Annotated in this window: 57 protein-coding genes; 16 read left to right on the forward strand and 41 right to left on the reverse strand. The window is 42.8% G+C overall.

Annotated elements, in window-relative coordinates:
- Positions 1-212 precede the first annotated feature (212 nt).
- The 19 genes from AAA942_RS12035 to AAA942_RS12125 form a co-directional block, all read right to left on the reverse strand.
- Positions 213-668 carry a hypothetical protein gene (locus tag AAA942_RS12035; RefSeq protein ID WP_338220517.1) on the reverse strand — a complete coding sequence of 152 codons (456 nt, stop codon included), beginning with the start codon at positions 666-668 and terminating at the stop codon, positions 213-215.
- Positions 669-1,002: 334 nt separating this feature from the next.
- A complete protein-coding gene (locus AAA942_RS12040; protein WP_338220518.1) occupies positions 1,003-4,230 on the reverse strand; it encodes a type I restriction endonuclease subunit R in 3,228 nt (1,075 codons plus the stop codon).
- Complete coding sequence (locus AAA942_RS12045) at positions 4,227-4,871, reverse strand: abortive infection family protein (RefSeq protein ID WP_338220519.1); 645 nt, start codon at positions 4,869-4,871, stop codon at positions 4,227-4,229. The genes AAA942_RS12040 and AAA942_RS12045 overlap by 4 nt, the downstream gene beginning before the upstream one ends.
- Positions 4,864-5,979 (reverse strand): restriction endonuclease subunit S, encoded by a 1,116-nt coding sequence (locus AAA942_RS12050; RefSeq protein ID WP_338220521.1) that lies wholly within the window; start codon positions 5,977-5,979, stop codon positions 4,864-4,866. The genes AAA942_RS12045 and AAA942_RS12050 overlap by 8 nt, the downstream gene beginning before the upstream one ends.
- Positions 5,972-7,519 (reverse strand): class I SAM-dependent DNA methyltransferase, encoded by a 1,548-nt coding sequence (locus AAA942_RS12055; protein WP_338220522.1) that lies wholly within the window; start codon positions 7,517-7,519, stop codon positions 5,972-5,974. The genes AAA942_RS12050 and AAA942_RS12055 overlap by 8 nt, the downstream gene beginning before the upstream one ends.
- Positions 7,520-7,831: 312 nt before the next feature.
- Positions 7,832-8,653: an SMI1/KNR4 family protein gene (locus AAA942_RS12060; protein WP_338220523.1), complete on the reverse strand. Its 822-nt coding sequence runs from the start codon at positions 8,651-8,653 to the stop codon at positions 7,832-7,834.
- Between the two features lie 154 nt (positions 8,654-8,807).
- The gene (locus AAA942_RS12065) at positions 8,808-9,620 is read right to left on the reverse strand and encodes a hypothetical protein (protein WP_338220524.1); all 813 of its coding nucleotides are present in this window, start codon (positions 9,618-9,620) and stop codon (positions 8,808-8,810) included.
- Between the two features lie 2 nt (positions 9,621-9,622).
- On the reverse strand, positions 9,623-10,192 hold the full coding sequence (locus AAA942_RS12070; protein WP_338220525.1) for a hypothetical protein: 570 nt from the start codon (positions 10,190-10,192) through the stop codon (positions 9,623-9,625).
- 163 nt (positions 10,193-10,355) lie between these two features.
- Positions 10,356-10,955 (reverse strand): YdeI/OmpD-associated family protein, encoded by a 600-nt coding sequence (locus tag AAA942_RS12075; RefSeq protein WP_338220526.1) that lies wholly within the window; start codon positions 10,953-10,955, stop codon positions 10,356-10,358.
- Positions 10,955-11,668 (reverse strand): SDR family NAD(P)-dependent oxidoreductase, encoded by a 714-nt coding sequence (locus AAA942_RS12080; protein ID WP_338220527.1) that lies wholly within the window; start codon positions 11,666-11,668, stop codon positions 10,955-10,957. The genes AAA942_RS12075 and AAA942_RS12080 overlap by 1 nt, the downstream gene beginning before the upstream one ends.
- 186 nt (positions 11,669-11,854) lie before the next feature.
- Positions 11,855-12,526 (reverse strand): dual OB domain-containing protein, encoded by a 672-nt coding sequence (locus AAA942_RS12085; protein WP_338220528.1) that lies wholly within the window; start codon positions 12,524-12,526, stop codon positions 11,855-11,857.
- A complete protein-coding gene (locus AAA942_RS12090) occupies positions 12,526-13,002 on the reverse strand; it encodes a DUF488 domain-containing protein (RefSeq protein ID WP_338220529.1) in 477 nt (158 codons plus the stop codon). The genes AAA942_RS12085 and AAA942_RS12090 overlap by 1 nt, the downstream gene beginning before the upstream one ends.
- 1 nt (position 13,003) lies before the next feature.
- Positions 13,004-13,555: a DUF488 domain-containing protein gene (locus AAA942_RS12095; protein WP_338220530.1), complete on the reverse strand. Its 552-nt coding sequence runs from the start codon at positions 13,553-13,555 to the stop codon at positions 13,004-13,006.
- A gap of 28 nt (positions 13,556-13,583) precedes the next feature.
- A complete protein-coding gene (locus tag AAA942_RS12100) occupies positions 13,584-13,760 on the reverse strand; it encodes a hypothetical protein (RefSeq protein ID WP_338220531.1) in 177 nt (58 codons plus the stop codon).
- An 84-nt stretch (positions 13,761-13,844) separates the two neighbouring features.
- Positions 13,845-14,138, reverse strand: coding sequence for a hypothetical protein (locus tag AAA942_RS12105; protein ID WP_338220532.1), 294 nt, complete (start codon positions 14,136-14,138; stop codon positions 13,845-13,847).
- A gap of 10 nt (positions 14,139-14,148) precedes the next feature.
- Positions 14,149-14,661, reverse strand: coding sequence for a hypothetical protein (locus AAA942_RS12110; RefSeq protein ID WP_338220533.1), 513 nt, complete (start codon positions 14,659-14,661; stop codon positions 14,149-14,151).
- A gap of 163 nt (positions 14,662-14,824) precedes the next feature.
- Entirely contained in the window at positions 14,825-15,595 is a 771-nt protein-coding gene (gene lnu(I) / locus AAA942_RS12115) for a lincosamide nucleotidyltransferase Lnu(I) (RefSeq protein ID WP_135071929.1), read from the reverse strand.
- A 157-nt stretch (positions 15,596-15,752) separates the two neighbouring features.
- Positions 15,753-16,925: a tyrosine-type recombinase/integrase gene (locus AAA942_RS12120; RefSeq protein WP_338220534.1), complete on the reverse strand. Its 1,173-nt coding sequence runs from the start codon at positions 16,923-16,925 to the stop codon at positions 15,753-15,755.
- A gap of 335 nt (positions 16,926-17,260) precedes the next feature.
- Entirely contained in the window at positions 17,261-18,376 is a 1,116-nt protein-coding gene (locus tag AAA942_RS12125) for an NAD(P)/FAD-dependent oxidoreductase (protein ID WP_338220535.1), read from the reverse strand.
- A gap of 163 nt (positions 18,377-18,539) precedes the next feature.
- On the opposite strand from AAA942_RS12125, the gene AAA942_RS12130 reads away from it, so the two are divergent.
- Together AAA942_RS12130 and AAA942_RS12135 are read left to right on the forward strand one after the other, a co-directional pair.
- A complete protein-coding gene (locus tag AAA942_RS12130) occupies positions 18,540-21,029 on the forward strand; it encodes a zinc-dependent metalloprotease (protein WP_445083345.1) in 2,490 nt (829 codons plus the stop codon).
- Positions 21,030-21,423: 394 nt separating this feature from the next.
- Positions 21,424-21,837, forward strand: coding sequence for a Fur family transcriptional regulator (locus AAA942_RS12135; protein WP_338220537.1), 414 nt, complete (start codon positions 21,424-21,426; stop codon positions 21,835-21,837).
- Here AAA942_RS12135 and AAA942_RS12140 read toward each other — a convergent pair.
- On the reverse strand, positions 21,834-22,064 hold the full coding sequence (locus tag AAA942_RS12140; protein ID WP_338220538.1) for a hypothetical protein: 231 nt from the start codon (positions 22,062-22,064) through the stop codon (positions 21,834-21,836). The two genes, AAA942_RS12135 and AAA942_RS12140, sit on opposite strands and share 4 nt — an antisense overlap.
- 148 nt (positions 22,065-22,212) lie before the next feature.
- Here AAA942_RS12140 and AAA942_RS12145 point away from each other — a divergent pair, with 148 nt between their 5' ends.
- A complete protein-coding gene (locus AAA942_RS12145) occupies positions 22,213-22,686 on the forward strand; it encodes a YcxB family protein (protein ID WP_338220540.1) in 474 nt (157 codons plus the stop codon).
- Positions 22,687-22,736: 50 nt separating this feature from the next.
- On the opposite strand, the gene AAA942_RS12150 is transcribed toward AAA942_RS12145, so the two are convergent.
- A complete protein-coding gene (locus tag AAA942_RS12150) occupies positions 22,737-23,237 on the reverse strand; it encodes a fasciclin domain-containing protein (protein ID WP_338220541.1) in 501 nt (166 codons plus the stop codon).
- 177 nt (positions 23,238-23,414) lie between these two features.
- On the opposite strand from AAA942_RS12150, the gene rlmH reads away from it, so the two are divergent.
- A complete protein-coding gene (rlmH, locus tag AAA942_RS12155) occupies positions 23,415-23,888 on the forward strand; it encodes a 23S rRNA (pseudouridine(1915)-N(3))-methyltransferase RlmH (RefSeq protein WP_338220542.1) in 474 nt (157 codons plus the stop codon).
- A 100-nt stretch (positions 23,889-23,988) separates the two neighbouring features.
- On the forward strand, positions 23,989-24,819 hold the full coding sequence (locus tag AAA942_RS12160; protein WP_338220543.1) for a hypothetical protein: 831 nt from the start codon (positions 23,989-23,991) through the stop codon (positions 24,817-24,819).
- 87 nt (positions 24,820-24,906) lie between these two features.
- Here the strand turns inward: AAA942_RS12160 and AAA942_RS12165 are convergent, their stop codons facing one another.
- The 4 genes from AAA942_RS12165 to AAA942_RS12180 form a co-directional block, all read right to left on the reverse strand.
- Positions 24,907-25,359: a DUF6252 family protein gene (locus tag AAA942_RS12165; RefSeq protein ID WP_338220544.1), complete on the reverse strand. Its 453-nt coding sequence runs from the start codon at positions 25,357-25,359 to the stop codon at positions 24,907-24,909.
- Positions 25,360-25,476: 117 nt separating this feature from the next.
- The gene (locus tag AAA942_RS12170) at positions 25,477-25,992 is read right to left on the reverse strand and encodes an FKBP-type peptidyl-prolyl cis-trans isomerase (protein ID WP_338220545.1); all 516 of its coding nucleotides are present in this window, start codon (positions 25,990-25,992) and stop codon (positions 25,477-25,479) included.
- Between the two features lie 18 nt (positions 25,993-26,010).
- Positions 26,011-27,714 (reverse strand): capsule assembly Wzi family protein, encoded by a 1,704-nt coding sequence (locus AAA942_RS12175; protein WP_338220546.1) that lies wholly within the window; start codon positions 27,712-27,714, stop codon positions 26,011-26,013.
- The gene (locus AAA942_RS12180) at positions 27,714-28,382 is read right to left on the reverse strand and encodes a hypothetical protein (RefSeq protein WP_338220547.1); all 669 of its coding nucleotides are present in this window, start codon (positions 28,380-28,382) and stop codon (positions 27,714-27,716) included. The genes AAA942_RS12175 and AAA942_RS12180 overlap by 1 nt, the downstream gene beginning before the upstream one ends.
- 134 nt (positions 28,383-28,516) lie before the next feature.
- Between AAA942_RS12180 and wecB the strand changes: the two genes are divergently transcribed.
- Both wecB and AAA942_RS12190 read left to right on the forward strand, forming a co-directional pair.
- Positions 28,517-29,611 (forward strand): non-hydrolyzing UDP-N-acetylglucosamine 2-epimerase, encoded by a 1,095-nt coding sequence (gene wecB / locus AAA942_RS12185; RefSeq protein WP_338220548.1) that lies wholly within the window; start codon positions 28,517-28,519, stop codon positions 29,609-29,611.
- Positions 29,608-30,096: a cupin domain-containing protein gene (locus AAA942_RS12190; RefSeq protein WP_338220549.1), complete on the forward strand. Its 489-nt coding sequence runs from the start codon at positions 29,608-29,610 to the stop codon at positions 30,094-30,096. Before wecB ends, AAA942_RS12190 begins: the two co-directional genes overlap by 4 nt.
- 3 nt (positions 30,097-30,099) lie before the next feature.
- Here AAA942_RS12190 and AAA942_RS12195 read toward each other — a convergent pair whose 3' ends face one another.
- The 8 genes from AAA942_RS12195 to tnpA form a co-directional block, all read right to left on the reverse strand.
- Complete coding sequence (locus AAA942_RS12195; RefSeq protein WP_338220550.1) at positions 30,100-30,540, reverse strand: DinB family protein; 441 nt, start codon at positions 30,538-30,540, stop codon at positions 30,100-30,102.
- A gap of 11 nt (positions 30,541-30,551) precedes the next feature.
- A complete protein-coding gene (locus AAA942_RS12200) occupies positions 30,552-31,175 on the reverse strand; it encodes a hypothetical protein (RefSeq protein ID WP_338220551.1) in 624 nt (207 codons plus the stop codon).
- A gap of 140 nt (positions 31,176-31,315) precedes the next feature.
- Entirely contained in the window at positions 31,316-34,192 is a 2,877-nt protein-coding gene (locus tag AAA942_RS12205; RefSeq protein WP_338220552.1) for a TonB-dependent receptor, read from the reverse strand.
- Positions 34,193-34,294: 102 nt separating this feature from the next.
- Positions 34,295-35,797 (reverse strand): hypothetical protein, encoded by a 1,503-nt coding sequence (locus AAA942_RS12210; RefSeq protein ID WP_338220553.1) that lies wholly within the window; start codon positions 35,795-35,797, stop codon positions 34,295-34,297.
- 183 nt (positions 35,798-35,980) lie between these two features.
- Positions 35,981-36,952: an AAA family ATPase gene (locus tag AAA942_RS12215; RefSeq protein ID WP_338220554.1), complete on the reverse strand. Its 972-nt coding sequence runs from the start codon at positions 36,950-36,952 to the stop codon at positions 35,981-35,983.
- 115 nt (positions 36,953-37,067) lie between these two features.
- Positions 37,068-37,727, reverse strand: a complete 660-nt coding sequence (locus AAA942_RS12220; RefSeq protein WP_445083341.1) for a pseudouridine synthase — start codon at positions 37,725-37,727, stop codon at positions 37,068-37,070.
- The gene (locus AAA942_RS12225; RefSeq protein WP_338220555.1) at positions 37,702-37,878 is read right to left on the reverse strand and encodes a hypothetical protein; all 177 of its coding nucleotides are present in this window, start codon (positions 37,876-37,878) and stop codon (positions 37,702-37,704) included. The genes AAA942_RS12220 and AAA942_RS12225 overlap by 26 nt, the downstream gene beginning before the upstream one ends.
- Positions 37,879-38,924: 1,046 nt before the next feature.
- Entirely contained in the window at positions 38,925-39,371 is a 447-nt protein-coding gene (tnpA, locus tag AAA942_RS12230; RefSeq protein WP_338220556.1) for an IS200/IS605 family transposase, read from the reverse strand.
- A gap of 668 nt (positions 39,372-40,039) precedes the next feature.
- Between tnpA and AAA942_RS12235 the strand changes: the two genes are divergently transcribed.
- Positions 40,040-41,572 (forward strand): SulP family inorganic anion transporter, encoded by a 1,533-nt coding sequence (locus AAA942_RS12235; protein ID WP_338220557.1) that lies wholly within the window; start codon positions 40,040-40,042, stop codon positions 41,570-41,572.
- Between the two features lie 66 nt (positions 41,573-41,638).
- Here AAA942_RS12235 and AAA942_RS12240 read toward each other — a convergent pair whose 3' ends face one another.
- On the reverse strand, positions 41,639-41,929 hold the full coding sequence (locus AAA942_RS12240) for a hypothetical protein (protein WP_338220558.1): 291 nt from the start codon (positions 41,927-41,929) through the stop codon (positions 41,639-41,641).
- Positions 41,930-42,184: 255 nt separating this feature from the next.
- Between AAA942_RS12240 and AAA942_RS12245 the strand changes: the two genes are divergently transcribed.
- Entirely contained in the window at positions 42,185-42,640 is a 456-nt protein-coding gene (locus AAA942_RS12245; protein ID WP_338220559.1) for a hypothetical protein, read from the forward strand.
- A gap of 15 nt (positions 42,641-42,655) precedes the next feature.
- Here the strand turns inward: AAA942_RS12245 and AAA942_RS12250 are convergent, their stop codons facing one another.
- The 5 genes from AAA942_RS12250 to AAA942_RS12270 form a co-directional block, all read right to left on the reverse strand.
- Positions 42,656-43,303, reverse strand: a complete 648-nt coding sequence (locus tag AAA942_RS12250; protein WP_338220560.1) for a protein-tyrosine-phosphatase — start codon at positions 43,301-43,303, stop codon at positions 42,656-42,658.
- 53 nt (positions 43,304-43,356) lie between these two features.
- A complete protein-coding gene (locus tag AAA942_RS12255; protein WP_338220561.1) occupies positions 43,357-43,821 on the reverse strand; it encodes a DUF6428 family protein in 465 nt (154 codons plus the stop codon).
- 39 nt (positions 43,822-43,860) lie between these two features.
- Positions 43,861-44,193 (reverse strand): ArsR/SmtB family transcription factor, encoded by a 333-nt coding sequence (locus AAA942_RS12260; RefSeq protein ID WP_338220562.1) that lies wholly within the window; start codon positions 44,191-44,193, stop codon positions 43,861-43,863.
- 72 nt (positions 44,194-44,265) lie between these two features.
- A complete protein-coding gene (locus AAA942_RS12265; RefSeq protein WP_338220563.1) occupies positions 44,266-44,670 on the reverse strand; it encodes an SRPBCC domain-containing protein in 405 nt (134 codons plus the stop codon).
- A gap of 10 nt (positions 44,671-44,680) precedes the next feature.
- On the reverse strand, positions 44,681-45,505 hold the full coding sequence (locus AAA942_RS12270; protein WP_338220564.1) for a VOC family protein: 825 nt from the start codon (positions 45,503-45,505) through the stop codon (positions 44,681-44,683).
- 151 nt (positions 45,506-45,656) lie between these two features.
- On the opposite strand from AAA942_RS12270, the gene AAA942_RS12275 reads away from it, so the two are divergent.
- Entirely contained in the window at positions 45,657-46,712 is a 1,056-nt protein-coding gene (locus AAA942_RS12275) for a hypothetical protein (RefSeq protein WP_338220565.1), read from the forward strand.
- On the opposite strand, the gene AAA942_RS12280 is transcribed toward AAA942_RS12275, so the two are convergent.
- A complete protein-coding gene (locus AAA942_RS12280; protein WP_338220566.1) occupies positions 46,709-47,338 on the reverse strand; it encodes a response regulator transcription factor in 630 nt (209 codons plus the stop codon). The genes AAA942_RS12275 and AAA942_RS12280 overlap by 4 nt on opposite strands.
- Before the next feature lie 192 nt (positions 47,339-47,530).
- On the opposite strand from AAA942_RS12280, the gene AAA942_RS12285 reads away from it, so the two are divergent.
- The 3 genes from AAA942_RS12285 (at position 47,531) to AAA942_RS12295 (ending at position 51,527) form a co-directional block, all read left to right on the forward strand.
- Positions 47,531-47,977 carry a DUF6252 family protein gene (locus AAA942_RS12285; protein ID WP_338220567.1) on the forward strand — a complete coding sequence of 149 codons (447 nt, stop codon included), beginning with the start codon at positions 47,531-47,533 and terminating at the stop codon, positions 47,975-47,977.
- Positions 47,978-48,007: 30 nt separating this feature from the next.
- On the forward strand, positions 48,008-50,119 hold the full coding sequence (locus AAA942_RS12290; protein ID WP_338220568.1) for an IPT/TIG domain-containing protein: 2,112 nt from the start codon (positions 48,008-48,010) through the stop codon (positions 50,117-50,119).
- Between the two features lie 256 nt (positions 50,120-50,375).
- Positions 50,376-51,527: a serine hydrolase domain-containing protein gene (locus tag AAA942_RS12295; RefSeq protein WP_338220569.1), complete on the forward strand. Its 1,152-nt coding sequence runs from the start codon at positions 50,376-50,378 to the stop codon at positions 51,525-51,527.
- On the opposite strand, the gene AAA942_RS12300 is transcribed toward AAA942_RS12295, so the two are convergent.
- Positions 51,432-51,869: a hypothetical protein gene (locus AAA942_RS12300; protein WP_338220570.1), complete on the reverse strand. Its 438-nt coding sequence runs from the start codon at positions 51,867-51,869 to the stop codon at positions 51,432-51,434. The two genes, AAA942_RS12295 and AAA942_RS12300, sit on opposite strands and share 96 nt — an antisense overlap.
- Positions 51,870-51,980: 111 nt before the next feature.
- Between AAA942_RS12300 and AAA942_RS12305 the strand changes: the two genes are divergently transcribed.
- From AAA942_RS12305 to AAA942_RS12315, 3 genes are all read left to right on the forward strand, one after another.
- Complete coding sequence (locus AAA942_RS12305) at positions 51,981-52,397, forward strand: hypothetical protein (RefSeq protein WP_338220571.1); 417 nt, start codon at positions 51,981-51,983, stop codon at positions 52,395-52,397.
- Positions 52,398-52,566: 169 nt separating this feature from the next.
- On the forward strand, positions 52,567-55,938 hold the full coding sequence (gene ileS, locus AAA942_RS12310; protein WP_338220572.1) for an isoleucine--tRNA ligase: 3,372 nt from the start codon (positions 52,567-52,569) through the stop codon (positions 55,936-55,938).
- Positions 55,939-55,948: 10 nt separating this feature from the next.
- On the forward strand, positions 55,949-56,569 hold the full coding sequence (locus AAA942_RS12315; protein WP_338220573.1) for a lipoprotein signal peptidase: 621 nt from the start codon (positions 55,949-55,951) through the stop codon (positions 56,567-56,569).
- Positions 56,570-56,715 lie beyond the last annotated feature (146 nt).

Genomic DNA, 56,715 nt, shown 5'->3' on the forward strand with positions numbered 1-56,715 from the left:
TGGAAGGGCTGAAAACTCTATAATTAGATAGCTTTTTGAGTGTGATCAACAATTCTGAGGAGACTTTTTCAGCTATCAGGACTTACAAATCAAACCAAAATTCCGATTCAATCCCCATAAGAACCTCACCGGTTCCGTGCAACAGCGGTTTCATGCTTGGCTTTGCAAGCCGCACGAAAACCTAGTTGTTATAGGGCGTTTTTCTTATCATTTCAATAGTCTTCAATTTTGTCAGTCAGTGTTTGGTTTGTTAAAAAGTTGAACTCAGCTTTAAATATAAAGTCATCTATTTGTGAATTAATCGTCCAAATTGAACCATCTTTTCTTGTCAAAGTTAATTGTTCTTCACTGTGCAGTGGATTTATTCCATAGTCTGGAGAAAATGCTACGAGTTTTCGGAACAATTTAGAGTTGGATGGTTTCTGAACCGTTACAAGGTTGTCAGAGGAATCAAGTTCTATTAAAAGTGATTCAGTACTATAAAGGTCGGTAAGTTCTTTACCTTCTTTGAAAATTGGATTTCGTTCAATTGTAACAATTAGAATTTGATTGTGTCCATCTATAACTTTAAATTCATTATTGACTGTGTCAATAAGAAAGGACGAATTATTATAAGTCAAATAGGTCTTAGTGATTTCCCAATGATCAACATAGTCTTTTATGTCCAAATCTTGTCTGCAACTTGATAAGATGAACAAAATAAAAAATGTGAATGAAATTAATCTGTACATAATTGTCTTTTAAAATGCCCTATAACGGTCTCGGCTATGCGTAGTGCGGGATTTCAAGGCACCTTACTGTCCGCCCACCGAAAAGTTTGTTTAGTTTAATTACTATAATATCAGCACTTTCCCACGCATTACGTATAGCCATTGTTGTGCGGTCGTACTTTTTCTTTTTTCGTCCGAGCGTTGGCTCAGACACACTCTTTGACAAGCTTTGGCTTGTGCGGCTGCTTTGAGCGGCTTGGCAATGTGTGTGGCTGTTGAGCGTTGGCATTTCTTAGTCAGTTGTTAATTCCTTCGCAATCATCTCCGCCTGTTTCAATACCGTTTCTGTCGCCAGTTTTTGCATGTCTGGTGGATAGCCGTATTGTCTCAATGTCCGCTTGATGATTACTTTCAGTTTAGCTCTTACACTTTCCTTAATGGTCCAGTCGATAGATGCGTTTTGCTTTACTCGTTCGGTCAAAATCACCGCAAGCTCTCTCAACTTGTCTTGTTGCATTAGCTGTTTGGCGGAATCGTTGTTCGCAACTGCGGTGTAGAAAGCATATTCAAAGTCAGATAGTCCAAGCTTTTTGGCTTCACTGTCCATGTTTACAATTTCCTTACTCAGCTTTATGAGTTCGTCCATCACTTCGGCAGCCGTCAAAATTTTGTTATGGTATTTCTTGATAGAATTCTCCAACATTTCTTTGAGCGACTTACTCTTTACCAAGTTCTTTTTGGAACGAGCTTTTATCTCATCATTAAGCAGCTTTTTCAAAACTTCCAGAGCAACGTTCTTGTGTTCCATTCCTTTGAGTTCCATCAGAAAGTCTTCGGATAGAATGGAAATGTCAGGTTTCTTGATTCCTGCTGCATCAAAAACGTCAATCACTTGTTCAGAAACCAATGCTTGGTCAATAACCTGACGAATAGTTGTCTCAATTTCTTCATCGGTTCTGCCTGAACCTGTACCATCAAACTTGGCTAAGCGTGCTTTTACCGCTTGGAAGAACGACACTTCATCTTTCACATCCATAGCTTGCTCATGCGGAACGGCAATCGCAAAGGCTTTGGATAAAGCAGTTACTTCATTGATATATCGTTTCTTCCCATCTTCCAGTCCGAGAATGTGTTCTTCGGCTGCCAAAATCATAGAAAGTTTTTGTCCTGTTTCTGCTTGGAAGTAGTCTTCATACGGGAATCCGCTATACATCTGCGAAACCACTTCTAGTTTTTCCAGCATCAATTCAACGGCTTGGGCTTGGGCAATGGTTGGGTCACCTTTCCCACCTGCATCTGAGTAAAACGAAAGTGCCTTCTTCAAATCAGACGCAATACCCAAGTAATCGACTACCAAACCACCTGGCTTGTCTTTGTAAACTCTGTTTACCCTTGCAATGGCTTGCATCAGGTTATGGCCTTTCATCGGTTTGTCGATGTAAAGCGTGTGCATGCTTGGTGCATCAAAACCAGTAAGCCACATATCCCGAACAATCACCAGTTTGAGTTCATCGTCTGGGTCTTTCATTCGGTCAGCAAGTGTTCTTCTTTGTTGTTTGGTAGTATGGTGTTTAGCGATTTTCGGTCCATCGGAAGATGATGAAGTCATTACCACTTTAATCACGCCCTTGTCCAAATCATCTGAATGCCATTCGGGTTTAATTTTGACGATTTCATCATACAAATCAGCCGCGATCCTTCTGGACATGGCCACAATCATTCCTTTGCCTTCAAAAACTTCTTGGCGTTGACCAAAATGCTGAATGATGTCGTTAGCTACATTCTTTATGCGGTTTTCACTGCCGATTAAGGCTTCCAACTGTGTCCATTTGGCTTTGGCTTTTTGGGTTTCGGTGAGTTCTTCTCCGTCTAACTCATCATCCAGTTCTTCTACCAGCTTTTTGCCTTCTTCGCTAAGGTTCACTTTTGCCAAACGGCTTTCGTAATAAATGCGAACTGTGGCTCCATCTTCCACAGCTTGAGCAATGTCATACACGTCAATGTAGTTTCCGAAAACGGCAGGTGTGTTTACATCGGTACTTTCAATTGGCGTCCCTGTAAAACCAATGTAGGTGGCATTGGGCAAAGCATCGCGCATGTACTTGGCAAAGCCATACACGGTTTTCTTCCCAATCACATTGCCATGTTCGTCTTTATCATCTACCGTTTTGGCTTTGAAACCGTATTGCGTTCGGTGAGCTTCATCAGCGATTACGACAATATTTTCCCGTTCCGAAAGCGTTTCATACACATTGCCTTCTTCGGGCGAGAATTTTTGAATGGTGGTAAAAATCACACCGCCAGAAGCTACTTTTAGTTTTTCCTTTAAGTCGTTTCGGTTTTCAATCTGTTTTGGTTCTTGCCGCAATAGTTGTGTAGAAGAAGCAAAGGTGTCAAAGAGTTGATCGTCCAGATCGTTTCTGTCGGTGATGACCACTACAGTTGGATTGTCCAAAGCCAATACGATTTTACCTGTGAAGAACACCATGGAAAGAGATTTACCGCTTCCTTGGGTATGCCAAACCACACCACCTTTTCGGTCGCCTTTGGGTTGTGATTTTACACCAGCCACGCCATAGCTTTCAGGTGATTCCATCACCATACTGGTTGGTGTCTCTTTTTCTACCGTGTAACCTGTCGCTCTCATGGCAGATTCCACCGCTCGGTTTACGGCATAGTATTGATGATAAGCCGCTAATTTTTTGACGGTTGAAATGGTGGTTACACCTGTTTTGGTATCTTCCTTTTTCGATTTTTCGAATACGATGAAATGCCGAACCAAATCCAGCAAGGTTTCTTTGTTGAGCATGCCATTAATGAGCGTTTCCATTTGGCTCACCAAGTGCGAAGCTTCTTCTTTGCCGTCTGCCGATTTCCACGCCATAAAACGGCTCATGCCCGATGAAAGCGTTCCTGCTCTGGCCTCCAATCCGTCTGAAATAATCGTAAAGGCATTGTAAGTAAACAGACTTGGAATGACCGCTTTGTATGTTTCTATTTGACGAAAAGCAGATTTGATGGTGGCGTTTTCATCCGCTGCATTTTTAAGTTCAATCACTACCAAAGGAATACCATTGATAAACAGAATGACATCAGGGCGTTTGTTTACGCCATCTTCTACTACCGTAAACTGGTTGGCAACAATGAAGTCGTTGTTTTCGGGTATGTTGAAGTCGATTAACCAGACCAAATCACCTCTTTGCTGTCCGTCTTTTTGATAGCTGACTTTGATACCTTCCGTCAATAAGCGATGAAAGCTTTCATTGTTGGTCAATAACTCTGGCGAATGGATCCGCTGAATTTCTTTGATGGCTTCTTCCTGTGCAGCAGCTGGCACAGTCGGGTTAATTCTTCGCACGGCCTCTGCCATGCGATGGGTGAGCAGTATTTCTTCGTATGAACTCCGCTCGGGATTTTCGCCATCATGGGCAATACTTGGTGCATAGATGTATTCATAGCCCAAATGCTCCAATAATTTGATGGCAAAATCTTCTATGCTATGTTCAGTTATTCTTGTCATTCTTCAGTTTCGGTGTATGCTTTGTATTCGTTTACATAGGCTTGTTTATCAACGTTGAACAGAATTTCACTTGCAGGATATGAGTAATCGCCCATTTTGAATTCGCCAAAAGAATCATCCCAAAAATCGTTGAAGTCGTCAGCTTCCCAATAGTCCAAAGTATCTTCAAGTTGTTCAGCCGCTTTCTTTTCTTTTTTGCTTTCGTAGTTTCTAATAATGAAAACGCAAACAGTTTCAACCGTATCAATCAAAAACTCTCTTGTAAGTACATCAACTTTGCTGTTCCGCTGTTTGATTTCTTCTAAAGATTTACCGTGGGAAGTTAAACCTATGTCGTTTCTTAATTCACCAACTTGTTGTGCAATGGTCGCCAAAGCTGATGAAACTTGATTGACCAATGTTCCATTCGCGTAACCCATTGAAGAAAAGCATTTCTTTAAAACACTATTCACAGAAGGTTTTACACCTAATTCAACGCCATTTTTATCACAGATTTCTTTTCCAACACTTTCCAATAGAGCTTTGGCATTTTCAAGTGAGTGACTGAAATCAATTTCAATATGGGTTTCTATGCGGTCTATGTAAGTCGATAAACCAGTCCAATTGCGATATTCTTCTATGACAGTTTTGAGTTTATTCATCTGTGTCAATTCTTATTTCGCCACTCATGAGTTTTGGCAGAAGTGTATCTCTTAAATCACTTAGATTGTTTATTTGCTTCTGGTTTGATTTGATTTTATCGAAATAATCAATCACTTGATTTTCAAATTTGGTAAGTGTTTCATCATCTGGAATTATCGCTTCCATGTCCTTTATCATTCCAGAGTTGATGGAAGTAACGATTGACGAAGTACTTCCCAAAGTTTCGTAGGGATATGTTTTTAGATAGAAATAAAGAAATTCTTTAGTAAAAGGTGTCTCATCATTGAATTTGAAATGTGCAATCGCCTCATTTGAAAGCATATGCTCAGTTGTAATGGCTACCCGTCCCAATGTCATTTTGAAACTTAAAATCACTGTATTAGGTGGAATAATTGGGATATTAAATTTTTCTACGGCTTCTTCAGTTAAATATTCAGAAGTATCTAAGACGAAAACTCCACTATCGCCTAAGTCTTTGATAGAAACCCATTTCACATCACTTATTGATTTTGAAAACCAGTGAAATTCCTTTCTTGGTGGCGTGCGACCTATCCCAATATCCACTAATTCTTTGAGCTTCTTTACTTCCCAACTCGCATCTGCTTCCTCCACAAACCACTGCCGAAATAGCGTCTCCGCCATTTGCTCCAAGGTTTGGTTTTGGCGGTGAAGCAGGTCTATTTTGTCGTCTAAGCTGGAAAGTACTTCAGCAATTGAGTTTTGTTCCACTTCATCAATGCAGACTTCATATTCGAGAGAATTGAGTAAAGTTTGGGTTACCAATGGGTGACTTGAACCGCCTGCATGTTGATTCAAGTTTGCATTCTTCAAAAAGTAATAGAGAAATTTCGTTGAATAACCATTTTTTGCCTTTGCCGCTAAGGCATTATCCGATACCCAAATAGGTTTGTTTTCATAATAAACTGACCCACAATAAGCACCAACACGTCCTATAATTATCGTCTCATTTTCATAGTTTGAATCCGCAGAAAACCCCAAAATTCCATTTCCACCATAGATTGGAATGTCACCTTCAGACTCAGGTTTTTTCTTTCCATTTCCGAAATTAATAAGTTCGGAAAGCTCAACTTCTTTCCACTCACTCATCAATTTTCACTTTTTTTAGGTTAGCGGCAATGCGTTCGTTGAGTTCAGTTTCTTCTTTGAGTTGGGCTTCAAACTCGGCCTTTAGGCTGGTAAAGCGTTCGTTAAAGTCAAAGTCATCTTCTTCCTCTGCCAAGCCTACATAGCGGCCTGGGGTGAGTACATAGTCCAGTTCAGCTATTCGTTCTTTGGAAGCAGAAGCACAAAAGCCTTTTATGTCTTCGTAGTTGCCATCGGTATTTCGCCAATTGTGGTAGGTGTCCGCAATGGTTTGGATGTCTTCTTCAGAAAGCACTTTGGTTCTGCGGTTAATCAAATGCCCTAAGTTGCGGGCATCAATAAAGAGAATTTCGTCTGTGCGGTTTCGGAATTTACCATTGCTACGGTTACGGCTCATAAACCACAGCGAAGCAGGAATTTGGGTATTCAAGAACAACTTAGCTGGAAGGTTTACAATACAGTCAATCAAGTCGGCTTCTACTAGTTCCTTTCTGATATCGCCTTCACCACCACTTTTAGAAGTTAAAGCCCCTTTTGCCAATACAAAACCTGCTTGTCCGCTTGGTGCCAGGTGGTACATGAAATGCTGAATCCAAGCGTAGTTGGCATTTCCTGAGGGTGGTGTGCCGTATTTCCAGCGGCCATCGGTCCGCAGTAAATCACCGCTCCAGTCGCTCACGTTAAAGGGTGGATTCGCAATGATGTAATCGGCTTTCAGGTCTTTGTGGGCATCATTCAAAAACGAGCCTTCGTTGTTCCATTTTACCTGTGAGCTGTCAATGCCTCTAATGGCCAAATTCATTTTAGCCAGTCGCCAGGTTGTTTGGTTGCTTTCCTGTCCGTAAATGGAAATATCATTGATTTTTCCTTGGTGTTCGGTTACAAATTCCTCAGACTGCACGAACATTCCACCTGAACCACAGCAAGGGTCAAATACTCGTCCTTTGTACGGTTCGAGCATTTCAACCAAGAGTTCAACAACGCTTCTTGGCGTGTAGAACTGTCCGCCCTTTTTACCTTCAGCCAGGGCAAACTCACCCAAGAAATATTCAAACACATGACCCAAAATATCTGCACTTCGGGCTTTGGCATCACCCAAGGCAATGTTTCCAATCATGTCTATGAGTTCACCTAAACTGGTCGGGTCAAGGTTTTGTCGGGCATAAACTTTTGGCAAAACGCCTTTCAGCGAAACGTTTTCCTTTTCAATGAAATCCATGGCTTCATCCACAGACTTTCCAATGGTAGGTTGTTTGGCTTGTGAAAGCAGATAAGACCAACGGGCTTTCTCAGGAACAAAGAACACGTTCTCGGCTTTGTATTCGTCTTTGTCCTCTGGGTCGGCCCCTGCGTATTCGCCTTCACCTGTTTTTAGTTTGTCGTAGAGTTCCTCAAAGGCATCCGAGATGTATTTCAGGAATATCAGTCCGAGTACAACGTGTTTGTATTCCGCTGCGTCAATGTTTTTTCTCAGCTTGTCAGCCGATTTCCAGAGTTGTTTTTCCAACGGTTCTTCTGTTCCGTTTCCGTTCTTTTTTGCCATTTATTTTAAGTTCTTTTTATCTGTTTCATATTTCATCTTTTCTGTCCGAGCGTTGGCAACAAAACAGGCTCTTTTGGTTTTTCAGCGTTGGCATTGCGTGTCGGCAAAAACCAAATGTGCCTGTTTGCGCGTGGGCTTTCTTTGTATGCCGCACAACGTTTTCGGGCTTTGCGTTCGGGCGGGTTTCGGAGCACAAAACTGTCAATAAGCACTAAACTTGAATAGAAGCACAATGCTCCAAGTTTGCACGTCACCCCGCCTGACGCAAAACCCGTGTTACCTGCTGGCATTCTTTGTTTATTCGTCTGTCATTTATCGTCCAAATAGTCTTGATAAAAGTCCTTTCTTTACTTGCTTTTCAATACCCCAAATTAACTCGGTTTCGTGTCGTTTTGCTTTGTCGATGTTCGGCCCAAATTTTCCCCAAGCAAATCCACTTTGATTTTGTTTATTTCTCAAGTCAGCAACTACAAAATTGTCAGGAAGTGATAACGCAAAGTTTTTTAAAGTCGTGTCACTTGATTGTCTTGCGGTTTCAAGTTCAATAAATCCATCGTCTTTAATCCAAATGTCCATAACCACTTTTTCGTGAATTATGTCAAGGTTTGATTTATTTCCGTTTTTACCAAAGTCGTTAACGTGTTCAATAAATTGCGTTAAGTTGTCCGAATGTTTTACAATTACTGCTGGGTCGTGGCATACATAAAATACGCTTCCCCAATTTCCATTTTTGTCAACGTCTAAAATCCAAAAATTTCCAAAACCGTCTCCCGCAAGTTGAACTGAATGTGGAAAAAATTCTTCAAAGCCAAACTGTCCAACTCCGTCAAATGTTACTTCTTCAAGTCCGAAAAATTCGAAGCCACTTGCAAATTTTAGTAGCCCTCTGATTTCGGTCGGAACTTGTCCTGTCGGAAGTCTTTTTGCTAATTCGTCTATTTGTTGGTCAGTCAAACCTTCTTTAAGTTCAACTTTATATTCGTCTCCGTCTTCAGAAACATATTTTTCAATCAGGATAGATTTCAGTTTTTCTGTTGGTGTCATATTTTCTGTTTTTTCGTTGGTCTTGTTTTTGCAACCAATCAAAATTGTCAAGGCTAAAATTGTCAATATTATTGATACGGTCTGTTTCATTATGCTTGCAGGTAACGTTTTCGGGCTTTGCGTTCGGGCGGGTTTCGGAGCACAAAACTGTCAACCAGCACTAAACTTGAATAGAAGCACAAAGCTCCAAGTTTGCACGTCACCCCGCCTGACGCAAAACCCGTGTTACCACCAGTTGTTCTTCTCATATTAGTTCAAGTAGTCGTTCTTTTTCTGTCCATTTTACAGGTTCTCTAGTTGTCTTTTCTCTTAGTAATTCAAAGATAAAGGCTGATTTGTCTGGGAGATAGCCGTCCGATTTGTCATTAACTATTGTCAATCGTTCTTTGATTAAGTCGGTATATTTTGACTTGGTAGCTATTTCAAAATTAACAATTGACTTTCTCAAGTCATTTTCAAAGTATGTCTGTGTCGAGCCAGTAACATAAGTCAACAGGTAAAGCTTTGAACTTTTGTTGATTATTGCATTGAACTTTATACTTTGGAAGTCGTCAAGTGCAGAACGTAATTTTACTTTGTCCGTGTAGTTCGCTTTCAAATAGTCGTTTGCATCTCTTCTAAAAGTTTCTCTTTCTTTCTCTTCTTTTTCGTCCTTATACTGAATACAGAAAGCGTTTACAACACCTACAATAAAATTCGCAAGGTCAAAAACAGCACTTGGTATTTGTTCTATTGTATCACAAGTCTTGTAGTAAAAGTTTACGCCTTCTTTGTCTACAGTTGACTTTACATTAAATGAAGATTGGAAAGAATTTGTAACTCTGTTAATTATGAATTCAGATTCATCGTACAAAGGAGTTTCGTAATAATTTTGGTCAACCCAGCCGCTGTCTGTGACAACAATTTTGTTATTTGTAAAAGTTATAAAAACTGAAACGAATTTGCTGTTGATTGTTGAATATGCGGTAATAACTTCAAGAGCATTATTTCTAACCTTGAAATTGGTCAGATTGCAAAATGCTGATTTTATTTTGTCTATAATTTCTTGGTTGTTCATTGCTATTCAAAAGAAATGTTATCAAAGTTAATATTTTGAACGGCAGTAAACTCAATTTCTGGTGCTTTGTCAATAACACTAGGAAAGTCACCTGTTGAAAGCTTTGTATTACTTTCCATACAGAATAGTGAAACTCCAAAGTTCACATCTTCAGCAATTATTTGAGCTTCTTTTTCATTTTTCAAAGTATCATTCTTATATGCAATGGGTTTCCCATCTTCTTTGTAAGAGTTAAAATGTGGTGTCGTTACTGATTGTTCTTCTAGTGGAATTTCGGGAAAGTCATTTCTATGAGCAGGGCCATCAGAGTCGAAACGAAAAAATGGTTCACCTGTTAGTGAAGGACAACGAAGTTTAATGCCGTATTTTGAATCTCTTTTACTTCTCTCAACAGCAAATGAAATTTCTTCATTTATTGTTTCGTGTTGGACTGAGCTTTGTCCTGTCAACCACTTAGCGTTACTTTTCTTTGGTTCTAAATGAATTGTCTTTGTTAAGATAATTTTATCAACCGTGATAAGTTCTCTAAAAAAGTCAAATTGGTCTCGTATGTCTTTGTTTGTTCTGTTCATCGTTGTCTTTTTACAATTGGTGGTAACGGTTAGTATATGAAAAGTAGGCGATTTCGAAGCACGAAACTTTCGGTTAAACAAAAACTTTGATACGAGCCAAAACTCTTGAATTCAGCACTATATCGCCTATTTTTTATATACATTGTTATGCCTTCGCCTTTTTTTATTTCTTTTTTGGTTGTCTGTAATGATTTGCCCTTATATCTTTTTCAGCAAGTGATACTGTTTCTTCAATTCGCTTTTGTCGTGTTTCTGGCTTTTTTGCATTTAAAATCCATTCTAAAATTCCCCTTTTTGAAGAGGGTGGAAATCTTTCCCAATTCTCAAACGCTGTTTTATTGTCTGAAAACAATTCTTGCAAGTCGTCAGGAATTATAAGATTCTCAACTTCATCTAATGCAGTCCAAGTTCCGTTTTCTTTGGCAATTTCTATCATTTCAAGTCCTACCGACTGCATTAAACCTTTTTCAATGAGTTTCGCAATCTTCGCCTTATTTACTTTGCTCCAATTGCTTTTTGGATTTCTTTTAGCGAAAAACTGATAGTAGCTGTCTTCGTTTCGTTTGTTGGGTTTGCTATCTATCCACCCAAAGCATAAAGCTTCGTCAACCGCTTCGGAATAATAAACACTTGGTATCTCACTTTCCTTTTTGTAAATAATTAGCCAAACAGACTTTTCTGTTGAGTGATTCTTCTCCAACCACTTCCGCCATTCCTTTCTTGATTTGGCGTGAAAAGTTTGTACATCATTATAAATTTCCATTACCAATTTATTGGCTTTCCATCCTTGAAAAATCCACCTGATGGTCCGTCATTAGGCAAAGTAGCTGCCCAAACAATTCCTATTGCACCTTCTTCTACTGGTCTTGCTCCCCATTCTTCGGTTCCTGGATAAGTGGCGGTGAAGCCTGGGTCAACTGAATTAATTTTGATTTTATGTTCTTTAAATTGCGTTGCAAGTTTAACTGTCAAGCCGTTTAATGCAAGCTTTGTAATGCCATATACTGGTACTTTGCTAAAATGATTGGCAAGTCCAAAAACGGGGTCGTCAAATGAACCCGCCCCACTTGAAACATTTACAATTCTTGGTTGGTCACTTTGTTCAAGCAGGTTGTGGAATGCTTTTATCATTCTCCAAGCACCCAAAAGGTTTGTGTCAATTGCAGCTTTAATAAATTCTATATCTGAAGAAAGGGGTTCAGCACCTTGGTCAAAGAATGAACCTGCATTGTTAATCAAAACATCTATTCTGCCAAATTCCTTATCAATGTCTTTTACAAGTCCGTCTATAGATTGGTCATTCGTAATATCTAATTGACGGGCAAAGACACCGATTTTTTCAGCAAGTTCTGAAACCTTGTCCAAGTCGCGGGCTGTTATAATAACTTTATATCCAAGGTCTTTCAGTTGCCTTGCTGTTTCAAAGCCAAGTCCTGATTCTCGGCTCACTCCTGTAATTATTACGATTTTGTCCATATTTCAATTTTTTTTGTTTTAATTGTTTTTTAAGGTGAGGCATAACGGTTTGCGTGTATGTGCAGTAGCGGATTAGAAGCACTTTCCTGTCCATTTAGCACAAGGTTTCTTAGAAGCACAGACCTTTGATTTACCGCTACACCCGCTATTGCCACATACACGCTGTTAGGGTGCGTTTTTCTCTTTTCAGAACGGCAAATCATCTTCGTCTAAAAAGTTATTTTCTTGATTATCATTGTTTTGAAGTCCATACCAGCCTGAAAGTTGTAAATAGCATCTTTCGGATAAATCTGAATCTTCAGGTTTCCACCACCTTGCTAAGGAAACCCGCATTAATGTACCTTGTGGAATGATATTTACTTTTGGAGCAAATCCTACATAAGGAAAACGCTTTGTAGATGTAAATGCATTTACTGGATGATAATTATAATGCTTGCCATCCTCGTCTAAAGTCAAGTCCCTATCTGAAATCCAAAAACCAACACTATTAGTAGGTAGATTTTCCCTATTACCAAGATATCCACTACCATTTCCTGTCCACCCTAATCTTCCGTTAAAAATCTGATTTGGTGAGCCTCTAAATATTGTAACACCACAATTTAAAAGGTGATTGTTTATATCTATTTGTCTCAAATACTGCTTAGATTGGATGATTATATCTTCAATATGAGGCGGTTCTACATCTTGTCTATCATAGAACTGAATATCCCACACATCACCAATATCAAAATCTGTGTCTGCATATTGGTCCCAATTCCCTGGATTAAGCAACCTGACAAGTCTATTATTTGCTAAAACTAGTCCTCCTACGCAGGCGGCTTTGCCTTTATGTGTTTTTGAAGTGATTAAGATTTCCATTATAAGTGAGTTGTTTTGTATCCGAGTTTTTCCAATTTGTCGGTCACTATTGACCTATGACAAGCTTCTGGCTTTTCCTCTACACAAAATAAAACTACTCTATTTGCACCTACTTCATCTAACTTGTCTATAAAAGAATCAAAATCAAATTTGCTTAAAATTCTGTCTTTGTATGCTATTGTAAAAACCTGACCTAGTTTGTTACGGTCTCGCTTTAATTCTCCTTTTTGATTGTCCGCTTCTTTTTGAAGGTCTCTTATTTCACTTGTTGGTGCAAGTTCCATTACGTGACCGTATTTAATGTCAAGATCATTCAATTTCTGTTGAAGCCTATTACTATTAACAAAAGCATATTGCGAACCTCTGACGCCTCTTCGTTGCCTAATGTCGCAAAAGGTGTCAATATTGTTGTCTATCAGCTTTTTAAAGTATTCTTGTTCGGTTGAGTTATAAACTCCTATTGTAAAAAATTCCATTTTAGTATGATTTGCGTGAAGTGAAGTCAATTTCGTTTCCAAATAAGTCGACTGTTCCTTTTCCTTTGGTTAATTCAGCCATAACCATTTCTTGGGATTTAATCATTTTGTCGGAAATAATGTGTTTTAAAGAGATTTTCTTTTTCAAAAGCTCTTGTCCAATGAGTTTGCTTCGATGGCACTCCTCTGGTTTTGATTCACTACACATAATAGCAATCTTGATTTGCTTTTCATTAGCGGTTGTCAACCTTTCAAGCCCTTCTTTAAAAAAGTCCTTTTCTTTAATAAGGTCATAAACAACTTTTCCATTATAGTCATAACAACTTCTATCTTCAGGAAGTCCTCCTAAAGTGTCACCAACAAAAACATACTTGATTCCCTTTTCTTCAAGTTTAAACTTCAATTCGTTTTGATTGAATTGGGGATTCCACTTTGAAAATGGTTTTGACCGAATATCTAGAAGAAATTGGATTTCAAAAGCATTAAGTTCTTGAATAAAGTCCTCAATTTTTTTGTTCCCGTGTCCTATTGAATATACTGTTGTTCCTTTCATATTGCTAATTTAAGCACTTTGAAGTTTATTAATACCTGACACAATCGTCAGGGTCGGACATCATACATCCTGTTTCAGAATCTCCTCCACAAGCGTCACAAGTCCAATAGTTCGTTACTTCAAGGATTTCGCTATCCTTAATTTCAATAACGTCAGCAATGAGATGTTCGTTGCTTACTTCTGTTTTTTCTAATGTTGTTTCCATATTCTTGTTGTTTGTTGGTTCTTAAAATGCACCCTAACGGTCTCGCATAAACGGCGTAGCCAGCTTTTGCTGGCTATGAACGTTTTATGCATTGTTATAGCCAGTTTTCTTTTTTCTTTTATTTATCAAGTATTTAGAAATTCGATAGAGAATAAATCCAATCGCAAGTAGATTTAGAATTATCCAACCATTAAAGCAAATGTAGGTTACTTTCTCAGTTAATGTCATACTTTCTAAACTCCAATATGGACCTTCACTTTCCTCATAAAAATCTTCATAATTCATGAGCATAAATCCTAAGAAAATATAAACTCCCAAATCAACAATTATTATGATTATGGTTAATAGTATATTTTTCAATGTTAGAATACTCTTCATTTTATAAGACTTACGGAATTACTTGAACTCTGTATTTAATTTTTGGATATTCTCCTGAAATTGTATCAATATCAATTCTTCTTAGCCATAGCTCTCTATTATTTGCGATACTCTTTCTTTCCATATTTACGAGTTCATCAATTTCAGATAATTCACCTTCTCCTAATTTTTCAATTATTTTTTGAAAGTTCATCGGTTTTACTTTTTCGTCAATCGTGTAAACCGTTTCAAATCTCACTAATTCATCTCCGTTAAATCTCAAAAAGATAATCGGATTAATTTGCAAATTTTCGATTTTAATTTCGTTTGGAATTTTCAAGTAATTCTTGACATCATCGCTATTATCAGAATTTACATCTAATTTCAATTTCCCTATTTTTCCATTTATTTCTTCATATTTATCTCCAAGTGAAATTTCATGATTTTGATAGCCAATTGGAACTTTCCATAATTCACTTTCATTTTTGCACGCTAAAAACGAAATCATCATTATTGAAAGTAAAATTTTGTTATTTGTAATCACTTTATTTTTTCTTTTTTAATTGGCTATAACGGTCAAGTATAAGCGTAGTGCGGGTTTTCGGAGCAATACACTGTCCGCTAGCACGAACTTTGATAGATGCCAAAATACCAAATTTTAGCCACTTCGCCCGCATTACGCTTATACAATGTTGGCGGTAGTTTTTTTATTCAATTCTCCTTAATACCCCCTTTAATTTTGCTTCAACTCCAAGATTATCAAAAAGTTTTTCAGTCAATGTTAATGTCTTCTTGAAAGCTGTTTTAATATCTGTCGGATCTAATTCTGATGTTGTCTGCTGAAATAACGAATACCAATATGGATCTATGTCTTTTTCCAAGCTTTTTGTTGGACTTTCCCAATGTTTGGTTTGGTATGTTTCAATTCTTATTAACCAAAGTAAATATTTTTGAACATTTGATAAGCTTTGGTAAGCGTGAGCAAATTCCTGTCGTTTAATTAAGTTGCTTGTTGTAAGTAAAACATTCAACAATGATTGGCTCAACCACAGGATATTTTCATTTGTTGTTCGATCAGGTACTTTAGTTTTTATTTCTTTGAGCGTGTTAGTCAATAAATCTTCTTTATCTACTAAAATCATCTTGTCAAAGTCGCTAAACTCTACCAAACCGTCCCACGATTTGATAACTTCCATTTGGTCGTTTGTCAAAAAATGAAACTCCCCCCTTATCATATTTTCAAAAATGGCAACTTCACTTCCATACTCGTTGGTAAAATATAATGCCAAAGGATGAATTTGGCTTACCCAATTTTCAGCGGAAAATTTTTCTTTATCCTTCAAGAAGATGTAGAATTCAATATCTGAATATTTGTCCCCTTCATTTTTGGTAAATGACCCGTACATAAATACGGCAGAAATATTTTTATCATTTTGAGCTATTGACTTTGTTTTGTCAATCATTTGTAACTGTGTCATTTTCTAATTTTTTAATATTAACAATCGCCCTTTCTACTTTGCGTATTAAAGGATATTTCAATTCTTATTCTATCTTACAGTTACTTATAGCTTCATTTTCTTGAATGTTTTTCGTTGTTAATTGTTTCTTCAAATTACCGCCAACATCCGTATAAATCTATCTTCCCTTTCCAGTTTCGTGTATATCCGTTATGTGCGGGGTGGATTTGCCGGCTGTTTCTGAGGTCAAATTAATCAATTCGGTGATTTGGTCAAGCGGTGACACCACATTTTTGTTCGAAACTGCCATTACATGACTGTAGATTTCAGTGGTTTTGCTGCTTGAATGCCCCAATAATACTTGGATCATCCTCAGATTGGTCCCGTGCTGCAGTAAATGAGTCGCAAAGCTATGCCTGAGTGTATGAACTGTAGCCCAAGGATTGGCTCCGCTTTTTTGTACAGCAGCCCTGAAGATATTCTGAATGCTTTTGACTGAATATTGGCCTCCTTCCTGCCCTTCAAATAACCAATAGGATGGCTTGTATTGCTTGTAATACTTTCTCAATTCCCCCAGCAACACCGGCGATAGGACTGTTTTTCGATCCTTTTTATTTTTCGATCCTTTGATAAATAAGTAGCCCTCGTCTGAGTGGATATCCCTAATGCGAAGTCGAACGGCCTCGCTAATCCGAAGTCCTGCACTGTAAATGGTTAGCAGGATTGTTCTATGTTTAAGATTGGATGTGGCTTGAATTATTCCAGCAATTTCTTCCTTGCTTAAGATATTGGGAAGTGTCTGCGAAGATTTGGGGCGCTGAATCTCATAGTATTCTCGGGGTTTTCCCAACACATGTTCATAGTAAGCCTTGATTGCATTGATCAGGCTATTTTGAGCAGATTCAGAGATTTTATACTTGTTGATTTGATGGTAAACAAAACCTTCTATTTCTTCCTTGGTGATTGAGCTCAGCTCCCTTTGCTCAAAGAATCTCAAAAACTTGGAAAAGGCTGTGGAATAATTCCCCAATGTAGATGGACTATAGGCCTTCAGCGTAAGCTTTTGCCGAAGTAGATCCAATGCTTCCTGGCTTCGCTCAGAAAGGGAAAAAACCGGTTGGGCCTGTACCCGATTCTCCCTATCCTCTTCAATTAGCTTTTCACCGAATAGCTTCCTCACTTGATTTAGATTCTGGGGAGTATTCACCAGACTCCAGAGCTTCTGGGAAGGATGATAAAAGCTGGTGTTGATCTTTTTGAATGCCTCCCGTTCTGATTTAAGGCTGTAAGGAATATACACCTTAAATCGGCCTGATTTCTCTCTTGGGATATATAAAACAATCTTTTCCATCTTTTTGGCAGAAAAATAAGTCATCCGATAATCTGAAACCGACAACAAACGATTATTGTCGATTGTAAGCGTTTGTTGTCGGGTAATTGTAATTAAATCCAGACCCGTTGATTTTATCCTTTTCTAAAAAATATACAGGTGAACCGTAAGCTCGGCTCGGGATTTGGATCAATTCTCGCCAGTTAATTAGAGCTTCTTATTCCAATTGTGGGACTGCTTTTATGTAGGGTATGTTCCCCCATTTTGCTATCTGGCATTGCAAAAATTCTTCTCCTCCATAAGCAAGGTGCAAGCAAGCCTGCCTCTACTCCGTTTTCTATAGGATAAGGTTTCAATCAAAAAGCCTGTCCATGGGTGTTTTTCATAATCACTCGGGCCACTGGAGGTAGGTGCTGAATAAGCTGCCGGGCAAAAGTCGAGGAACTGCCTGACCCAAAAAGCCGCTGCACCTGCCGGCCTACCCATAGCCGCTTTTCAAAGGCTCCTCTCCAAAGCCTTTCGTAGGCAGTTTCGATTTCTTTTCTCGATTTGCCGGTCTCAAGGGCTTGTACAGCCAGGATTCCCGAATGAATGGCCATGGCCATGCCGTTTCCGCAGAGGGGAGTGATCAGCCCTGCCGAATCCCCGGTCATCAGCAGGTGGTTTTCCACCGGTTTTTTGGGCTCAAAGTTGATTTCGGTGATCACCTCGGGTTTATCAAAAAGAAACTCACTCTCCGTCCAGACTTTTTTCAGAATGGGGTTTTTCCAAAGGACCTCCTCTTCCATCGCATCAATGCTTCCGTAGGTCCTCAGCTGCTCCCGATCCCCGAGGTAGCAGAGATTGAATTTCCCCTCCTCTATGGCATTGAGTCCGCAATATCCCCCACGGAAGTTGTGCAAAGCCACCGCATCCCGCACATAGTCGGTCCGGACATGGTATTTGACACCCAAATAGGGGCTTCTTTTTTCGATAAAGGACCTGCCCAGCTTCTTGTCCAGCTTGCTTCTTTTGCCGAAGGCGCCGATTACCTGGTTTGCAAATACCTCCTGATGATTGGAAAGGGCAAGCCTAAACCGGTCTTCCTTCTCCAAAAACTCAAGATCTTCCACTTGGATGCCCGTAAGGCATTGGGCACCTAAGTTTCGGACTTGCTGAAAAATCCAATCATCCAGGACAAACCGGCTGATCCCGAATCCGCCCAAGTCCAGTGGAAGCTGCACCCGCTGACCCGAAGTATCACTGAATTCAAAAGTTTGGATTTGCGGCAGCTCCATTCCCTCCGGTAAAAGGCCATGGGTCTTCAGAAAGCCCAGTGCTTCATTGGAGAGGTATTCCCCGCAGACCCGGTGAAAGGGGTAGGACTTTTTCTCGATCAAAACCACCTCATGTCCGCTTTTGGATAAAAGATAAGATGAAACCAAGCCTGCCAGACCTCCTCCTATGACTGCAATTTCAAATTCGTACTTCACGGAATGCCTTTAATTTGTTGATTCAACCGCTTATAAAAAAATAAGTTTCCCTAGGCTCTAATCTACCCAATTGGAAGTTACTTTAATTCGACAAATCAATTATCAAACCATGAATAAAACACTACCCAAATTACTGAGGAGAACGGCTTTTGTTTTTGGGGTGATGGGTGCTCTGATCAGTTCGGAGGATACCTTTGCCCAGAAGAAAAAGAAAAAAGACGATTCCAAGCCAGCTGCCACAGCACCGGCGGCTCCGGCAAGACCCCAAAACGGGGGAAATACCAATGGTCCCAAGCCTTACAAAGAGGTCATCACCAATAAGGCCAAAACCAAGGACGGACTTTTCAAAGTCCACGAAATCGAAGGCAAGTACTTCTATGAGATTCAGGATTCCCTGATGGGAAGAGACATGCTGATGGTCGTCAGAATTGCCAAGACTGCCGACGGCATTGGATATGGTGGAGAAAACACCAACAATCTGATGGTTCGCTGGGAGAAAAACAATGACGACGTCCTTCTGAAAGTGGTATCGGTTAACAACTATGCGGCCGATTCCCTTCCTATCTCCATGGCGGTGAAGGCATCCAATCTGGAGCCCATCCTACAGAAGTTTGCCATCAAATCCAAAGGCACTGACTCCACCGGTACGGTGATCGAAGTGACTGACCTCTTCAGCAAAGACAATCAGGCTTTGGGCTTGCAGAGAAACAGAAGAACTCAATATAAGGTGTCCCGACTGGATACAGACCGATCTTACATTTCCCATATCAATTCCTATCCGATCAATATCGAGTCCAGATATGTGCTTACCTATGCAGCGTCTGAGCCTCCATCAAACAGCGCCACAGGTTTGATCACTTTGGAAATGAATGCATCCATGATCCTCCTACCTAAGGAGCCGATGATGCAGCGATTGGCTGACCGCAGAGTGGGTTGGTTTGCCAGATCCTATGTGGACTATGGAGCTGATGAGCAAAGAGCTTCTTCCAGACGCTATCTCGACCGTTGGAGACTGGAAGTGAAGCCGGAGGATATGGAGAAATTCAAGCGGGGAGAATTGGTGGAGCCAGTGAAGCCGATTGTTTACTACATCGACCCTGCTACGCCTAAAAAGTGGGTTCCTTATCTGAAGCAAGGGGTGGAAGATTGGCAAAAAGCCTTCGAAGCCGCGGGTTTCAAAAATGCAATTATCGCCAAAGAGGCTCCAAGCCCTGAGGAGGATCCGACCTGGAGTCCTGAAGATGCTCGCTACTCAGTGATCCGGTACTTTGCCTCTGACATTCAGAATGCCTACGGACCTCACGTCTCTGACCCACGCTCCGGTGAAATCATCGAGTCCGATATCGGATGGTATCACAACGTAATGAACCTATTGAGAAACTGGTTCTTCATCCAGACTGCTGCCGTCAATCCGGATGCCAGAAGCGTGAAGTTTGACGATGAGGTGATGGGTAGATTGATCCGATTTGTATCTGCTCACGAAGTAGGACATACTTTGGGCCTTCCTCACAACTTCGCCTCCTCTCATGCTTACCCTGTGGAAAAACTTCGAGATGCTGCCTTCACCAAGGAAATGGGTACTGCTCCATCAATCATGGACTATGCTCGATTCAACTACATTGCGCAGCCTGAGGACAAGGGCGTAAGTCTGATGCCAGACGTAGGTCCTTACGACAAATATGCCATTGCTTGGGGATACCGACCGATTCCGGAAGCTTCTACTCCAGAGGAGGAATTGGCTACTTTGAACCAGTGGATTTTGGACAAAAAAGGAGATCCTGTCTATCGCTACGGCCGTCAGGGCAATAGCTACGATCCGACTACTCAGTCTGAAGACTTGGGTGACAACTCCATGAAGGCCTCCGAATATGGTATCAAAAACCTTCAGCGAATTGTCCCTAATCTGATCGAATGGACTGCAGAAGCAGACAAGCCTTACAAGGATTATGCAGACCTGAATGAGATGTATGGACAGGTTATTGGTCAGTTTAACCGATACATGGGCCATGTTCGCACGCATGTCGGCGGTGTGATGGAAGTTTACAAGTCTTCCGGTCAAAATGAAGCCGTCTACACACACAACTCCAAAGAAATGCAGAAGTCTGCCGTGGACTTCCTCAACAAGCAGCTTTTCGCTACTCCTTCTTGGCTGATGGATGAGAGTATCATAGCCCGAATCGGCGACTTTGGCGCTTTGGAGAGAATCCGTGGCATTCAGGTGGGTACCTTGAATGGTATCCTGGAGTGGGGCCGTTTGGGTCGGGTGATCGAAAACGAAGCGATCAACGGCAACGAAGCCTACAAAATCACCGAGCTGTTCGATGACCTTCGAAAAGGAATCTGGACAGAACTTTCTGCCGGAAGAGCGATCGATGTACACAGAAGAGCACTTCAGAGAGCTCATATCGAAAGACTGGAGCTTCTCCTGACTGGAAATGAGCCGAACTTGCCAGCTCAGTTTAGAGCTTTTGCAGGTCCTCAGATCAATGCCTCTCAATCGGATATCCGTCCAATGGCCTTGGGCGAACTGAAGACTTTGAGAACTCAAATCCGAGGAGCGATCGGACGTACCAGCGACCGAATGAGCAAGCTTCACTTGGAGGAGGCAGTAGATCGAATCAATAAAATTCTTGCAGAATACTCCGGAGAATAATCAAAAAACAAAGAGGCTATCTCAAAAGTGAAGTTTGTCACATTGAGTTTTAAATTCTCTTCGAACCTACAAAAAGGTAGTAATTGTTCATTCACCTTTGAGTAGGATCAATGTCACCTTGAGCGGAGTCGAAAGGTCCTCGTACTTCCCGACTCTCGTCGGAAAGGTGCTCGGACTGACGCATTTTCCGATCATTAAATTCATCCGTCATTGGTAGCAAAGTCGAAATGTCGTCCAAAAAGCTGGAAATGGCCTTCGACTCCTGTCACCCTGAGCACTTGAGAGACGATAGTCTCGAAATCGAAGGGTCAGGCTGACAACGAAACGATTTATGAGACAGCCTCTTTTTTTCATGCTTTCAAATTTTGAGTTAATTTGAGATCAAATCAGAATCATGAGTAGTCCCGAAAAAATATTGAAAAGCCATCAGCTGCGAATTACAGACTGCAGGCTGGAGATCATTCAGGAATTTTTGGATAAAAACATTGCCCTTTCCCATGCAGATCTCGAGGAGATGCTGAAGGATAATTTTGACCGGGTGACGATTTACAGAACGTTGAAGACCTTTCTGGACAAGGACCTGATTCATAAGGTCCTGGACGATGGTGGCGCGACCAAATATGCCCTTTGTGCTCATGGAGAAAATGAGCATGATCACAGTCACGAGCATGTGCACTTCAAATGTGAAGTTTGTGGAGAGACGACTTGCTTGGATGATATCAATCTGCCTGAGGTTTATTTGCCCAAGGGATTTGAAAAAAAGGAAATGAGTCTATTGGTGCAGGGTGTCTGCGACAAGTGCCACTAATAATCTACCGGTTCCGGAGTTTTTGTCTTTTTTGGAGAATCAGAAGGCCAAATGACTCCCGGAGGCAAGTCAATTTTAGGTGGTGTGAAATTCTCTATTCCTCCATCTCCATCATCGTTGTTGCTTTTTCCCTTCCTCAGGGAATTTTTTGTCATGGTAGCAACGAAATAAATCAGGATGACATACGCCACACCGCACAAGAAGAGATCGATCACAAGACTATTCATGGCTAAAAATTTTTAATAAGATAAATCAATACTGCTTTTAAGTCAATGGTTTGGCCTTTTTGTTTTTGGGTTTTGCCTGATAATGAATGAAGTCAGCTTGCTTAATCTCCAAGATAGGTGGATATTTGCGGACTCAAATTCCTGACTGATGATTATTAAAACCAAAAAATACCAACTCGAAACCGGCACTTACATTAAAATGGGACTTGTATCCGTTCTCAAGGAACAGTGGTGGGTCATTTTAATTGCTTTGGCTATTTGCTGCGGATATTTTTGGATTGCATCCATTTGGTGGATTATCGGTGCACTGATTGCTTATGGTCTTTATGTCTTGTTTTGGGCCATTCAGTTTACCGGAGTCACTCAAATGGAGCAGAACAAACCGATTTTCCAGAAGATGGGCTATGAAATTGACAGCCGTCAGATTCTCATGAAGATCAATGCCCGTGAAGGGATGCCTGTACAGTGGAACATGATCAAAAAGGCAGAAATGACCAAAGATGCATTTGTCCTTTACCTTTCCAAGGCTCAATTTATTCACTTGCCTTTTCGCATTTTCAATTCGGACAATGAGAAGAAGTTTCTCGAAACTATCCTGAAGAGAAAGGAACTCATCAAATAAAAAAGAGGCCCTCGATGTAAAATCAAGGGCCTCTTTTCGCATTTAGTCAATTACATGGATGGAAGGATCACTGTGTCGATTACGTGAACGACTCCATTGCTAGCCTCGATATCGGCTGCAGTCACGGTAGCATTGTTGACCATTGCTTTTCCGTCTTTCAAAGAGATCGTCACTTCCTGACCTTGTACAGTTTTGGCTTTCATGCCATCTTTCAAGGTAGAAGACATCACTTTGCCCGGCACCACATGGTAGGTCAATACCGCAACCAGCTGAGCTTTGTTTTCAGGCTTCAACAGGTTTTCTACAGTACCTGCAGGAAGTTTTGCAAAAGCATCATTGGTAGGAGCAAATACGGTGAAAGGACCGTCTCCCTTCAATACGTCCACCAAATCGCCAGCCTTCACAGCTGCTACCAAAGTGGATAGAAACTCAGTCTGAACCGCCAAGTCGACGATATCCGCATCAACTTCATGTACAGATGTAGTTTTGTTGGTAAAAGAAGATGCCAACACTACGGTCAACACCATCAGAGTGGAAAGTAATTTTTTCATGGGTAGATATTTTTTTGGTTAGTGAGATTCGAACAGGCTGTTTAAGACGAATGTTTTTCCAGCCTCTGTTAAGTAATTCGAATGGAAAAATGAAGGTAGAGTCGGGAGATTTTGGGGATTGACGGAGAATTTCGGCGCTATGCCTTGTCCTTTTGGAGTTTTTCGGATATTTATTCCATGCAAATAAAGCTGATCGCCATAGGAAAGACCGACCAGGCAGCCCTACAGAATTTGGAAAAAGACTATTCCACTCGCTTGGGATATTACGTTAGGTTTGATTTTGAGCAAATTCCCGACTTGAAGAATACCAAGTCCCTCTCGGAAGCAAGCCAAAAAGAGAAGGAAGGGGAACTGATTCTCAAAAAAATCCAAGCTTCGGATGAGGTAATTCTTCTCGATGAAAAGGGAAAAAGCTTCACCTCAGAGGAGTTTGCAGACTTTTTGCAAAAGAAAATGAACTCAGGTCTCCGTCAGCTCATCTTCGTCATCGGGGGCCCCTATGGCTTTTCAGATGCAGTCTACGCCCGTGCAAATGGAAAAATGGCCCTTTCCAAAATGACTTTTTCCCATCAGATGATCCGGCCGTTTTTTATTGAGCAACTCTACCGGGGCATGACCATCCTCAGAAACGAGCCTTACCATCACAAGTAATTTCTTAATCAGCTGATGACCAACATTTTTCCTATTTGTTTTGTTAATGTTAACAAATTGTTAAATTTGGACCTATTCATTAACATTAGCTTCATGCCCGATGAGGAATTTACTACTCACATTGCTGATCCTTTCCGGACTTGTCCTTCAGGGCAAGGCCCAGGAATTGTTGGGGTCTAGTGAGGGGCTGGTATTTTCTACAGAGGTTGAAAAAGCCCTTTGGGATGAAGGAGATTCCAATCTTTTCCAACTTTTCAGAGCGGTACAAGCCAAGTCGGAGTATTCCTCTGACAGCTGGGTGGAACTGGTGGAAGAACTGGATTCCAAAGCACAAAAAAGCGGGGATCAACTAGCCCTGCTTAGACAGATTTTTCAAAAAACCCATCAGCGGCTACTCAAAAAGTACGAACAGCATTCCTCCTTCAATGCGATGCTTTCTGAAGGTAAATACGATTGTGTCAGCGGGTCCGCTGCTTTAGGATTGCTTTTGGAGCGCTACGGTTTTGAGTTTGACATTGTGGAGACGGATTATCATGTCTTTTTGGTGGTCAATCTGGATGGGAAAAAAATTGTCTTGGAAAGTACCTTGCCTGTAGGCGGTATGATCACGGCGCCTTCTGAAGTTCAGAATTATCTAATTGCTTATCAGCCTGAAAAAAACGCTCAGCGATACAGCTTAAATCAAACAATTGCAGGGCCTGTAGTGGACTATTCCGACAACTCTACTTTTAGAATAGTGACTTTGAGAGAGCTGGCCGGACTTCAATACTACAACGATGCCATTGTGCATTTCAACAAGCAGGCTTACGGAAAGGCCGTCGATCAGCTTTCCAAGGCGTATTTGCTGTACCCCTCAGATCGGATTGACGGACTTCGGGATCTAAGTATTGACTTAGCTTACAAGTCCTACGGCTACGATCTGAGAAAATAAAAATGGCCTCCTGAATTCTCAGGAGGCCTGCTTTTGCTCAATCACCCCAATTGAGTAAGTCTGAAAAAATCTATTTTTCTGAGGGGATTACCTCATAATGTTGACATCCGTAAAGCTGCCATTGGTAATATTTACCTCTGTGCCACCTCCCAGTGCGGGTCTCGCCTTGAAGGAGAATGTACCGGACACCTTGTTGTTTTCCAACTTAGTAATTGTCAAGGTGCCTGAAATAGCATTGTGAACCACTTGATCAGACGTAATCCAAACTGCATTTCCTGCCAGGTTGAAGTTGCCCGTCCGCTCTTCGGTCATCGTCAAAGCCAAACTGGATCGATCTGTAGCACCTGCGCCGATTGCAAAAGCAGTGAATCCCGCCACGTTTTCAATTCTGCTGTTTCCAGCACCCTTCCAGGCTACTCCATCGATAGTCATTTCCACATTCAGTGCACCTTGAGGGACTTCATCATCGCTGGAGCAAGCCATAAAAGCCAATACAAAAGCCAAAAGGGCTAATTTTCTTAAAATTTCGATTGTTTTCATTTCAGTAAAAGGTTTGGTAGTAAAAGATTTCTTACCAAAATTACCGGACCCTTTACTTCCAGTCCATAAGGCAAATGCCCTAGATTCTAGGGCATTTTTGAAATAGTTGGAAAATAATCAGTGATGATGATGGCCATCGGGGCCATGCGCATGCCCATGCTCGATTTCTACCGGTTCTGCATCCCGTACTAGCATCACCTTTCCCTCAAAATAGAGGTCAAATCCTGCCAAGGGAGGATTAAAATCCATGTGAACTCCTCGATAGTCCACTTTGGTGATTTCCCCACGCATCTGATTTCCTTTATCGTCCTGCATAGGAATGACCTTTCCCACTCGGAGAAGATCCTTATTCTTTTTTCCCTCTTCTTTGAAATTGGCCTTGGGAATGATGACTTTTTTATCTTCATCGTAATCTCCGTATCCGTTTTCGAAGTCTATAAAAACGGAAAAAGTATCTCCAGCCTCTTTTCCGGAAATCGCTTCTTCAAACTTGGGAAGTACATTTTGGTAGCCAAATAGAAAATAGAAGGGATTTTCTTCAGATACCGTCTCAAAAAGCTCCTGCCCGGACTCTCCGTCATCCACTTTTAGGGTATAGGATACAGCTACGACTTTGTCTTTTTCTGCTTTCATAGGGTAAATGGGCTGAGATTATTGAAATAAATAGGTGAGTCCGATCTGACCGACAAAGTTCTTTCGGTCATATCCGGGCACAAAGTACTGATTGGGATCATTCTCCAAAAACCACTTGTAGTTGAGCGTATTGACATATTGGAATTTACCTGCCAACAGGAAATTGCCAAATTTCCACTCCGGAGTCAAGGAGAATACCAGATCCACGTACTTGTTACGGAAGTCCTTGGAAGCTTCATATCGGTAGTAGTAGAAGTCATTGTTGTATTCAATTCGTTCAAATTGTAGCCCGATCTTTCTTAAGCCCTCTACCCAAGCCACACCAAAGAAAAGTTGATTGCTTGCCGGACCGTTGCCAATGCCTAAGACCTGCCCCTGATGCGTATATCCGTGTCTGACATGGTCATGAATGTACCAAGTTCGGAGTTGGCGAATGTCTTCTCGGATCGTCTGTCCGGACAGGGTCATTTCGGAGCTCAGTTCAAGAAATCGTTTGGGATTTTTGAGTCCGACCAAATGAGCAAATCCGAAAGTGAAGGCCCTTCCCGACTCCGGAGTGGTGAGAAAGTCGTTTAGCCTTCTGTCATTGTCCCGGGTGCCATATTCCCCATAAAATTCAAATCTCCCCTCAGGACTGAGCCAACGGAAAAATCCAGAGCTGAATTGTTGTCTTTTCTCCTGAATTGGATCGTACACATTTTGGGCTTTTTTTCTACCGTTGAAAATAGGTAAAGCATCTCCCAAGCTGCTTACATCACTCCGGTAGAGATGATTGACAGTTCCATATCCTAAGAATAGGCCGGGGACCCACTTAGGCTGATAGGTAAAAATCAAACCGGATAGGTAGCGGTTTCCATCCTCACGCTTGGGTATGTACACGGGGTTTTGCTGAATGGTATAGTCCGGCCAAGGAGGCAAGAAGTCGGTGCTCTTCAGAAATCCAGAGATCAATTGACCTTCAAACCCTCCGAGAATGGTCTGAACGGGTTTTCTTGTATTCAAAGTGAAATGCAGGAATCCCGGGGCATTGTTGCCTAGCAAAAGGGAATTTCTCCTTCCGGGTCCCCACCACAGATTCTCTGAGGAGATCCCGATGGAATATTCCTTGTGATTAAACCGAAGGCTAGACTGTCCCAAATAGAACCGATTAAATGCCTCTTCACCGAATCGCTCAGGCATATCGATTCGGTTCATGTATTCATAATAGAATAGAATCGTAGCCTGATGCTCGATGGGAAATCCCAAGTAGTCTTTGTTTTGAGCCAAAAGGATTTCAGGCTGAAATTGCAGGGAAAATTTACCGTACTCCACGTAGGCTCCCGGACTGATCACTTGCTGAAGTCCCCGATTGGGAATCATGGCCCCATCGTTCACCCCAAAAGCATACTCAGAATTGAATTGCATCCTGTAGGTCCCCGGAAGGGTAATAAACTTGCCTTTGCCTTCTTTTCCGAATCTCCAATGAAAATAGGAGTTGTCCAAGTCCACCACCGAGCTGTCTAAGTCAAAGCCATGTGCAATTCCCATTGCGTCGGCTGGGTAAATCGGTCGGATTATAAAAGAAGAAGTGGAATCTACTTCCCCCATCAGCTGCAATCTTCTCAGGTAATCATCCAAAACAGGTGTGCCTACAGGGATGGTCTGTGCTTTGGCAGTCCAGCAGATTCCCAGAAATGCAAGGATTATCCATCCTAATTTATGTCCACTCAGCCTTCTACTCATCATCTGTTCGTTTGGATGGCTTCTACCATAATATTTGAAATCGACCAAGACTCATCGCAAATAGGGTCCGGAGAATTCACCTGCTTCAATTCTGCACCCATGAAGACTCTCACGGATGGGTTGCTATGCTCAATCAGCTCCTCAATTCGGTATCTGGTCGTATAGTTTGCAAAAGCACCAAAAATGCAAAGACCGGGTAGGTTGGTCTGAATAGCCCCAGTTTTAGGTCTGTTTTGTCTGAAAAAGGTGTTTGGATAAGACTGGTACAGGCAAAAGGTTGATTCGCAGGGCGAATTGGAGAAGGTAGTCCGAAAAGTCTCTGCACCATCCAAACCCAGATACCAATAGTCTGGACCGGAAATGCCATCGTCCGGATTCCCATCCCAGCTATCATGAATCAGGATTTCTACCGTGACTTTGATGAAATTATGAGCAGGAAGATCCTGCAGATTCACCGCTACCTGTTCATTGTGATAGATACCGGCAATCGTGTCATTTCTCCAAATAAATAGTTTGCCATTTTCAAATCCCGCCAAATTCAAATCCGAAAAATCATTGGAATAAACGGTAATCTGATTTTCAACGGTTTCAACGCAGGATCCGCATACCAAAGCTATCCCAAAAGCCAGCCCCGCACTTCCGCGCTTTAGCCAATCAACTATTCTCATGGATTGATTTTTACTCAAAAATAATTTCAGAGCAAATAAACAAAAAACCGACCAAACCCCGGTCAAAGATCGGATAGATTGCCTTTCTAAAAGCAGGATTACTTATTTTTGTCGAAAACTTATCTTTCTTATCCATGGCAATTTTTACCGTGGTCGCAGGTGCAAGACCAAATTTTATGAAAATCGCACCGATTATTCATGCATTTCAAAAAAAACAGGCTGAAGGCAAAGATTTACACTTTAGACTGGTACACACCGGGCAACATTACGATAAAAAAATGTCCGGGGACTTTTTTGAGCAATTGAACATCCCGGAGCCTAATGCGAACTTAGGCGGGGGTGGAGGTACCCAAGCTGAACAGACAGCGGCCATCATGATCGCCTTTGAAAAAGAATTGATGGAAAATCGCCCGGACTTGGTGATAGTAGTGGGGGATGTGACCAGTACCTTGGCCTGTTCCATTGCAGCCAAAAAACTCCAAGTCGATGTGGCTCATGTGGAAGGAGGAATTAGGTCCGGAGATCTCAGCATGCCGGAGGAAATCAACCGAATGGTGACTGATTCGATTACCGATCACTTTTTTACTACCTCTGAGATTGCCAATACCAACCTGAGAAAGGCCGGAGTTCCTGAGGAAAAGATTCATTTCGTAGGCAATACGATGATCGATACGCTGAAGGCCCAAATGCCCCGATTTAAAAAGCCGGAAGGAGAGATTTTTGATCACCTTGAGCCCAAAAACTACTTCGTGATGACCATGCATCGACCGGCCAATGTAGATCAGGAAAATTCACTCAAAGCCATGATCGATGCGATTCTGGCGGGTACAGGTGGTCTTCCGATCGTTTTCCCGGTTCATCCCCGCACGGCGAAAAATCTCCAAAATTTGGGCATTAACGCCCCAAATCTTCATTTGGTGGAGCCTTTGGGTTATTTGGAGTTCAATTATCTGGTAAAAAATGCCAAAGGGGTAATCACAGACTCAGGAGGAGTGACTGAAGAGACCTCCGTGATGAATGTCCCCTGTGTGACTTTGCGGGACAATACCGAACGGGCCGAAACCATCCATCTTGGCACCAATGAACTCGTGGGTACCGACCCGAAGAAACTGAAGCCCTATCTGGATAAAATCATGGCAGGAGAGTGGAAGCAATACCAAGGAATTCCACTATGGGATGGAAAAACAGCCGAAAGGATTGTTGATATTCTTGAATCCCAATACGCATGAGTTCCGTAGATAAGCGGATTGCTGAACTGGTTCACCTCTTGGACATGAAAGCACATCCGGAAGGGGGCTTTTATGCCGAAACCTACCGATCCCCTCAATCTATCCTAAAATCAGGAGGGGAAAGAAGCCTTATTACTTCCATTTACTTCCTTCTGAGGTCTGAAGATGTTTCCCATTTTCACCGAATCCAAAGTGATGAGCTTTGGTTTTGGCATGAAGGAAGTCCTCTGACCGTTCATTTACTGACAGAGAAAGGGCATGAAAAGCTTAAACTTGGGCCTGTGAATTCGGAAGGGTGCAGACCTCAGCACTTGGTGCCTGCTAAGACTATTTTCGGCAGCACGGTGGATGATTCGGATAGTTACGCATTAGTCTCCTGCGTGGTAGCTCCCGGATTTGATTTTCGTGATTTTGAATTGTTCTCTGCTGATGACTTGGCTCCATTGTTTCCGGATGCAGAGGAAATCATTAAAAAGCTCACCTAACGATCAGTTCCCGTATTTGAGAATCAATGCCAACTGACCTGCATGGTAAGCAGTATGGGTGGTGATTCTTCCCAGTGCTTCTGCCTTTGTTTTCCGGCCAAACTCTTTGGTTTCAACCACCTCATCCCAATCCTCCTGAAGAGAAATTGCTTTTTCGAACATTTCAGCTGCATAGCCTGAAATTTCTTTTAGTTCGGCTAGATTATTCCATTCACCCGTATCCTTTCCGGCAATCAGGGTTTTGGCTACAATTTTCACCTCGGATAGTCCAAATACATTTTTTGCAAAAAGCAGCTCTACTTCTGCAATATGACGGATCAAAAATCCGGCAGAATTGGGGCTTTCTCCATTGTGCTTGGAAAGATCAGACTCCTGAGTGGCATCAAGAAGCTTGGTAAATCGTGTTCTGCCTTCTTTCCAAAGGGCAATCAAAGACTTGTTCATAGCGTTTCGATTTAGTCGGTCCAGCCCCAAGGGGCAGCCGGCGGTTCTACGGGTTCTGTTAAGTCAAACCTTACCGTAAATAGGGTTTCCGATCCTAACCTTCTCAAGTTGTAGGTAAATGAAGTGTCGTCCAAAGTAATCCACCAGACATTGCCTACTGCGGCAGGGAGTAGATTGGCAGTAAACTGGTCAGCCGGGAAAAACTGTGTGGTAGCCGAACCGGTATTGCTTGCTTTGCCTCCATATTGAGTGACCCGATCCTCCGACCCGTCTTCATGGCGATGATCATGCTTGAGTTGAATCAATCCATTACCCTCTTGAGTCAAAACCCAAGTACGGGAGCGATCTTCCCCAACAAAAAAAGGAATCCGGATTTTTCCCTCTTCACAGCTTCTGACATGCATGATCAACTTTCCATTGAATCGTGAATCACTTTCCGGCGAGATTAATTTTCCTTCGTAGGCTTTGCCACAATGAGCAGAAAGGTTCTTCCAAAAAGCTTCGGAAGAGGAGAATTCTTGTGCTGACCCAGCAAAGGCAATATTCAAAAGCAGCAATAGGAAAAGGTACTTTTTCAGTGCTTGGTTTTGCCTGTATTTGGGATAGTCTGTTCTGGGTATTTGTAGGATGTTCATTTGAAAAGGAAGTTGAGAAAAATTGATGAGTAATTCAGTAGAAAATGGCCCAAAATGTATGGGTTATTTTGATCCCTGCATTGATACGAAAAAAGCCTGCTGAGTCCAGCAGGCTTTTCCAGTTTTAGGTCATTGTGGTATTAAAAGGCAAAGGATACTCCAAATTTGATCTCCGTTCCCGGAGCTAAATTGGTGAAAAACTGGTCCTGTGCTTGATAGGAGCTGAATACGATTTGTCTTTTGGAGTTGAGAATGTTGTCTACACCAAAGTTAGCTCGGATACGCTCATCAGCACCAAAGGTTTTGTTCAAGTTGAAATTCAAAGAGTGGAAAGGCACAGTGAAGGTATCCGTTCTGTTACCAAATCCGATCAGGTTTAAAGTAGGACCTTGTACATTGTAGAATAAGCCCAACTCAAGACCTCTTTCAAACTTGTTGTAAGAAATTCCTGTGTTGATGATATATGGAGCTTGACCTGCCATTTCGCGTGTATCTTCGATTACTTGTCCTTCCCGTGCGGTCAATCGTCTTGATCTAAGCTCAGTTTCAGACATTTGGATGCTTGACTCAGTAAATGTCAGGTTGGCATTCCACTGGAAGTTTTGTAAGGAAGGAGAGATAAAAGTCAATGCTTTTCTGAATTCCAGCTCTACTCCCAAAACTGTTCCTTGCCCTACGTTTCTTGGCTGGAAAGCTCCCGGGTCAGAAAGGAACTGAACCATTTCAATAGGCTTGTCGAAGGACTTATAAAATCCACTCAGAGAGAACATTTGGCCTCTTTCCTGGAACAGTTCCCATCGAAGATCCAAGTTGTTGATTCGGGTAGGCGTCAGATTACCATCCCAAAGGACTTCGGTGCCTCCGTTGGTTGTTTCTGGGAAAAGACCCCCAACGAAAGTTCTACCGGTAATAGGGTCAAGAATTTCAGCATAAGACAATTCCTTGAAAGAAGGTCTTGCGATAGTTCTCGTTCCGGAAAGTCTCAGATTCTGGTTTTCCTTGATGTTGAAGATCAAATTGACCGTAGGGAAGAAATCCAAGTCATCCAATACTTCTTCATTGTCTAAAGCGATCGTTCCTGTATTGTTGGTTCCGGTGTAGAATTGATTGTACTTCTCTACTCTGACTCCGACTACTGCTTTTAACTTATCTGCAGGGTTTACCTCTGTTGATACAAAACCTGCAATGTTGCTAATGCTGGAATTGAAGGCATTGGGGTTGTTTGGAATGAAATCTGGATCATATCGTACCCCATTGATATTTCCTTGCTGGAATAAGTTTTCATCATTTAGGATGGTATTGGGATCTCCATCAAATCGTGCACTTCCTGTAGGAAATTGAAAACTTTGAATCAAGAAATCCCTTTCCTTGAATACATAAGCACCACCGAATTTAAGTTTACCTTCTCTTTGGAATAGGCTGATCTGACGAGCAAGGTCGACCTTACCCACTAAGTTGATTTCATCCAATGATCTCCAGATTCGAGCAGGAAGTCCTGCCTCAGTACCCACTGTATTGTTTGGTAGTCTGAATCGGGTAAATCGGATATCCGGATCGTCCATTGTAGACCGTGTAGGGGCGAGCTTCCAGTTGATTTCCCAAGCTCTTCCATTGAGAAAGTGGGTTCCGGAAAGCAATATGCTGCTCAAACCACGCTCGCTATATTCCAAGTTGTATTGATTGGCCTCGAAATTTGCTCCAAGGTTGGTGTTCAAAAATGAAAACTGACCTGCTTTGGATTCTCCATTTTGAAGATGCAAGAAGTTGAGTTTAAACTTTGAGGATTGAGTTTTCAAGGCAATTCCTGCTATTCCACCGAGGAGGACACTATTTACTCCATAATCGCCTCTTTGTCTTTCCAAAGCCTCTAACTCAGTCTCAGAAGAATTTGCTGGCTTTGCAAAAAGGTTGAATTCAGCATTTTGGTAAAATTCTGTTTCGTTCTTGTAGGTAAAAGCAAAGTTATACCCCCAAGTGTTTCTGCCTTTTGCGATTTGATTTCCCAATGAAAAACCCAATCCAAAATCCATCAGGCTGGAGTTTCTATATCCACCAAGAGTCTTGTTGAATCCTCTAAGGATGGATTGGTACTCTTGGCCAAGTGGACCATTTGGATTTCCTACCACTTGTGCATACTGAGGAATATCTGTTCTGCCGCCGGTAGGTATAGCTCTGGTACCATCGTCAAATCCCAACCAATCGGTTGACCCACCATCGTATTTAAGGTAGTTGGAATTGAAGTGCATAGATGGATTGATACCTCCGGAGATGCTGAGTCGCATTTCTTTTTCTTCAGGGAAATCCTTGGTTTCGATATCCACTACACCTCCTGTAAAATCAGCAGGAAGATCAGCCGTAAATGATTTGGCTACCAGTATATTGTCAATGACATTAGTAGGGAAGATGTCAATCTGAAGTGCATTTCTGTCTGGGTCCAAACCCGGGACATCTACACCATTAAGTACAGTCTTGGTATAGCGGTCACCCAAGCCTCTCACGTAAACGTATTTTCCACCTTCGATGGAGACACCAGTTACCCGCTTCACAGCCGAAGCAGCATCTCCATCGCCGATCTGACGGAACGTGCTGGCAGAAATCCCATCCAATACGTTGGGAGCATTTCTTTTGACCGACATCAAGGCTGATTCGGTAGTTCGAATTGCAGATGCCGAAATCGTTACGGTTTCTAATTCTTCAGCTTCCTCTTTCATCAAGATATCATTCAATACAGTTACCTGACCGGAAGTGATTTCCACTTGAGTCAGCTCTACAGTAGAATAGGAGATGTAAGAAATCTGAAGGGTGTAAGAACCAGGCGCCACTTGAATTTCAAATTTCCCATCGAAATCGGTCACTGCACCGGTTGAAGTTTCTTTTACTAAAACGGATACTCCAAAAAGAGGCTCTCCGGTTTTTTCATCATAAATAGCACCTCTTAAAGTACCATTTTGTGCTTGGGTAAATCCTGACATTCCGATCATCAGAAGGAATGCCAAAATAGATAGTGTTCGTTTCATGAACTTTTTAGATAGTTTGTTACAGCAAATTCAATTTTTAAACAGAAGGAAAGGAAGGCGCCTTGCAAGCACACTTCCTTTCCAAAAAAGTTCTTAGGAATATTAGAAATCAGCTAGAGCGCCGGATACGTCGGCCCAAGTCCAAGCTGCAAAGGCAGTTTTGTCAGCTCCGACTGTATTAGCACCTTTTGCTACAGCGGTGGCATGAACATCTGTTCCACTTCTGAAAACGTTAGCCAAAGTCGCACCTTCTGGCAATACTGTTTCCAAAGAAGCAAACTTTAATGAACCATCAGCAAATGTGGCTAGGGTTTTATCCCCGCTTAGAGAGAAGTCGCCGCGTCCGTCGCTGTCAGCAGGAGCAGGGAAGTCAAAGAAGTAAATCTTTTCAAACATACCTCTGGCTCCATCTCTGAAATCCCCCAATTCTGAAGTAGGATTTCCTTTTACAGAACCATTCATCAGGGTATGTCCTGCCAAATAAGAACCTTCAGGTCCGTCGATTTCCAATGCATGGTCAGTATTGTCACCGCAGATTACAATGAAGTTATCCAAAGTACCAGCCCAAGCTTGGTCAGTATCCATGGCATCATCTCCTGCATTCCAAACAAGCGCATTGGTTACACTTACTGTACCGCCAAACCACTCGATTCCGTCATCTTGGTTGCCGATCACTTCTACATTTTCGATTACTGTACCGGAACCTACTCCCCCAAGAGTAAGACCGTTGATTTCGTTTCCTTCTCCGATGTTTGCACCTCCGTGACGGATAGAGACAAATTTTAAGATACCAGAGTTGTCAGCATCGTTTGTACCGCCATAAAGACCATTAGTGTCTGATGGCGGGATACCTTCGATTTGAATTTCGGTTACATTACCTGCAAAAGATCCTCTTGCATTACCCAAGATCAAAAGACCTCCCCAAAGACCATTCAGATCCGGAGTAAGGTTTGGAGATTCGATCATTCCGGGTTCAATTTCATCAGCGATAGTGGTAAAAATGATAGGAGCTGTAGCTGTACCTTGAGCATCAATTTTGGCACCTCTAGCGATTACCAAAGCAGAGGCATTGGCACCTGTACCTACTTCACCTTTCACTACTACTCCTTCTTCGATAGTCAAAGTAGCACCGGAAGTCACAGAGATACGTCCACCTAGGATGTAGGTCTTTCCTGTTTCCCATGTTGTATTGGTCGTGATGTTGGAAGTAACTCTTACAGTAGTCTCTTCAGCCTGAACAGTCAACACGTGCTGTGCAGTAGCTGCGTCTCCGTCAACATCGGTCACTGTGAATACGAAAACAATATTTTTTCCTGCATCTGCTGCGGTAGCAGTGTATTCAAACGGAGCAGAAGCAGTGGTTCCTGTCAAAGGAACAGTAGCCAAAGGAGCGCCGTCCTTGGTGATGGACAATTGGGCCAATCCGTCAGGTGCTGTTGCAGTGGCGGTTACTGGACCCAAGGTGCCTCCAGCTGGAATGGTAGCTGTGGCCGGGATTCCGGAGATAGTCACACCATTATCTGGTGTTGGCTCATCATCGTCACAGCTGGTGAAGGTGATAATCACCGCTGAAAACAACATTAGTAAGTAATTGAACTTTTTCATGTGTTATAAATTGAATTATGGTTTGCAATTTCCGATGCAAAGGTGAATTCAATTTCTCAGCCCCATAGAATGATTTGAATTATGCTTTTTTTAAAAAACCATTCAGAATTTAATATTGGATTAACAAAAAATGCATAAAAAAAGGCTTCCTGTCCGAGAAGCCTTTTAAAGGGTTATTTCATGTTATTTTAATGTTACCGCCTTATTAATCGGCACTTTTTCCAAGAGCGTGCGAACCAGGCTTCTGGTATCCACTCCATCGGCTTCTGCTTCATAATTGAGCAAAATTCGGTGGTTGAGGACATCTTCAGCGATTTCCTTAATGTCTTCCGGAAGTACATAATCCCTGCCATCCATATAGGCGATAGCTTTTGCGGCCAAGTTCAAATTGATACTTGCCCGTGGAGATACTCCAAACATGATGTACTTCGCCTCATCCTTCAGTCCGTATTGCTGTGGAAATCTCGTGGCAAAAACCAATTCGATAATGTAGTTCTCCAGAGGTTCGGCCAGTTTGATGGTATTGATCTCGTTTCTGATATCGAAAATATCCTGCTTGGACAAGATGGCCTTCACTTCTGAGCTGTATTGCATATTGGACATGCGTCGCATGACTTCCAGCTCGTCAGCTTTACTCGGATAGTCGATGTGTACTTTCATCATAAATCGGTCCACCTGAGCTTCAGGAAGGGGGTAAGTTCCCTCTTGATCCACAGGGTTTTGCGTAGCCAAAACCAAAAATGGGCGATCCAGTGAGAAGGTAGTCTCTCCGATGGTAACCTGCTTTTCCTGCATGGCTTCCAAAAGGGCAGATTGCACCTTAGCCGGAGATCGGTTGACTTCATCCGCCAGAATCACATTGGCGAAAATGGGCCCCTTTTTTACCTCAAAATTGGCGGTTTGCTGATTGTAAATCATCGTTCCGATCAGGTCAGAAGGCAGCAAATCTGGGGTAAACTGAATTCGGTTGAAATCCAGGTGAAGCACCTTTGCCAGGGTGTTCACAGTCAGGGTTTTGGCCAAGCCGGGTACCCCTTCCAGCAAAATATGTCCATTGGTAAACAAACCGATCAAAAGGCGATTGACCATTTTGTCCTGGCCCACTACCACTTTTTTGACTTCCTGAATTACTTCTGCGATTTTTTCCTGATGCATGAATCTGACAATTTATACCCGATTGGGAGGCCTAAAATAGGGGAATTTGTTCCAACCCACAATCTTAAATGGTAGGAACGGAAAAGCCTTAGGCTAAACAGATTTTTAGGAATTTTTAAGAGCGGCGGCCCTTTTGATTGGCTCCGGTTTTGGCGTAGCCTGTTAGGCCCAGCATTCGGTAGACGGTTTCCTGTTCCATTTCCCTGACTTCCCCCGATTGCATTCCATCGATGGTTATTTTTTCCATGGAAAACCGGACCAATCTCAAGGTGGGGAAACCAAAAGCCGCAGTCATTTTCCTGACCTGTCTGTTTTTTCCTTCGATCAAAGTCAAAGAAATCCAAGTGTCCGGAATGGATGCCCGATATCTGATCGGGGGATTTCGATCGGGAAGAGTGGGTGCCGGATCAATGATTTTGGCGATGGAGGGCTTTGTCCGGTAGTCTTTGCCGTCGACATTGATCGTGACTCCGGATTGAAGTTGATTTAATGCCTCAGGGGTGGGGATACCTTCCACTTGGGCAAAATAAGTACGTTGATGCCCAAAACGAGGGTTGAGCAGGTGATGGTTGAGCCACTTGTCGTCAGTGATTAAAAGCAGGCCTTCGCTGTCCTTGTCCAGACGGCCGACGGGATATACCTCCTTGGGAAAAGCGCCGAGAGAGGCCAATGTGGGCCCCTCTCCGCTAAATTGGCTGACTACGCCAAATGGTTTGTAAATGATAAAGTATCTGGGCAATTCTTCGGGATTAACTTCCGCAGCCGATGCAATCAAAGTGAGAATCCATGGGTTTTACTCCTTTGAGCTGCATTTCCAGATTGTGGATCTGATCACGGACTTCCATATCTGCAAACATGTCACCGGTGAGTTTTCCTTTGAGGGAGGCGATGGCCTCTTCGAGTGCTTGTTTTTGTTGTTCGGTCATAAAAGTAGTGTTTGGTTGTTAGGGATTGAGTGGTTTGAAAATAGCCAAAACCCTCGAAAAGGTTCCGGGATATTTTCATTTTTTTAGACTCAAAAATGAGGCCATTTGAAGATGAGGAGATTAGATTGGAAATTTGAGGGATGAAATTTCACTTCAACCGGACCTGCACAGTTTAAGTCTTCAGACCTGCCCGATGCAGGCGGGCTTGGACCACCTTCGCTAACCCACCAATTCAAATCTCCTGATTCAAGCTGAACCAATCAAACACTTTTCTGAACCAAAAAAGCAGTCTGAAGACTGCATGAAGAGGGAGTCCAAGCCTGTATTTGTAGGCAGACGGGTCTGAAGATTTGAACAAAGCGGGGCAATACACAAATTAAAAGTTGGAATTGGCATGGACTGAACTCACTCCTGCCTTAGCTTGGCTTAGATCAGAGGCTTAAATTCATTGACACAATTTTCCCTGTAGGCGTTGTGAATTAGTATTCTTGACCCGGATGAGCACGAAGTTGATTTGAAGAAAAGCCGGAGATAAGTCGAAGAAGATTTGAAGATGATAAGGCTTTGCTCAGCCTTTGCTTAACTATTTTCCTCCCTTTGATAGGCCCCTTGGGGTATTTTGAATTAGGGTCCCTAACTCTGCTTCTGAGTGATTTTAAAGTATTCTCGACTTGGAAAGGTAAGTTAGATGGAATTTAAGAATTACAACATAGAAAAGGTCTACTCCGCTATTTCCTTGAATTTATCAGGTTCAAAGTCTTCCTTTTCGATTTTTAAATGCTGTGTCTTTAGCTCAAAAAAGAATAGGCGTTCAGAAAGCTAAGTTGGGTTCGCCTTTGCCCAACCACCAACCCACAATTTCGATATGGCTTAGAGTTATTAAGAGGTTGGAGCCCTTTCGAAGTCGGATTTGAAATCAATAATCCAATATAAACCGATGACCACGTAGTGGTCGAACCTTTGATTAGCCCTAGGTGCAACCTAGGGTAAAGGAATGATCATTAGGTTGGTTTGGGCAACCCTGAAGGGGTTGAACTTGTAGATAATCACAAAAGATATTTCTCATCGAATTCAATTTCATGTTCTTTCAAAAGTGCCTTGTATTCATCCCTATATGAAATTTTCCGATGATGTTCTTCTTGATTTTTGATGTAATTGATCAATCGATCCTTTTCCTTTATAGATTCAGAAAAAGCCCCATAACCATCCTGCCAGCCTTTGAACTTTGGGAAAATATTTTCCCTTTTTATAAAGTCATCTGCAGCTAATTTGATGTCTTTTATCAAAGGAGAGACGGCAATTGTAGGATGTACATGAGTCAAAATATGTAAATGATCTTCCATGCCATTTATTAGGTAGAGATGGCAGTTCTTATTGGTTAAAAGTTGGTGGAGATACGCAAAAAGACGTTTTTTTTGGTCTGGTACTATGGTAGGTTCACGGTGTTTGGTGGAAAAAATAAAGTGATACAAAAGTTGGGTGTGTGTGGCCATAACGAGTCGACTTTGATTTAAAAAAGATGATTTGAAAATCGTGAATTAATTGAAAATTGACAAGGATGAAAAGAGTTCGACCCCCTTGGGGTCGGGAAAACCATATTCATGAAATCATCCTTTCCACGGGTTTCACCCGCGGCTATTCAGAAGTTAGACCCCATTCGGGGTCGAAGTTGAATTGATTGATGGAATTCAAACCGATGACCACGTAGTGCCTTCGTGTACATTACGCAGCGTCGAATAATTCACAGCACACAATTGTTTCCGCCAAGATATCCTCCCTACGGATTGGAAGATGGATAGAGTAGAAAGAATTACATTTTGACAGCTGTACGGGATTTAAAAATTGTAGGGCGGAATTACTTCCTTACAGCAGTCGGGACTCCGCCCAGTCAATCGCTAAATCTACAATCAGAAGGCGACTGAAAAAACTTTCAAAATTCTTCTCTATCGATTGAATGAGTTAGAATGGAGGATTTTCTTTTCAAAACTTTGTATTATTTTATGGATAAAAACCAAATTTTATTCTAAACAGGGGTTTTTGGTTACCTTTGCACATCTCAGATAAAATAGCTCCCATAGAAAAGGCCAATTCGTTCGGCATGTTTCAATAAGTAATTCGGGCTACTCTATTCTTCAATTTTCATAAAGTTTCACTTCCCCAGATGAAGAAGTATTTCAACCTATTTGACCTCAACCAAAAAGTAGACTACAAAATCGAGATCCTATCGGGCCTGACTGTTGCCTTAGCCTTAATTCCGGAGGCAGTAGCCTTTGCATTTATTGCCGGACTTTCACCCCTGACAGGACTTTATGCTGCTTTTGTGATGGGTTTGGTGACTTCGATTCTGGGCGGAAGACCGGGAATGATCTCAGGAGCAACCGGAGCTATCGCCGTGGTCATTGTGACTTTGGCAGCTACTCAAGGTGTGGAATACGTCTTTGCGGCGGTGGTACTTTCGGGTATTCTTCAGGTGATTTTTGGAAGTTTGAAGTTGGGGAAATTCATTCGGCTCGTTCCCCATCCTGTGATTTTTGGTTTTGTCAACGGCCTGGCCATCATCATTTTCATGTCCCAATTGGACCAATTCAAAGGTGCTAACGGCAATTGGCTGAGTGGTCCCAACCTGTATATTTTCTTGGGACTGGTACTTTTGGCGATGCTGATCATTTGGGGCCTACCCAAATTGACCAAGGCCATTCCTGCATCCCTTACCTCTATTTTGGTGGTTTTTGGAGTGGTGGCAGCATTGGGTTTGGATACCAAAACGGTGGGTGACATGGCCAGCATTAAAGGCGGTTTTCCTCCGTTCCATATTCCCAATGTGCCTTTTGCCTGGGAAACTTTGGAGATTATTTTTCCCTATGCACTGATCATGGCTGGGGTCGGACTGATTGAGTCCCTGCTGACCTTGAATATTGTAGATGAAATCACCGAAACCCGCGGCCGAAGCAATAAGGAAGCGGTAGCGCAGGGCTTGGCCAATGTGGCTTCGGGATTTTTCTCCGGCATGGGCGGCTGTGCGATGATCGGGCAGAGTTTGATCAATATTTCCTCAGGAGCCCGGGCGAGACTTTCCGGGATTGTGGCCTCCGTGATGCTGTTGGTCTTTATCATGTTTGGATCCAGTCTGATCGAGCAGGTTCCTATGGCAGCTTTGACCGGTTTGATGATCATGGTGTCGATCGGGACCTTTGAGTGGGCGAGCTTGCGAACGATCACCAAGATGCCCAAAAAGGATATTTTCCTGATGTTTTTGGTCACCGGGATTACGGCTGTCTTGCACAATTTAGCATTGGCTGTTTTGATCGGGGTGATTTTGGCTGCTTTGTTTTTTGCCTGGGACAATGCCAAGCGAATCCGCGCCCGGAAGTATGTGGACGAAAATGGAGTCAAGCATTACGAATTGTTTGGCCCTCTCTTCTTCGGGTCTGTGACAGCATTTGGAGAAAAATTCGATGTGCACAATGACCCTGAGGAAGTGATCATTGACTTTGCTGAAAGTCGGGTAGTCGATATGTCAGCCATCGAGGCCCTGAATAAAATCACTGATCGCTATCAGAAAGTGGGCAAAAAAGTCCATCTCAGACATCTCAGTCCAGATTGTAAAAAGCTTTTGCTCAAAGCCGATGAGATCATCGAAGTGAATATTCTCGAAGATCCCACCTACAAAGTGGTTATTGACGACTTGGCCTGATTATAAATAGATCTTGCAAAATCGATAAGTGGCAGGCTTTTTTTAAAGTAGTGCTTTGTATAAGATTCAATTCAAAATTGAGTTGATCTTTTCGAGCTTACCATTGACCAAGGAATCAACGCGGGAGGAGGAATTGTTAATCAGAGAATCGAGTTTTTGGATTTTTTCGGTCTCCGTGTTGATCATCGAGTCCAAGGCATCTACTTTTTCGAGTTCTTTATTCACCAAAGAGTCTAGCTTCAGCGCTTTTTCATTGAGTAGGTTTAACTTTTCTTCTACCTTTTTTTCCACATCCCCGCAGGAAGAAAGCGTAATTATCAAGGTTATTGCGAACAAGTTTTTTATCTTTTCTTTCATGGGAAATTTGGTTTGAAAGGGAAAATCTTTTCTGCCAAGTTTACGTCCTCAATGGGGAATGGTTGATAAGTAACTGCCTGAAAACCTTTATTTTTCAAGAAATCTTTTGATGATTAGGATTACCATTTTTTATAGGCAGAAGAATCCATTTGGATTCCTGACTTTATTTTTTCAAAATTTCCAACAAGGTCAAAACCTTGGCGTTTTTTTGGCCTTTTAATCCGATTTGTCAATCAGCCCTTCCTTCAAATCCGCATGAAATTCCAGGAATTTTCCCCCAAAGCCTCCTACACCTCCAATGAAAAAGTTTCTAAGAAGTTTGAAAAATTCCAAAAACTACTTCTTCAATTAGAATCCAAAACTCTTCCTGAGCAAACCTTTTCCCTGATCAATTCAAAAATCCAAGAAATAGATTCCTTCCAAAATGAAGGAGACTTGCTTCTTGACTTTTTGGAAAAAAAGCAACAGGAAATATTAAGGCATTTGCAAAAGGAGTTAAAAATAGTCCCCAAAGGATATTATCGAAATCAGTGGATGGTGGTAGGAATGTCTGCTTTTGGTCTACCCTTTGGAGTAGTTTTTGGTACAACCCTAGACAATATGGCTTTTATTGGCATAGGTCTGCCTATGGGTATGGCGATAGGGATTGGTATCGGTAATGGTATGGACGAAAAGGCAAAAAAAGAAGGAAGGCAGATCGATCTAGATTAGATGGTTTTGAAAGATTTATTCTGAAAGAGATCCTTTCTTCTGGATTGCCGAAAAAACAAACCACATCTCAGAGGCTATCTGAAGAGAGCGCTCATCGTACTTTTCGGCCTCCAGTTCGGTGTCATCGAATGCCTTCGGATCTTCGTACCGTACAGGAATACGTTGTTCGGTACCCGGTATAAACGGGCAGTTTTCATCGGCATGATCACAGGTCATTACGGCAGCAAAATGTAGGGCATCATTGGCAGGATCATCATAAACCTTGGAAAAAGCGGTGATTGGATCACTTTCGTCCGAGTAAAAAACAGAAAAAATCGGGTTGCTTCCGTTTTCTTTGGACGAGACCCGAAACCCGCTTCGCATCAGGGAATTGACCGCACGATCATTGAATGCGGTGACTTCAACTCCTCCGGAATAGCAATTGACCGGAATTCCGTGAAAATCTGCAGCTGTTTGTGCCCAAATCTGGGAAAACTGACTCCGTCGGGAGTTATGTGTGCAAATAAAATTCAGGTTCACATTCTGACCTTGATCGAGTTTGGATTGGATGTAGCTGATGAGGACTTGCAATACCTGTTTTCTTTCATCGGAAACTGGGAGCTCACCGACTTTTTGGATGGTCTCAGCCAAGGTTGGATAGAGCATGTGTTTTCTCTTGAGCATAGGAAAATATCATTTTTGAAAAAGCAGAGACCTGTCAGGTCTGGAGTTTTGATTTAGCAGCAGCCTGTCCCTGGGATGCAGGAGGAAGCTTGCAATTGGGAAAGTCGGATTTTAGGCTTTTCTGCTGGGATTCCGCATTTATCCTTAGCTAGGCAGTCCGTTATTTTGGTAGTCAGGATGAATTTTTTCCCGTCATGATCCAGGCCATATTTCCCGATAGTCTCGCCTTGGTATTCCACTTCGATTTCCAAATCCGGAATCCCCAACACCTTTTCGGAAAGCTCAATGATTTGTACCAGCTTCTCCGGATGCAGTCGATGATCGTAGTCATCCGCATTCCAAAGCTGGAAATTTACTTTTTGTTCTTTGCGAACTGTCCCTCCACAGTCTATGAAGTGCTTGTCGACCAGACCGATTTCGGTCACGTGAAAGTGGCTAGGAACCAATTCCCCATTGGGAAGTCGGAATGCGATAGTGTTGGATTGGGAGAGAATGGATTTGGCTTCTGAGAGTAGCATGATTTATTGCTTTATTACGATGATTGAGAGTAAATTTTTTTAGCAGGCAGGCCCACAACAATCCGCATAGCTTTGAAAGAATTCCTCGAATAGGGATTTCAGCTCATTCCACTTTCCGGGATTGATGCAGTAGTTGACGCGAGTGCCTTCGATACTTCCTTGGATCAGTCCGGCTTCCTTGAGCTCCCGAAGGTGTTGGGAAATGGTAGCCTGTGCCAGGCCGATTTCCAAAACCAAGTCCCCGTTGATGCAGGATTTGGTCTTGATCAGGTGCTGAAGGATGGCGATTCTGGCCGGATGGGCGATGGCTTTGGCCAATTGGGCGATTTCGTTTTGCTCTTCTGTAAAAAGATGTGTCTGAGTGACTCCCATACTTTCTAATTATTTATTGCAATATAACGATAGATACTCTTCAAAGTTTACATTCCATCAAAAATTCTCGAATTATTTTTCGCAGTACTTTTTGAAATTATCCAAAATCGCCTGCCAGCCCTGCCGTTGAAGTTCTATGGAATTTTGGTTTTCGGCTTCAAAGATTTCTGTGACCAAAACACCTCCCTCTTGGACTTCAAAAAATACATCCAACTTTCTCCCGTCACCCATCGTGCTTCGGATCTCCTTATTCGGAATGATTTCAGTGTAAGTGCCCCAAAAATCAAAGCTAAAACTACCGTCCTTGGCAGCCATCGCGGAATGAAACTCCCCTCCGGGCCGTAGGTCGATTATGGAATCCGGACAATGCCAGTCGGCTGAGGCAAAATTCCACCCGGTGACATGCGCTCCTTGAGTCCAATAAGTCCAGACTTTTTCCAAAGGAGCGTTGATTTGAGCACTGATTTTTATTTCCATTATTTTGAGATTATGCCGGGTTTTTCAAGTCATCAATAATTAGCTTATCCATTTTCAGAAGTGCATTGATCGCTTGTTGGCCTTTTTGAGGATCACTAATCCACTGCCCAAGGTCCTTGGGGATAATCTGCCAGGAATGACCAAAGCGGTCGGTCAACCAGCCACAGCGATCATAGTGCCCTCCTTCTCCCAGTTTTTCCCAAAAGAAATCAATCTCTGCTTGATCCTCACAGGGTACGACCAGAGAATTGCCCGGACTAAAGCCAAAATCATGAGTCTCCATGCTGCTCATCAGATTGATCAGGTAGCCTTCCAGCTTCACTTGGGCAAACAGCAGATCTTCGGAATCCGGATGGGGAGCTTCTACCAGCTTAGTGCTTTCCGGAAAAATACCTAGATAAAACTCCATCGCTTCCCTAGCCCGACTCCTGTTTTCATTGACAAAAAGAAGGCAGGGGACAATCTTTTGAGCACTTCGGACCGGATCGGCATCCAGTTGCCAATTGGTACCAAAGCGATCCGTTACCCAGGCATACTTTGGACTCCAAGGATAAGTGCCCAAGGGAAAAATGGCTTTCCCTCCCTCAAGTAAAGAAGTGTACAATTCATCTATATCAACCTCTGTCCCACAATAGACAAAGTAAGAACTGGCTTGGGTTTGCTGATATTTTGGCCCCCCATTTAGCCCCATCATGAAAGTTCCGAAGACCTCAAACCGGACCGCTATCGCGTTCTTTTCAAGGATTTTGGATTTAGGGAAAATCGAGGTATAAAAATCTGCCGCTTCAGCAGCTTGGTCGTCAAACCACAAACAGGGATAAATCATTCTGGACATGAGAGGAAAAGAAAGAAGTGAGGCATAAGATACCATTTTTGGAAGCCATTTTCGCCAATCTACGTGCTGGCACGGATAAAAAAACAGGGTTTTCGGGGATTCTAGGGCTTTTTGGAAAGGCTCAACTTTAGGTTCCCAAAAAATAAAAATTATGAAAACTCTATTTCTCGTGTTTTTGCTCCTTATGGTGGAGCAGGCACCTCCTACTGTGTTGTCCGAAAAAGACATCAAAACCACCAGTTACAACAAAAAGAACCAAGGGAGTAAAGCTCCCAAGAAGGTGTTTATCAGAAGCTTCAATGCCTATTTTGAGGTGTTTGAAGAAGCTTCTGCCAAAACCTCCGGCTCAAAAAAAGAGCGCGCAGACCGAACCACCTTTACCTCTGGTACATCTACCCGAATGGGAGTTCAGATTCAGGGAGTGGATGTCCCTGATTTCCAAAAATTAATTGATGATGCCTATCAGTCCTATGTGAGTCAATTGAAAAGTCAGGGATTTGAAATCATGACAGCCGATGAGGCGAGTAAGTTTGAATATTATGCTGATTGGACTAAGAAACAAGGGGGGGCTTCCTCAGATGCACAAGTGGAAGGATATATCATGGTCACTCCTACAGGATATGAATATCTGGTCAAGGCCGTAACCAAGGGAGGAAAAGAAAAAATGGGAGGCGGTCTCGTTGATCCCACTCCCAAAATCTCCAAGGAGCTGGAAAATGTATTTATCGCGGATGTAAACTTTGCTTTTCCTTTTGTGATGCTAGACGCAGATGCCTCTGTTTGGACCAATTCCACTTCTGTAAAAGCAACGATAGGTTATCGGATTGAGCCTTTTCTTGATCCTACTGAAAACAACCGATCGGTTACCAATTTTGGTACTTCCCTCATTCCTACTCAGGTTAGATTTGTTTCCGGTTTGGATATAGGAAGCAATCCTTTGTTTCATGCGAAAGTGGAGCCCAAAAAGGCAGTCTACGCAGAAGGGGTGTTCAAAGACAAAAAGATCAAAGAAACCACCCAAGCACAGACAGACATGTTTTCAAAGACGGGCTATTCCCAATTGGTCATGACTTCAGGAGATCAAAAAACAGTCGCCTCCCACTTTGCTGATTGTGATCATGATGCCTATGTAGAGTTTGCCTCAGGAGTGATGAAGGATATGATCGATGCTGGAGTTTCCAATTTCGTTACTTTGACCAAAGACTAGGACAAACCACCGACCAGGTTATTTTCCATGGCAAATTTCAAAAGACCAACCAGCGAGTTGGTCTTTGTTTTTTGGTAGATGTTTTTTCGGTGGGTTTCTACAGTGCGCTCGGAGATATGGAGTTTTTCTCCGATTTCCTTATTGGAAAACTCATCAAAAATCAGGGTCAAGACCTCTTTTTCCCGATCAGTCAAAATCCGCTCATCTTCCGGAAACTGCATGCGCTGGATCAGAATCTTTTGAATAGCCATACTGAAAAACATGCCTCCTCGCGATACCTCTTCTATGGCTTTGAGCAGTTCTGCATGGGCGGCTTTTTTGAGAACATACCCTTCCGCACCGGTAGCCAAAGCCTCTTTGACTCGGTAGGGCTCGTCGTGCATACTCAGGAAAATCAAGCGGATTTGCGGATAGAGACTTTTCACTTTTTGGGCAAAAGCAATCCCACCAATCTGGGGTATTGAGATATCCGAAATGATCAGATCAGGGATTTCAGAGCGAATTTTGGCTAATGCACCTTCCACTGTATCTGCTGTGTCTACTTCGGAAATACCGGGTTGGGATTGAATCAAAAATTTCAAACCATCCAAAAGAATGCGATGGTCATCTACGAGAAGGATTTTCATGAAAAGGGGTGGTAGGTTTAATTGGCCTAGTGAACATACGGAAAAGTGCACAAAAGCATGAAATCAGGATATTCTTTCGGAAAAGAAAGCACATTTTTTTGAATCCTACCCAGTAGCACGGATAGAATTTACCCATTTGGCGGGATTCCATCGCCTGAGCTTTTGAAGCAACTTGCCTAAAAATAATTTACTATGAAACTACGATCTCTTATTCTCAGTCTTTTAGCCTTGGTGTTTTTTGCATGTCCCGGAAGCGATGACGATGATATTCCCGCAGGATCTCTGAATGTCGAAGCCACTATCGATGGCAAGGAATGGAAAGCTTCCGGAAACAGCCGAATCACCACCGTAGCTGGATTTACAGTCTTTGCCATCGGGGCAGGATCCACGGATCGCTCCAGTATGGCGATCACACTCGATGCCGAGCGTACCGGGAATTTTGACCTTAACGGCACTGCTATCTGGACTACCGCAGACCAAGTGGTCCATAACGCAACCTCCGGAACTCTGACCATCACCAAGCTGGAAGACAATAAAGTGTCCGGGACATTTTCTTTCAAAGCCCGCCCCATGACCGGCACAGGTCCGGAAGTAAGTGTCACCAACGGGAAATTTACCGACGTCAATATCATGCGATAAAGGCTGGAATGCCTTAAAAATCCCAAGACGATGAAAAATCTACTTTACTTTCTTTTGGCTTTACTTCTGATCCAAACCGGCTGTGGGGAGGACACGGAAGACCCTAATCCGATCGACAGTTTTGTTTCCGGTCTGGAAGGAGAGATTTCCGGACAGAATATATCTGTCAATTCATCAGGCATTCAGGCGCTTTATTTTTCCGATCAGGGAGAAACTTCCGGAGCTTTGGAAATCAGTGCCAGTCTGCCCAATAGTGAGCGATTGACCTTTTTTCTGGAAAATGCCCAAGCCGGAACGCTCAATCTGACTCAGGAATTTCCGGCAGTAATGGACCTTTCTTCCTCCGGATTAAGGAAAACGACTACGGCTGAAGATCAAGCCTTGACTAATCTTATCCCTTCTTTTGTCCGATATGCCAAGTCGCCCAATACCTTTTTTGCCATTTCCGGAAAAATGGTAATCAAAATCGACGGAGACAATCTGACTTTGGAATGGGATATTTCCTTCAAGGATGCACAGGGTAATACCTTCACTTCCAAAGGAACGGTAAAGGTTAAAGATTACAAGTCCAATCAGCGGCCACGCTCTCAGATCAATCCTCCTGCTTCTAATCTTTCCATCACGTCTATCAGCCCAGAATATGGACCAGCCGGTACTGAAGTGACGATCAAAGGAACGGGGTTTAGTACGCTGAAAAGTGAAAATACACTCAATCTGGGTGATTTGGTACTTGGCGAACCTACAGCTGCTACTGCTACCGAATTGAAAATCACCGTTCCGGAGAATGGAAACCACGGGAAATTTTACCTGACTGTTTTGGGTGCCAATGCCGAAAGCAACTTCTTTTTCTATGCTCCGGTACTAGCATCTGTGGACAAAAGCTCCGCGAAAGTCGGCGAAGAAGTCACCATCACCGGGAAGCATTTTGATGCCGATGCATCGCTTTTGGAGATCAAAGTCGGAACAAAAGTTATGGAAATCCTTTCTTCCAGCTTGACCCAAATCACTTTCAAAATCCCGGAAGGTACAGAAACAGGCAAAATCTCCGTAGCTCGCAAAGGAAAGCCTGCCGTAGAAGGACCCGAACTGACCATCTCTACCGACCCTATAGCAGAAGGGCCTGCAGTGGGTGACATTTTTGAAACGGTCTCAGGTAATCTGACTTTTGAGGAGGTCATCGTCAACAGCCACGAGTATGGACCATTCTGGACGCTGGAGATAGATAAGGAAAAGAATGTCCTGTATGCAGTGGGTGAAAAGGGCTTGGTATCCATCAACTTGGAGACAAATTCAATCACAAAAGTAGTAGACACCAGCAGTGAAATCTACCGAAGTGAGATCGGGATCATCAATGCGGCGACTATTCCTCAAACTATTTTCGCTGCGGCGGATGGTAACCTTTATGGGATCAAAAGTGTGTTCAGTGTTCCTCTTTCTCCGAATAATGTCTTCAGACTAAATCCGGAATCCAAGGCAGTTACCATGCTGGGAAATGCCAAGTTTAACAATGGGGCTGGAGTAAATGGAATTTTTGTAGGAACGAACAAGAGCATTTACATTCCGGAATTTGCCTCCGGATACCATCTGGCAGCCTATGACGAAAACCTTTCCAATCGAAAGGCCCTGATCGAGGGAATGACCGGAGGATTGGCCACGTTTATCATCCCCATGGGCGAAAATAGCTTCCGGCTGGTTCGGGATAATACGCTAAACTCCCTGAAATACCATGAAATCAACGGAACAGAAGCTTCGGGAGAAATTGCCATGGGCTCTACGCTTTCCGCCATGAAAGTAAGCGCGCAGACACTTACCCAGCCGGTAGGATTGGATCAGACAGGTGGTGATATCTATGGACTATTTGGTTCAGGATCAGGCAACGTGGCCAACTATCCTCAATTTGAATATACCCTTGGTTACCAGCCTGGAGGTACAGGAAACTTTCAAAAGAAAGGTGGTTTCAGAATCAAGCAGACTTTTGAATACCAAGGGACTACTTACTACGTGAGTTCCAGAAAGACCTTCAATAAGATCATGGGGGTAGATAAAGAGGGAAGTATCTATTTCCTCATCAGTACTCCTATGACCAGTCAGGGGGTTCAAGTTGCCGGGCCTTTGGGAGGAATTTACAAAGTGAGTTTTTGACAGCGATTAAACCATTTTTTTGGGAAAGGGGGGCTGCTTCGGCGGTCCTCTTTTTCTTTATTTCCAATGAAAAAAGACCCATAGAGAAAATTAAAACCTCAGATAAAACTGTTTTTTGCTGTCGTTTTTGCCTGTAAAAGTTACTTTTATTCCTCAATAAAGAAGTCGATGGCCTACTTTCAGGCAGGAAATAGTTGTTGAAAAGCCTTATTCACGAGGACTGTTTTCAACTTGGCTTTTCTCTTTTTTTTCAATTATGAAAAAATTACTCAAGTGGTTGATACCCCTTATCTCCATTGCCTGCACCGTTTATTTTGTCCCTTGGCTAATCCTTCGCGCATGGCTGGCACCCACTCCGGATACGATTCAGGAGCAGGTAGATAAGGCCATGAATTACAAGCTGGATGGCATCATTGTCTATGTCGATCAGGGTGGAAAAAAACCGCAATTCTATTCAGCAGGCTGGAAAGATCGGGACAAAAAAATTCCGGCTGATCCTCACTCCCTTTTCAAAATCGCCAGTATCAGCAAACTCTACATCGCCGCTGCCGCCAGTAAAATCGTAGCCCGTGGTCAACTTTCTTTGGATGATACCTTGGTCGAATTGCTGCCTGATATCGCGGATCAAATTGAGAATTCTGACCAAATCACCCTGCGTATGCTGATCCAGCATCGCTCCGGTATTCCTAATTATTCTGACCAGCCGAATTATCCCTGGGATAAGCCATTTACCGAAAATCGTCCAGCCTTGGAATTGATCTACAACTTGCCGGGAGACTTTGCTCCCAATGAGAAATACGCCTATTCCAACACGAATTATTTGCTGATCGGTGAAATTTTGGACAAAACCTTGGGCTATTCGCATCATGATTATATACGGACTGAGATTTTAGAACCTTTGGGTTTGAAACGCACCTACAGTTTGCTTTCCGAAGTGAATCCAGACGAACTCATGAGCGGATATTTTATAGGCTATCCCTTGGACATCAAGGGAAATGACTTTATCCATCCCGGGGGCTCGATGATTTCCACAGCAGAGGAAGTCGGGATTTTCCTGAGAGCTTTGAATGACGGGACCTTGCTGACAGAAAAGGAGCAGGAGATCTACTCCTCGGTGTACGTCTATGAGCATACCGGATTAGTCCCCGGCTATCAAAGCATCGCCAAGTACCATCCCGATATCGATGCAGTGGTAGTGCAGTTTGTCAATACCAATGGGGGCTATGCCTGGAATCTGCACGAGATCGTGTACAATCGGGTAGTGAAGATTTTGGGGGAAAAATCAGGAAGATTAAAGTCCTCCTTTCTGTACTCAATCTCCTCCCAAACGCAAGCGAAGGCCGAGATTGGCACGGAGAAAGGACCTTTCCCCAATGATGTAAGGAGTTGCCTCCATCAAAATTCCTAGTCTTCTAAAAGAAGAGATTGGTTTAACAGTAGCACCAAATGGGAGTCCGATTGAAGCTCCGGAAGACTCGGAAATAAACCCAGAAAGGCCAAGCATTAGGCCTCCGTGAAGATTGTACCATTCAGATCGGTAAAAATTGTATTGTCCGATGGCTTCTACCCCAAAATCAAGCTCCAATCGATCGGTGGCTAGAAATCGAAGTTCTCCAAAAAACTTCTTTTCGAAATCAGAGCCAATACCGATTTGGCCAACAAGATCACTATGGTAAATTCCCACTTGGACTTGAGAAATGGCCTTACCAAAAGACATCAGAAAAAGCAGAAAAACGAAGGTGTATTTCATTGGTAGTTCTGTTTCCCGCAATACTAATAGATTTTATTTAAAATGTAGTCATCTCGTATAATTTAAAACTTAATAATTTTTTGTTCGTTCATTGGGAATAAAATGTGCCAGATGAAGTCCTTCCTTTCCATTATCATTTTCACAGGATTTTTTTTTGCCTGCACTTCAGAGGAATCCTCCTCTCGTACTGATGAAAATTTGGTTCAAAATCTCTCCAGCGGGGTATGGGAAATCAGCCTTTTCGAAGTGGATAGAATCAACCGAAGTGCTGAATTTGAAGGGATTGGATTTTCCTTTTTTCCCAATGGGCAGGTAGAGGCACTCAGAGGTACCCAACTTCTCGGTCAGGGTGCATGGAGTTCGCGCACTAATTCTGGTAGAGTAGAAGTCCGACTTGCTTTCCCGAATACTACTCTTTTTTCCATGCTGAACGCAGACTGGTATCAGGTCTTTATCCAGAATGACCGGATCCAACTCAGAAACAGCAGCCCCGAATCGGATGATTTCCTCATATTGGTAAAGCAGTAGAGAGGAAAGTAAGCTTAAAGGCTTCCAATTCAATCCAAATCAAATCCCCTGTATTTCAATTTTCTTTCCCCTAAACCCCCAATTCTGCTATCTTTGTGCCTTGTTTTGAGCAGGCTGGGAAAATCATCCCCCTGTTTTGTTCACCGACTTGCCCTTAAGAAAGGATATTGTGAAAACGTACCAGGAATTTAAGCAGGTGGATTATCCTCAGATCGGAGAATCCGTCCTTCAGTATTGGAAAGAAAATCAAATCTTCGAAAAGTCCATCGCCAACCGGGAAGGGGCAGAGACCTTCACTTTTTTTGAAGGACCTCCTTCGGCCAATGGCACTCCAGGCATCCACCACGTGATGGCCCGTACGCTGAAGGATATCTTCTGCCGATACAAAACTCTGAAAGGTTTTCAAGTCAAGCGAAAAGGAGGTTGGGATACCCATGGTCTTCCAGTGGAGCTCCAGGTAGAAAAAGAATTGGGCATCACCAAGGAGGATATCGGCAAGAAAATCTCCGTGGAGGAATACAACCGCAAATGCAAGGAGACGGTCATGCGATTCAAAAACGAATGGGATGACCTCACTGAGAAAATCGGCTATTGGGTAGACTTGGACGATCCTTACATCACTTTTGATTCCAAGTATATCGAATCCCTCTGGCACCTGCTCAGGAAGCTGTATGACAAAGGACTTTTGTATAAAGGCTATACCATTCAGCCCTACTCTCCTGCCGCAGGGACGGGTCTTTCCTCCCACGAACTGAATCAGCCCGGAACCTACAAGGACGTCAAAGACACGTCCATCACGGCTCAGTTTAAGCTGAAAGGTGAAGAAAATACATATATCTTGGCCTGGACGACCACGCCATGGACTTTGCCTTCCAACTCGGCCTTGGCGATAGGAGAAAATCTGGATTATGTAAAAGTAAAAACCTTCAATCCCTACACCCATGAGCCGGTTACCGTCATTTTGGCCAAAGCCCGAATGGCTGCTTACCTTAACCCAAAGGCTTCCGAACTGAAACTGGAAGATTACAAGGCCGGCGACAAGCTGATCCCATACGAAGTCATCGAGGAGTTCAAAGGAAAATCCATGTTGGGTTGGGAATACGAGCAGCTATTCCCCATTGCCGATTTGGATTTGCCAAGTCCTGCCTTCACTGTAGTCGCTGGGGACTACGTGACCACCGAAGACGGTACGGGTATCGTTCACTTGGCCAAAGCCTTTGGTGCGGATGACTTTAGGACTTTGGTGCAAAACAACGTACCTGGTGTCTTTGTGAAGGACGACCTAGGAAATGAAATCCCGGTAGTAGACAAGCAGGGGAAATTCCTTCCAGTCGTAGGTGAATACCTCGCTGCCAAAATGAAAGAGCATGGAATTACTGCCCACAAAGACTATGGGGCCAGTGATTACTATGTGAAAAACTACACCAATGATGATGAGAGCGCCGCGGATTACAAAAACACCGACGTGATTATCTCCATCATTCTTAAGAATGAAAACAAGGCCTTCAAGGTCGAAAAATACGAGCACACCTACCCTCACTGCTGGAGAACGGACAAGCCAATCTTGTACTATCCATTGGAAAGCTGGTTTATCAAAACCACGGCCTACAAAGAGCAGCTGGTAGCCCTCAACAAAACTATCAACTGGAAGCCGGAAGCTACCGGAACAGGTCGCTTTGGCAACTGGCTGGAAAATCTCGTGGACTGGAACCTCAGCCGTTCCAGATTTTGGGGGACACCCCTGCCGATCTGGAGAACAAGCGACGGGACTGAAGAAAAATGTATTGGGTCCATTGCTGAACTCAATGCCGAAATCGAGAAATCCATCTCGGCTGGTTTCATGGAAAAATCCCCTTACGAAGGAAAAGAACTGGATTTGCACAGACCCTATGTGGACGATGTGATTCTGGTGTCTGCCAAGGGGGAAAAGATGTTCCGTGAGCCGGATTTGATCGACGTGTGGTTTGATTCCGGGGCGATGCCCTATGCGCAATGGCACTATCCATTCGAAAACGAGGCTATTTTCAAAGCCAATTATCCCGCAGACTATATCGCAGAAGGAGTAGATCAGACAAGAGGTTGGTTCTTTACCCTGCATGCGATCGCTGTAATGCTGTTTGACAGTGTGGCTTTCAAAAATGTGATCGCCAATGGACTAGTACTGGACAAAAATGGGAACAAAATGTCCAAACGATTGGGCAATGCCATCGATCCATTCAAAACCCTGAAGGAATACGGTCCGGATGCCTTGCGCTGGTACATGCTGAGCAATGCCAATCCTTGGGACAACCTGAAATTCAATCTGGACGGGGTGGCAGAAGTGCAGCGACGTTTCTTTGGCACCCTTCAGAATACGTATAATTTCTTTGCCCTTTATGCCAATTTGGATGCTTTTGTCTACGACAAGGAGAAATTTGTTCCAGTAAGTCAGCGTGCAGAGCTTGATCAGTGGATTGTTTCCAAATTGCAGTCCTTGATCGCCGAGGTGGAGGAAGCCATGGACAATTACGATGCGACCAAGGCAACTCGCGCCATCATGAACTTCACCGTAGATCAGCTGTCTAATTGGTACGTGCGACTGGCAAGAAAGCGATTCTGGAGAGGGGATATGAACCCGGATAAGCAGGCGGCCTACGAGACCCTATACGAGTGTTTGCTTTCGATCTCCCAGTTGATGTCTTCTTTTGCTCCCTTCTATGCCGATTGGATGTATAAGAATCTGACAGAAGCGGGCGAAAGTGGCCAAGCCTCCGTTCATTTGACGGATTGGGCTTCAGCAGATCAGTCCTTGATCAACAAAGATTTGGAAGAGAGTATGGATTTGGCTCAGACCATTTCTTCTTTGGTGCATTCGCTTCGCAAAAAGGAAAAGCTGAAAGTCCGTCAGCCGCTTCAGCGAATCTTGATTCCGGTTTTGAGCAAAAAGTCTCAGGCTCAGATAGAGCATGTAGAGGACTTGATCAAAACAGAGGTCAATATCAAAGAAGTAGAGTATCTGGATGATGCTTCTGGCATTTTTGTAAAAAATGTAAAACCCAATCTGCCTGTTTTAGGTAAAAAACTGGGACCAAAGCTTCGTTTGGTCAATGCTGCCATCAGCGCATGGAGTCAGGCCGAAATCGCCCAACTCGAGCGTGAGGGCAAGCTTGAAATAACTGTGGAAAACGAGCCCATGGACATTCTGCTAGAGGAGGTATTGATCACCACTCAGGACATTCCGGGATGGTCTGTGGCCTCTGACCAAGGGCTCACTGTAGCACTGGATGTGAATCTCACCGACGAGTTGAAGCAGGAGGGGGTAGCCCGGGATTTGGTCAACAGAATCCAAAACCTCAGAAAAGACATGGGCTTGGAAGTACAGGACAAAATTCAGATTGTCTTGGCAAGTGGAAACGAATTGGTAGATGCCGCGGTAAGGTCCTTTGGGGACTATATTCAATCCGAAACTCAGGCCAAAACGCTGGAAGTGATGCCGATTGCCGAGGGGACCTTGTTGGATATGGATGATTTTGAACTGTTGGTAAACGTAAAAAAGGCCTAAAGCCCATTCAATGAATACTTACCTTAAATATTTTGGGATTGCTTTTCTGGTCATTGCCCTAGATCAGGCAGTAAAAATGCTGGTTCATTTTCAGATGGACTTTGGTACTCCGGGACAGATTCCTATTTTCGGAGACTGGTTTAAGCTTCACTACACCACCAACCCCGGGATGGCATTCGGGATGGAGCTGGGATCCGAGTACGGAAAAATGATCTTAACTACCTTCCGTTTGGTAGCCATGGTCGGGATAGGATATTATCTGTCCTATATTATTGATAAGAAAAACCATCCACTATATATCCTATGTATTTCAATGATATTGGGAGGTGCTATTGGCAATTTGGTAGATTCTATTTTTTATGGTGTTTGGCTGGACAATGCACCCTACAATGCACCAACTCCTTGGTTCCATGGGCAGGTAGTGGATATGTTTTACTTTGATATATGGGAAGGATATATACCGGAGTGGGTTCCATTGTGGGGGGGAAGTTATACTGCACTTTGGCCGATATTTAACATTGCCGATGCTTCAATTTTTATTGGAGTGGCAATAATTCTTATTTTCCAAAACAGATTTTTCCCTGAGAAAAAAGAAGAGGCTACTGCCCCTAAAGAAGAGATTACCCCTTGATTTTGGGCAGAAGGAAGGAAGAAAAGGGCCTGAATCGATAAGATTCAGGCTTTTTTTTGAAAAATCCCTTCGTGTCTATCATTTGGAAAGGACTTTTTTAGTACTTTTCAATTTGTGTTTTCGTAGCCATACCTCCAACCTTTCAA

The organism is Algoriphagus sp. oki45 (assembly GCF_036245605.1).
GTDB lineage: Bacteria > Bacteroidota > Bacteroidia > Cytophagales > Cyclobacteriaceae > Algoriphagus.

Excerpts from the sequence above, each read along its gene's own strand:
- AAA942_RS12300 (WP_338220570.1), bottom strand. The coding sequence starts at position 51,869 with ATGAAATACACCTTCGTTTTTCTGCTTTTTCTGATGTCTTTTGGTAAG.
- AAA942_RS12140 (WP_338220538.1), bottom strand. The coding sequence starts at position 22,064 with ATGAATAGTCTTGTGATCGATCTCTTCTTGTGCGGTGTGGCGTATGTC.
- AAA942_RS12180 (WP_338220547.1), bottom strand. The coding sequence starts at position 28,382 with ATGAGAATAGTTGATTGGCTAAAGCGCGGAAGTGCGGGGCTGGCTTTT.
- AAA942_RS12165 (WP_338220544.1), bottom strand. The coding sequence starts at position 25,359 with ATGAAAACAATCGAAATTTTAAGAAAATTAGCCCTTTTGGCTTTTGTA.
- AAA942_RS12250 (WP_338220560.1), bottom strand. The coding sequence starts at position 43,303 with ATGCTCAAGAGAAAACACATGCTCTATCCAACCTTGGCTGAGACCATC.
- AAA942_RS12065 (WP_338220524.1), bottom strand. The coding sequence starts at position 9,620 with ATGAACAACCAAGAAATTATAGACAAAATAAAATCAGCATTTTGCAAT.
- AAA942_RS12290 (WP_338220568.1), top strand. The coding sequence starts at position 48,008 with ATGAAAAATCTACTTTACTTTCTTTTGGCTTTACTTCTGATCCAAACC.
- AAA942_RS12105 (WP_338220532.1), bottom strand. The coding sequence starts at position 14,138 with ATGAAGAGTATTCTAACATTGAAAAATATACTATTAACCATAATCATA.
- AAA942_RS12090 (WP_338220529.1), bottom strand. The coding sequence starts at position 13,002 with ATGGAATTTTTTACAATAGGAGTTTATAACTCAACCGAACAAGAATAC.
- AAA942_RS12215 (WP_338220554.1), bottom strand. The coding sequence starts at position 36,952 with ATGCATCAGGAAAAAATCGCAGAAGTAATTCAGGAAGTCAAAAAAGTG.
- AAA942_RS12240 (WP_338220558.1), bottom strand. The coding sequence starts at position 41,929 with ATGAAAGAAAAGATAAAAAACTTGTTCGCAATAACCTTGATAATTACG.
- AAA942_RS12280 (WP_338220566.1), bottom strand. The coding sequence starts at position 47,338 with ATGAAAATCCTTCTCGTAGATGACCATCGCATTCTTTTGGATGGTTTG.
- AAA942_RS12255 (WP_338220561.1), bottom strand. The coding sequence starts at position 43,821 with ATGCTACTCTCAGAAGCCAAATCCATTCTCTCCCAATCCAACACTATC.
- AAA942_RS12150 (WP_338220541.1), bottom strand. The coding sequence starts at position 23,237 with ATGAAAAAATTACTTTCCACTCTGATGGTGTTGACCGTAGTGTTGGCA.
- AAA942_RS12145 (WP_338220540.1), top strand. The coding sequence starts at position 22,213 with ATGATTATTAAAACCAAAAAATACCAACTCGAAACCGGCACTTACATT.
- wecB (WP_338220548.1), top strand. The coding sequence starts at position 28,517 with ATGGCAATTTTTACCGTGGTCGCAGGTGCAAGACCAAATTTTATGAAA.
- AAA942_RS12040 (WP_338220518.1), bottom strand. The coding sequence starts at position 4,230 with ATGACAAGAATAACTGAACATAGCATAGAAGATTTTGCCATCAAATTA.
- AAA942_RS12175 (WP_338220546.1), bottom strand. The coding sequence starts at position 27,714 with ATGAGTAGAAGGCTGAGTGGACATAAATTAGGATGGATAATCCTTGCA.
- AAA942_RS12075 (WP_338220526.1), bottom strand. The coding sequence starts at position 10,955 with ATGGAAATTTATAATGATGTACAAACTTTTCACGCCAAATCAAGAAAG.
- AAA942_RS12070 (WP_338220525.1), bottom strand. The coding sequence starts at position 10,192 with ATGAACAGAACAAACAAAGACATACGAGACCAATTTGACTTTTTTAGA.
- AAA942_RS12120 (WP_338220534.1), bottom strand. The coding sequence starts at position 16,925 with ATGGAAAAGATTGTTTTATATATCCCAAGAGAGAAATCAGGCCGATTT.
- AAA942_RS12095 (WP_338220530.1), bottom strand. The coding sequence starts at position 13,555 with ATGAAAGGAACAACAGTATATTCAATAGGACACGGGAACAAAAAAATT.
- AAA942_RS12055 (WP_338220522.1), bottom strand. The coding sequence starts at position 7,519 with ATGGCAAAAAAGAACGGAAACGGAACAGAAGAACCGTTGGAAAAACAA.
- AAA942_RS12270 (WP_338220564.1), bottom strand. The coding sequence starts at position 45,505 with ATGTCCAGAATGATTTATCCCTGTTTGTGGTTTGACGACCAAGCTGCT.
- AAA942_RS12195 (WP_338220550.1), bottom strand. The coding sequence starts at position 30,540 with ATGAACAAGTCTTTGATTGCCCTTTGGAAAGAAGGCAGAACACGATTT.
- AAA942_RS12080 (WP_338220527.1), bottom strand. The coding sequence starts at position 11,668 with ATGGACAAAATCGTAATAATTACAGGAGTGAGCCGAGAATCAGGACTT.
- AAA942_RS12285 (WP_338220567.1), top strand. The coding sequence starts at position 47,531 with ATGAAACTACGATCTCTTATTCTCAGTCTTTTAGCCTTGGTGTTTTTT.
- AAA942_RS12100 (WP_338220531.1), bottom strand. The coding sequence starts at position 13,760 with ATGGAAACAACATTAGAAAAAACAGAAGTAAGCAACGAACATCTCATT.
- AAA942_RS12130 (WP_445083345.1), top strand. The coding sequence starts at position 18,540 with ATGGGTGCTCTGATCAGTTCGGAGGATACCTTTGCCCAGAAGAAAAAG.
- AAA942_RS12200 (WP_338220551.1), bottom strand. The coding sequence starts at position 31,175 with ATGAACATCCTACAAATACCCAGAACAGACTATCCCAAATACAGGCAA.
- AAA942_RS12210 (WP_338220553.1), bottom strand. The coding sequence starts at position 35,797 with ATGAAAAAGTTCAATTACTTACTAATGTTGTTTTCAGCGGTGATTATC.
- AAA942_RS12205 (WP_338220552.1), bottom strand. The coding sequence starts at position 34,192 with ATGAAACGAACACTATCTATTTTGGCATTCCTTCTGATGATCGGAATG.
- AAA942_RS12045 (WP_338220519.1), bottom strand. The coding sequence starts at position 4,871 with ATGAATAAACTCAAAACTGTCATAGAAGAATATCGCAATTGGACTGGT.
- AAA942_RS12245 (WP_338220559.1), top strand. The coding sequence starts at position 42,185 with ATGAAATTCCAGGAATTTTCCCCCAAAGCCTCCTACACCTCCAATGAA.
- AAA942_RS12305 (WP_338220571.1), top strand. The coding sequence starts at position 51,981 with ATGAAGTCCTTCCTTTCCATTATCATTTTCACAGGATTTTTTTTTGCC.
- AAA942_RS12170 (WP_338220545.1), bottom strand. The coding sequence starts at position 25,992 with ATGAAAGCAGAAAAAGACAAAGTCGTAGCTGTATCCTATACCCTAAAA.
- AAA942_RS12190 (WP_338220549.1), top strand. The coding sequence starts at position 29,608 with ATGAGTTCCGTAGATAAGCGGATTGCTGAACTGGTTCACCTCTTGGAC.
- AAA942_RS12265 (WP_338220563.1), bottom strand. The coding sequence starts at position 44,670 with ATGGAAATAAAAATCAGTGCTCAAATCAACGCTCCTTTGGAAAAAGTC.
- AAA942_RS12135 (WP_338220537.1), top strand. The coding sequence starts at position 21,424 with ATGAGTAGTCCCGAAAAAATATTGAAAAGCCATCAGCTGCGAATTACA.
- AAA942_RS12235 (WP_338220557.1), top strand. The coding sequence starts at position 40,040 with ATGAAGAAGTATTTCAACCTATTTGACCTCAACCAAAAAGTAGACTAC.
- AAA942_RS12085 (WP_338220528.1), bottom strand. The coding sequence starts at position 12,526 with ATGGAAATCTTAATCACTTCAAAAACACATAAAGGCAAAGCCGCCTGC.
- AAA942_RS12275 (WP_338220565.1), top strand. The coding sequence starts at position 45,657 with ATGAAAACTCTATTTCTCGTGTTTTTGCTCCTTATGGTGGAGCAGGCA.
- AAA942_RS12225 (WP_338220555.1), bottom strand. The coding sequence starts at position 37,878 with ATGACCGAACAACAAAAACAAGCACTCGAAGAGGCCATCGCCTCCCTC.
- tnpA (WP_338220556.1), bottom strand. The coding sequence starts at position 39,371 with ATGGCCACACACACCCAACTTTTGTATCACTTTATTTTTTCCACCAAA.
- AAA942_RS12060 (WP_338220523.1), bottom strand. The coding sequence starts at position 8,653 with ATGAAACAGACCGTATCAATAATATTGACAATTTTAGCCTTGACAATT.
- rlmH (WP_338220542.1), top strand. The coding sequence starts at position 23,415 with ATGCAAATAAAGCTGATCGCCATAGGAAAGACCGACCAGGCAGCCCTA.
- AAA942_RS12050 (WP_338220521.1), bottom strand. The coding sequence starts at position 5,979 with ATGAGTGAGTGGAAAGAAGTTGAGCTTTCCGAACTTATTAATTTCGGA.
- AAA942_RS12295 (WP_338220569.1), top strand. The coding sequence starts at position 50,376 with ATGAAAAAATTACTCAAGTGGTTGATACCCCTTATCTCCATTGCCTGC.
- AAA942_RS12315 (WP_338220573.1), top strand. The coding sequence starts at position 55,949 with ATGAATACTTACCTTAAATATTTTGGGATTGCTTTTCTGGTCATTGCC.
- AAA942_RS12160 (WP_338220543.1), top strand. The coding sequence starts at position 23,989 with ATGAGGAATTTACTACTCACATTGCTGATCCTTTCCGGACTTGTCCTT.
- AAA942_RS12260 (WP_338220562.1), bottom strand. The coding sequence starts at position 44,193 with ATGGGAGTCACTCAGACACATCTTTTTACAGAAGAGCAAAACGAAATC.